The organism is Methylobacterium sp. DB0501, from assembly GCF_011043735.1.
Classification (GTDB): domain Bacteria; phylum Pseudomonadota; class Alphaproteobacteria; order Rhizobiales; family Beijerinckiaceae; genus Methylobacterium; species Methylobacterium alsaeris.
In genome coordinates this window covers 1-55,580 of sequence record NZ_JAAKGV010000012.1, presented here as the reverse complement: position 1 = coordinate 55,580, position 55,580 = coordinate 1, and the positions used below count along the sequence as shown (strand labels likewise).

The window sequence follows — 55,580 nt, the reverse complement described above, 5'->3', positions numbered from 1 at the left end:
CGAGCGGGGTCGCGCCCGTCGCCGAGCCTCCAGCGCCCCGCCATTCCCTGTAACCGGCGGACCCCGTTTCCATGCGGGCGGTCCCCGGCTGTTCGTGACCGGAGAGTATCCCATGCGGTTCGAGCGTCGCATCACCTCAGCGGGGCAATCGCCCTATGCCAGCATCCCGTTTCGCAAGGCGGTGAGCGAGATCCGCAATCCGGACGGCTCGGTGGTGTTCCGCCTCGAGGGCATCGACGTGCCGGAGACCTGGAGCCAGGTCGCCTGCGACGTGCTGGCCCAGAAGTACTTCCGCAAGGCCGGCGTCCCGAAGGCTCTGAAGAAGGTCGAGGAAAACGGCGTCCCGTCCTTCCTGTGGCGCTCGGTTCCCGACGAGGCGGCGCTGGCCGGGCTCCCCGAGGGTGAGCGGACCGGCTCCGAGACCTCGGCCGTGCAGGTCTTCGATCGGCTCGCCGGCTGCTGGACCTACTGGGGCTGGAAGGGCGGCTACTTCTCGAGCGAGGACGACGCGGCGGCGTTCCACGACGAGTTGCGCGCCATGCTCGCCCGCCAGATGGTGGCGCCGAACTCGCCGCAATGGTTCAACACCGGCCTGCACTGGGCCTACGGCATCGACGGCCCGGCGCAGGGCCACTTCTACGTCGACTACAAGACCGGCGAACTGACCCAGTCGGCCACGGCCTACGAGCACCCGCAGCCCCACGCCTGCTTCATCCAGTCCGTCGCCGACGACCTCGTCAACGAGGGCGGCATCATGGACCTGTGGGTGCGGGAGGCGCGCCTGTTCAAGTACGGCTCGGGCACCGGCTCGAACTTCTCCCGCCTGCGCGGCGAGAACGAGCGGCTGGCCGGCGGCGGCAAGTCCTCGGGCCTGATGAGCTTCCTCAAGATCGGCGACCGGGCGGCCGGCGCGATCAAGTCGGGCGGCACGACGCGCCGCGCCGCCAAGATGGTGATCGTCGACATCGACCACCCGGACGTCGAGGCCTTCATCGACTGGAAGGTCAAGGAGGAGCAGAAGGTCGCCGCCCTCGTCACCGGTTCCAAGGTGGTGTCGAAGCACCTCAAGGCGGTGATGAAGGCCTGCGTCAACTGCGAGGCCGCCGGCGACGCCTGCTTCGATCCCGAGCGGAACCCCGCCCTCAAGCGCGAGGTCAGGACCGCCCGCAAGGCGATGGTGCCGGATGCCGCGATCAAGCGGGTGATCCAGTATGCCCGCCAGGGCTACACCGACATCTCGTTCCCGATCTACGACACCGACTGGGATTCGGAAGCCTACCTCACGGTCGCCGGCCAGAACTCCAACAACTCAGTCTCGCTCACCGACGACTTCCTGCGGGCGGTCGATGCCGATGCCGACTGGACCCTGACCCAGCGCACGACCGGCAAGGCGACCAAGACCGTCAAGGCGGCGGAGCTGTGGGAAAAGATCGCGGAGGCCGCCTGGGCCTCGGCCGATCCGGGCCTGCACTTCAACACCACGATGAACGACTGGCACACCTGCCCGGTCGGCGGGCGGATCCGGGCCTCGAACCCGTGCTCCGAGTACATGTTCCTCGACGACACCGCCTGCAACCTCGCCTCGGCGAACCTGCTGGCGCTCTACGACCGCGGCGCGAAGCGCTTCGACGTCGAGGGCTACGAGCACCTGTGCCGGCTCTGGACCGTGGTCCTGGAGATCTCGGTGCTGATGGCGCAGTTCCCGAGCCGCGAGATCGCCGACCTCTCCTACAAGTACCGCACGCTCGGCCTCGGCTACGCCAATATCGGCGGCCTCCTGATGACCATGGGCCTGTCATACGATTCCCGTGAGGGCCGGGCGCTCGCCGGTGCGCTCACCGCCATCATGACGGGTGTGTCCTACGCCACCTCGGCCGAGATGGCGCGCGAGCTCGGGCCGTTCCCGGCCTACGAGGAGAATGCCGACGCGATGCTGCGGGTGATCCGCAACCATCGTCGCGCCGCCCATGGCGAGGCGACGGGCTACGAGTTCCTGAACACCAATCCGGTCCCGCTCGACCATGCCGGCTGCCCGCAGGGCGAGCTCGTCGATCACGCCAAGGCGGCCTGGGACCGGGCGCTGCGGCTCGGCGAGGAGCACGGCTACCGCAATGCCCAGGCCACCGTCATCGCGCCGACCGGCACGATCGGCCTCGTCATGGATTGCGACACCACCGGCATCGAGCCCGACTTCGCGCTGGTGAAGTTCAAGAAGCTCGCCGGCGGCGGCTACTTCAAGATCATCAACCGGGCGGTGCCGGATGCCCTGCGGACGCTGGGCTACGGCGAGGCCGAGATCGCCGAGATCGAGGCCTACGCCGTCGGCCACGGCTCGCTCGGCCAGGCGCCGGCGATCAACCCCGGCTCGCTCCGGGCCAAGGGCTTCACCGACGACAAGATCGCGGCGGTGGAGGCGGGCCTGAAATCGGCCTTCGACATCAAGTTCGTGTTCAACCGCTGGAACCTGGGCGAGGACTTCCTCACCCAGACCCTGAAGGTGCCGGCCGACAAGCTCGCCGACCCGTCCTTCGACCTGCTGGCCTTCCTCGGCTTCAGCCGCAAGGACATCGAGGCCGCCAACGTCCATGTCTGCGGGGCGATGACGCTCGAGGGCGCGCCGCACCTCAAGGTGGAGCATTACCCGGTCTTCGATTGCGCCAATCCGTGCGGCCGGATCGGCAAGCGCTACCTCTCGGTCGAGAGCCACATCCGCATGATGGCGGCGGCGCAGCCCTTCATTTCGGGGGCGATCTCCAAGACCATCAACATGCCGAACGACGCCACGGTCGAGGATTGCAAGAACGCCTACCGGCTGTCCTGGACCCTGGCGCTGAAAGCCAACGCCCTCTACCGCGACGGCTCGAAGCTGTCGCAGCCCCTCAACGCCGCGCTCATCAGCGACGAGGCCGACGACGAGGAGGATGTGCTCGAGGCGCTGCAGGCGCTGCCGGCCGCCGCCAAGACCGTCGCGGTGACGGAGAAGATCGTCGAGCGGATCGTCGAGCGCGTCGAGCGCCTGCGCTCCCAGGAGAAGCTGCCGAGCCGCCGCAAGGGCTACACCCAGAAGGCCAAGATCGGCGGTCACACCATCTTCCTGCGCACCGGCGAGTACGACGACGGGCGGCTCGGCGAGATCTTCCTCGACATGAACAAGGAGGGCTCGGCGCTCCGGGCCTTCATCAACAACTTCGCGATCTCGGTCTCGCTCGGCCTGCAATACGGCGTGCCGCTGGAGGAGTACGTCGACGCCTTCACCTTCACCCGCTTCGAGCCGGCCGGCTTCGTGCAGGGCAACGACGCGATCAAGAACGCCACCTCGGTGCTCGACTACGTGTTCCGCGAGCTGGCGATCTCCTATCTCGGCCGCAACGACCTTGCCCATGTCGACCTCTCGGAGATCGGTAACGCGGCGACCGGCGTCACCCCGGCAAAGCCCAGCGCCTCGGATTCGATGCCGGCGAACAACGTCGTCTCCCGCGGCCTGCTGCGCGGCTCCGGCGACCGGCTGACCCTGATCCATGGCGGCCCCGGCGGCACCACCGCCGGCGTCGCCGCCCCGAGCACGGGCCAGACCGCGCCGGCCGGCGGCACCGTCCACGCGGTGCGGGGCGCGGTGGCGCTCAAGACCGAGCCGAGCCTTGCCGGCAAGGTCGAGGCGCTGGTGGAGGCACTGCCCTTCGCGAAGCCCGATGCGGCGGCCGCCGGCCGCAGCGTCTCGGACCGTCGCGCCGAGGCCCGCATGAAGGGCTATGTCGGCGAGGCCTGCCCGGAATGCGCCAATTTCACCCTGGTGCGGAACGGGACGTGCCTGAAGTGCGACACCTGCGGCAGCACGACCGGGTGCAGCTGACGGCTCTCGCCGGGTTGGACTCGGCGCTCTAAGCAGATTTCGCAAAATTGGTGACCGGTTTTGCGGCAAAAATCTGCAACAAAATAGGCGTCCAAGCGGACGAAGCGTTGGCCTGCCGACGCAAGTCTGGTCGGGATGTGGGGCGCGCGGTTCAACGAGGACCGCGCGCCCTTCTCGTTTCGTGCGACCAAGGCGATCCGGGCTCATGGTACCGATCGCACGCGAGTACATTCAGGCCCCGGCGAGCGCCGCTGTCACCTCGATCTCGACCTTCATCTCCGGCCGCAGCAGCCCTGTGACCACCACCAGGGTCGCGGCGGGGCGGATCTCGCGCAGCACCCGGCCGCAGACCGTCAGCACCGCCTCGGCGTCGGCCCGGTCGGTGACGTAGTAGGTCGCCCGCACCACCTGCTCCAGGGACGAGCCCGCCTCCGCCAGCACCCCCGCGATGGTGCGCCAGCACGCCTCGGCCTGGGCGCCGGCCCCGTCGGGCATCGTCATCGCGGCATAGTCGTAGCCGGTGGTCCCGGCGACGAACACGAAGCCGCCCTGCACCACCGCGCGGGAATAGCCGTAGTCGCGCTCGAAGCTCGATCCGCCGTCGATCCGCCGCCTCATGTCCCCTGCCCTCCCGATTCGTGACCGGGCGAGCATGGCGGGTCAGGCGATCTCGCTCCAGCCCGCGAAACCGGCGAGCGGCTCCTGATCGTAGGCCGCCATCAGGGCGCGCATGGCGCCCTCGTCCCGCAGGCGGTCCTCCGCCGCCAAAGCCGCCAGCCCCTCGAAGAAGCCCTCGCGGTGCAGCGCCGGAGTGAAGGTCAGGGTGAAGCGCACGGGCGCGTCGCCGCGATTGGCGAAGGCGTGCGCCTCGCCGGGACGCACCAGCACGAAATCGCCCGGCCCCGCCGTCACGTCGCGCTCGCCGAGCCGCAGGGTGAGCGCACCCTCGTGGACCTCGAACGCCTCGGTGAGCCGGGCATGACGGTGCAGCCCGGCCCCGGGCGAGCGCGCCGCCAGGGTGACGGCGTAGATACCGATCGCGTCGCCGGTGGCGTCGCTGCGGGCGAGGTAGCGCACCTGCATCCCGCCGATGGTGACGCCGGTGCCGGGTTCGGGAGTGGTGTCCATGGCGGAGGCTCCTGAAGGGTGAGAGCGCCCGGAATAACGCCGGTTCAGGGCTTCAGGATGCGAACCAGGGTGATCATCGCGCCAACGACGGCGACGGTCTGCAGGCCGACCGCACCGACCATCCATTTGATGACCTCGGCTCGCGTCTCCGAGATCTGTGCCTTCAATTCGAAGCGCAGGTTCGCCTCAGTCGCGCGCAAATCGTGAGCGAAGACATTGTTGTCGGCACGAAAAGCCGCAAGCTCAGCGCGCAAGTTCGTCTCGACCGCGGCAATGTCAGCACGCAGGCCGGTCTCAACCGCCGCGATGTCGGCGCGCAGGCCCTTCTCGACTGCCTTGATATCGGGCCGCAATGCCGCCTCGGACGACTTCAAGTCGGCCCTGGTCGTGAGGTCGCCCTGCACGGCCTCGGAGATTGCCTCGGCGAAGCCCTCTGCCTGGTCCTGCGACAGCGTCGCCTTGTCCCGCAGCGTGCGGGCGAGCTTCAGGGTGTCGAAGGCGACGGCGGTCATGCGGGGAATCCGGGCACGCAACCGTACCGCGAACGAAGGTCGCATCGCGACGGTTCCGCCGCCATCCTTCCCCCACGTAAAAACCCCGCCCGGATCGCTCCGGGCGGGGCTCGTCACTCACTCAAGCCGTTGCGACTACAGCCTTACTCGGCCGCGACCTTATGGGCCTGGGTGCCGTCGGTGTAGGTCTCGGCGGCCAGGCGCTTGTGCGGGGCGGCGCGGCCCGGCAGCGGCGGCAGGGCCTTGGCCTTCTCGAGGTCGATGCCGGCGCCCTCGGCGACGCGGCGACCGTAATCCTCATCGGCGTGCCAGAAGTGCCAGACCATCCGGAGCTGGATCGCCTCGGGGCATTCCTTCATGTCGGCCACGAGGTTGGCGATCAGGTCCTCACGCTCCCACTCCTCGAAGGAGCGGTAGCGCACGCCGGCCTGGGTATAGTCGTCCTCGGTGCGGCTGGCCTGGTAGCGGCCGAGCTTGCCCTCGACCGGCTGGTGGTACTCCTTCGCGGGCTTCGGCGCCTCGCGCAGACCCTGGCCGATGGTGCTCGGCTCGTAGTTGATGTGCTTGTTCTCGCCGACGCCGTCGACGTAGAACGTCATCTGGCCGTCGCGCTGGTTGGTGGCGGTCTTCACGCCCGGCGCCGGCGCGTTGATCGGCAGCTGCAGGTAGTTCGGGCCGACGCGGTAGCGCTGGGTATCCGAGTAGGACAGGGTGCGCCCCTGGAGCATCTTGTCGTCCGAGAAGTCGATCCCGTCGACGAGCACGCCGGTCCCGAAGGCCGATTGCTCGACATCGGCGAAGAAGTTGTCCGGCACGCGGTCGAGGACCATGCGGCCGCAGGGCAGAAGCGGGAACTGGTCCACCGGCCAGAGCTTGGTGTCGTCGAGCGGATCGAACGACAGGTGGTCGTTCGGGCCGTCCGGCATGATCTGGACCGCGAATTCCCACTCGGGGAAGTTGCCGGCCGCGATGTTGTCGTACAGGTCCTTGGTCGCGTGGCCGACGTCACGCCCCTGGATCTCGGCCGCCTGGGCCGAGGTCAGGTTGCGGACGCCCTGCTTCGGGATCCAGTGGAACTTGCACAGATGCGCCACGCCCTGGTCGTTGACCAGCTTGTAGGTGTTGACGCCCGAGCCTTCCATCTCCCGATAGTTGGCCGGGATGCCCCACGGCGACTTCAGGTGGGTCACCATGTGGATCGACTCGGGGTGCGCCGCCACGAAGTCGAAGAAGCGCCAGGCCTCCTGGCGGTTGGTCACCGGGTCGGGCTTGAAGGCGTGGATCATGTCCGGGAACTTGATCGCGTCCCGGATGAAGAAGACCTTCAGGTTGTTGCCGACGAGATCCCAGTTGCCGTCGACGGTCTTGAACTTCACCGCGAAGCCGCGCGGGTCGCGGGCGGTCTCGGGGCTCTCCTTGGCGCCGGCCACGGTCGAGAAGCGCACGAACATCGGCGTCTTCACGCCGGTCTCGTTGAGGACGCGGGCGCGGGTGTACTTGGAGGCCGGCTCGTCGCCGATCGTGCCATAGGCCTCGAAATAGCCGTGGGCGCCGGCGCCGCGGGCGTGCACCACGCGCTCGGGGATCCGCTCACGGTCGAAATGAGTGATCTTCTCGATGAACTGGTAGTTCTCGAGGGTCGCCGGGCCCCGCTCCCCGACCGTGCGCATGCTCTGATTGTCGCGGACCGGATGGCCCTGGCGGGTCGTCAGGATCGGGCGTTGGTCGCTCATGGAAACTCCTCTGGCGTGCAGGCGCGGCGTGCCGTGACGGGATACCGCGCGAGGGACCGCTCACATGGGGTGTCAGCCGACGGGCCAACACCCTGGAACTGGTCTGGGTCCAGCGTATGACCGCGGCGTGACCCAAAAACAAATGCATCGTTGCGAAGCTCGTGATAGGCGCAGCCTATGAACGTCTCCGGCCTGTCCCTGCGGGACCTCGAATACGTCGTGGCGGTCGCGGAAGAAGGCCATTTCGGCCGTGCCGCCGAGCGCTGCGCCGTGAGCCAGCCCACCTTGAGCGTCCAGGTCCGCAAGCTGGAGGAAGCCCTGGGGCTCACCCTGTTCGAGCGCTCGAACCGCCGGGTGCTGCTCACCCCGAGCGGCCAGGCGGTGGTGCGCCAGGCGCGCGCCGTGCTGGCGGAGGCGCGGGCCCTGCTGCTGCTGGCCCGCGAGGGGGCCGGCCGGGGCCTGCGCGGCCGCCTCGTCCTGGCGGCGATCCAGACGCTCGGCCCCTACCTGTTCCCCCGGGTCCTGCGCGGCCTGCGCCAGGCCTTCCCGCATCTCGCCCTCTCCTTGAGCGAGGGGCGCACGGCCGACATCCTCGACGCCCTGCGCGAGGGGCGGACCGACGCGGCCTTGATCTCGCTGCCGATCCCCGAATCGGGGCTCACGGTCGTGCCGCTCTTCGACGAGCCCTTCCTGCTCGCCTGCCCGGCCGAGCACGCCTTCGCCAGCGGCGAGCCGCCGCGTCCCGGCGACCTCGCCGGTCCCGACCTGCTCCTCCTCGACGAGGGCAACTGCCTGCGCGACCAGGCGGTGGCGGCCTGCGGCGCCGGTCCGGCGAGCGGGCGCCACGCGACCAGCCTCGAGACCCTGCGCTCGATGGTGGCGGCGGGTGCCGGCTACACCCTGCTGCCGGCGCTCGCCGCCCCGCCGGGCCCGGATCCTGCCGGGCTCACCATCTGCCGCCGCTTCGCGCCGGACGGGCCGAGCCGAACCATCGCGCTCGCCTGGCGCGCCAGCGACCCGCGGGCGGACGGGCTGGCCGAGCTGGCGGCGTTCTTCCGCCAGCATGCGCCGCACGCAACGCTGCCCCGCGGGCAGCCCGAGGAGACCGGCTCCCGTCGCGGCGCGGGCGCGATTGCCGTATAGCGGCCCGGCCATTCCCACCCCTCACCCCGGACGCCATGCAGCCCGCCTCGACGGATCCCCACCGCTCGCTCCCCCGCGCGGCGGCCTTGTGGGCGGGGCTCGTCGCGGCCTCGGGCGCGCTGGCCGGCCTGTTCCACCTTGCCGGCTTCCCGGCCGCCCTGCTGCTCGGGCCGATGCTCGCGGCGATCGTGTTCGGGGTGCGCGGCGCGCCGATCCGGGTGCCGAAGCTCGGTTTCCAGGCCTCGCAGGCGCTGATCGGCTGCCTCGTCGCCCACGCGGTCAACGCCTCGATCGCCGCGACGCTGATCGAGGACGGGTTCCTGATTCTGGCGGTGGTCGGCGTCACGGTGGTGGCCGCCGCGATGGCCGGCTGGATCCTGACCCGCATCCGCCTCCTGCCCGGCACCACCGCGGCCTGGGGCTCCTCCCCCGGCGGCGCCTCCGCCATGGTGGCGATGGCGGAGGATTTCGGGGCCGATCCGCGCCTCGTCGCCTTCATGCAATATGTCCGCGTCGCCTGCGTGGCGCTCACCGCCTCGGTGGTCGCGCGCTTCCTCGCCGGCGATCCCGGCGCCGCTCCCCCCGGCTCCGACATGGAGGCGGGCCCGCTCGCAGTCGCCGGCACGCTCGCGGTCGCGGGCATCGGCGCGTGGCTGGGCCTGCGCCTGCGCGTCCCGGCCGGCGCGCTGATCGGTCCGCTGGCCATCGGGGCGACGTTGCACGCCACCGGGCTCGCCGGCATGGCCCTGCCGTCCTGGCTGCTGGCGCTGGCCTATGCCGGCATCGGCTGGACGGTGGGCCTGCGCTTCACCCCCGCCACCGTGCGGGCGACCCTGTTCGCCCTGCCGGGCGTGCTGGTGGCGACCTTCGGGCTGATCGGGCTGTGCGGGCTCTGGGCCTGGGGCCTGACCTTCTGGCTGCCGATCGACCTCCTCACCGCCTACCTGGCGACGAGCCCGGGCGGGCTCGATTCGGTGGCGATCATCGCGGTCGGGACCCACTCGGACGTGTCCTTCGTCCTGGCGGTGCAGACCCTGCGGCTCCTCGTCGTCATCATCACCGGCCCGCTGGTGGCGAAGTGGATCTCTCGCGGTGCCGGCGAGGCCCGCTGAGGCGGATTCGCACCTGTCAAGCTCGCATCCCCCAGGGAAACCCGGTATGGGGAAGGCGGTATGGGACACCCGATATCCCGGCGCAACACCCCCGGCGAGTCGCCCCTCGCCCTCCGGACATGATCGAAGCCGTGCACGACTACATCAAGAAGATCCTGGGCGCCCGCGTCTACGACGTCGCCATCGAGAGCCCGCTGGACCCGATGCCGCGCCTGTCGCAGCGCCTCGGCGCCACGGTGCTGCTCAAGCGCGAGGACCTGCAGCCGGTCTTCTCGTTCAAGCTGCGCGGCGCCTACAACAAGATGGCCGGGCTGCCGGCGGACGCGCTCGCCCGCGGGGTGATCTGCGCCTCGGCCGGCAACCACGCGCAAGGGGTGGCCCTGGCGGCGGCCCGCCTCAACATCCCGGCGGTGATCGTGATGCCGCGCACCACCCCGGCGATCAAGGTCGAGGGCGTGAAGTCCCGCGGCGGCCAGGTGGTCCTGCACGGCGACGCCTTCGACGAGGCCTATACCCACGCCAAGACGCTGGAGGCCGAGCAGGGCCTCACCTTCATCCACCCCTACGACGATCCGGACGTGATCGCCGGCCAGGGCACGATCGGGCTCGAGATCCTGCGCCAGCACGGCGACCCGATCGAGGCGGTGTTCGTGCCGGTCGGCGGCGGCGGCCTCGCCGCCGGGGTGGCCACCTTCATCAAGTTCATGCGACCCGAAACCAAGGTCATCGGCGTCGAGCCGGCGGATGCCGCCAGCATGAAGGCGGCGATCGAGGCCGGCGAGCGGGTGGTGCTCGATTCGGTCGGCCTGTTCGCCGACGGCGTCGCCGTGCGCCAGGCCGGGGCCGAGACCTTCCGGCTCTGCCGCGAGCATCTCGACGAAGTCATCACCGTCGATACCGACGCGATCTGCGCCGCGGTCAAGGACGTGTTCGACGACACCCGCGCCATGTCCGAGCCGTCGGGCGCGCTCGCGCTCGCCGGCCTCAAGGAATACGCTGCGCGGGGCAGCGTCACCGGTGCCGGCTCGCTCGTCGCCGTCAACAGCGGCGCCAACCTCAATTTCGACCGGCTGCGCCACATCGCCGAGCGGGCCGAACTCGGCGAGCGCCGCGAGGCGCTCCTTGCCGTCACGATCCCGGAGCGGGCCGGCAGCTACCGCGCCTTCATCCGGGCCCTCGGCCGTCGCGCCATCACCGAGTTCAACTACCGCTACGCGCCGGGCGCCGAGGCGCAGATCTTCGTCGGCGTCCAGCTTGCCGGCGGCCGGTCCGAGAAGCAGGCCTTGATCGACGAGCTGCGCCGCCTCGGCTACCCGCTCGTGGACCTGAGCGACAACGAGATGGCGAAGCTCCACGTCCGCTACATGGTCGGCGGCCGGGTGCCGGGCCTGGCCGACGAGCGGCTCTTCCGCTTCGAGTTCCCGGAGCGCCCGGGGGCCTTGCTCAAGTTCCTCGACAACCTCGGCGTGACCTGGAACATCTCGCTGTTCCACTACCGCAACCACGGCGCCGATCACGGCCGGGTGCTCGCCGGCATCCAGGTGCCGGAGGCCGAGCGGGCCCGCTTCGCCGCGGCGCTCGCCGAACTCGGCTACGAGCATCACGACGAGACCGACAACGCCGCCTACCGGCTCTTCCTCGACGGCCAGCCGCGGGAGGTGCCGGGGCGGGAGGCGCAGTCGCGCGAGGCGAAGGTGGCGCCGGCGGCGTAAGGGCGTCGGTCACGGCGGCGTCCCCTTCCTCCGCCCGACGCAAGACGGGGCGCGACTCCCCTCTCCCGTATGGAAGGGGGTCGGGGGATCGACGATCCCGCACGAGGGTGCTGCGGTTCCGAGGCCGGCACCAGGCGTCGAGCCGCCGGCACGGCGCTCACCGCGTCACGCTGAGGCGTTCAGCCCTGCGCGATCTTCGAATCGCCCTTCGCCCGCACCTTGCAGCGATACCGGGCGTGCCGGCATCGCCTGGAGGGGGGATCACGCGCTCGATCGCTTCCGGGACGGCGCGTGACGCGCCGCCACCCGCGACATCAACGCCCCACACTCAACACGCTTGCGCGGCATGACACCCGCCTTGACGCCGCCCCGCCACCGGTTCACCTCATCGCCCGATGCCTCCGCTCCTCGCCCTGCCCTTCCCCGCCATCGACCCCGTCGCGGTCGCGATCGGGCCGCTGCAGATCAAGTGGTACGCCCTCGCCTACATCGTGGGCCTGGTGGGCGGCTGGTACTATGCCAAGCGCCTCGTCTCGGCGCCGGCCCTGTGGGGCGCGGTGCGGCGGCCCACGCCGCTGGACATCGACGACCTGATCGTCTGGGTGGCGCTCGGCGTCGTGCTCGGCGGCCGCATCGGCTACGTGCTGTTCTACAACCTCGCCGCCTATCTCGCCCATCCGGCCGAGATCCTGGCGATCTGGCGTGGTGGCATGTCGTTCCATGGCGGCTTCCTCGGGGCGGTGCTGGCGCTGGTGCTGTTCGCCCGCCGCCGCGGCCTCAACGGGTACGCGATGCTCGACCTCGCGGCCGTGGTGGTGCCGATCGGGCTGTTCTTCGGGCGGCTGGCCAATTTCGTGAACGGCGAATTATGGGGGCGGCCGGCGCCGGATTTCGCTTACGCCATCGTGTTCCCGAATGGCGGGCCGCTGCCGCGCCATCCGAGCCAGCTCTACGAGGCCTTCGCCGAGGGGCTGGTGCTGTTCATCCTGATGGCGATCGCGGTGCGGCGCTTCGGCTTCCGCCGCCCCGGGCTGCTCGGCGGGATCTTCGTCGTCGGCTATGCCATCGCCCGCACCGCCTGCGAGTTCTTCCGCGAGCCCGACCCGCAGCTCGGCTTCCTGTTCGGGACCCATGTCGGCGCGCTCGGCGGCGGCATCACCATGGGGATGCTGCTCTGCGTGCCGATGCTGCTGGTCGGCGCCGTCTTCATCCTGCGGGCGTTGCGCGGCGACACCCGCCCGCGGGCGCGGATCGACGAGGGCGAGGCGGACGAGACCGAGTCGCAGGAAGCGAAGTCCGCGTGAGCGAGACGCCGCTCCTCGGCGAATTGCGCCGCCTGATCGCCGTCGACGGCCCGATCACCATCGAACGCTACATGGCGCTCTGCCTCGGGCACCCGGTCCACGGCTATTACCGCACCCGCGATCCGCTCGGCGCAGCCGGCGACTTCACCACCGCGCCGGAGATCAGCCAGATCTTCGGCGAGCTTCTCGGCCTGTGGACGGCCGAGGTTTGGCACGGGCTCGGGCGCCCGGCCCCGTTCCGGCTGGTCGAGCTCGGCCCCGGCCGCGGCACCCTGATGGCGGATGCGGTGCGCGCCCTGCGGGCCGCCGCCCCCGACTGCCTGGAGGCGGCCGACCTCCACCTCGTCGAGACCAGCCCGACCTTGCGCGCCGCGCAAGCGCGTACCCTCGCGACCGTCGCGCCGACCTGGCACGACGCCATCGATACCCTGCCGGGCGGCCCGGCGATCCTCATCGCCAACGAGTTCTTCGACGCCCTGCCGGTGCGCCAGTACCAGCGCACCGAGCGCGGCTGGTGCGAGCGGCGGGTCGGCCTCGACGGCGATGCCCTCGCCTTCGGCCTGAGCCCGGACGCGACTCCGGAGATCGCGGCGGCAGAAGCCACCCCGCAAGCCGTGCCGGGCGCGATCCTGACCCTGCCGGCGGTCGGCCTCGACCTTACCCGCCGGCTCGGCCAGCGGCTCGCCCGCGAGGGCGGCGCGCTCGTCGCCATCGATTACGGCGATCTCTACGGCGGCACCGCCGACACGCTCCAGGCGGTGGCCCATCACCGTTTCGCCGATCCGCTCGCAGCCCCGGGGGAGACCGACCTCACCGCCCAGGTCGATTTCGCCGCCCTGGCCCGCGCCGCGGCGGCGGCCGGCGCCGTGGTGCACGGGCCGGTGACGCAAGCCGACTTCCTGCTGGCGCTCGGCCTTGCCCAACGGGCCGAGCGTCTCGCCGCACGGGCGAATCCCGTCCAGGCCGCCGCCGTGAAGGCCGGGGCCGACCGCCTGATCGACCGCTCGCCGCGCGGCATGGGCAACCTGTTCAAGGTGATGGGCGTCGCCGGCCCCGGCCAGCCGGCCCTGCCGGGTCTTTGATCTCTCGGCGGGTTCGGCGCATCGGCGCCGGCGCCCCCTCGGACTCGGCCAGCGCCTTCGAACGGGTCCGTTCGAAGGCGCTGCGCTGTGATAACCGGTTCCGATACGATTCCCCGGCGATCCTGCGGGACGCCTCCCGCCAGGACGATGCCGCGATGTTCATCGAAGCGCCCGAACTCAGCTCCCATGCCGGCCTCCGCCACGCCTTCTTCACCCGTGAGGGCGGCGTGTCGCAGGGTCTCTACGCCTCCCTCAACGGCGGCCTCGGCTCCGGCGACGATCCCGCCCATGTGCACGAGAATCGCCGCCGCATGACGGCCGAGCTCGGCGTGGCGCCGGAGAACCTGGTCAGTCTCTACCAGATCCACTCGCCCGAGGTGGTGGTGGTCGAGGCGCCCTTCGCCGAGCGGCCCCGCGCCGACGCGATGGTGACCCGGGTTCCCGGCCTGGCGCTCGGCATCCTGACCGCCGATTGCGGGCCGATCCTGTTCGCCGATCCGGAGAACCGGGTGGTCGGCGCGGCCCATGCCGGCTGGAAGGGCGCGCTCACCGGCGTGATCGAGGCGACGCTCGCCGCCATGGAGGCCCTGGGCGCGGCGCGCGCCGCGACCGTCGCGGTGCTCGGTCCGACGATCGGGGCCACGGCTTACGAGGTCGGCCCGGAATTCCGCGAGCGCTTCGAGGCTGCCGACGCCGAGAATGCCCGCTTCTTCGCGACAAGCGGCTCGTCCGAGAGCCCGACGCGCGACGCCCACAGCCTGTTCGACCTGCCGGCCTACATCGTCGCGCGGCTCGGCCGCGCCGGTATCGGCGAGGTGGCGAATGTCGGCCTGTGCACCTATTCCGACCCGGACCGCTTCTTCAGCTACCGCCGCACCACCCACCGCGCCGAGCCCGATTACGGCCGGCTCGTCTCGGCGATCGCGCTCACGCCCGACGCTCTCTGACGGGCGGCGACGCAGCTTCCGAATCACCCCGACAGGGCGCCGTTCGTCATTCGTTAGGATTGGCCCGGCAAGCGTAGCAAAAAAATGTGTGGGCACGTGAACCTTGGCCGTTCGCGCGCGTTAAAGGGGTCAAGGAGCCGAGGGAAGGCTCGCGATGAACAGCCATTAAGGCCGCGGTGAAACTCACCAGCGTTGTCGCGAGGACACAGCTTTCCCGGGGCTACCGGGGTATGTCGGGGACACTGCTTCGGATGACCGCCGACCCGCAAACGGGCGCCGTCGCCGCGGCATAGTAGGAAGGACCAGTTCCATGAAGTCGCTTCTCAAGAGCGCTACCGCCCTCGCTGGCATCGTCGTCGCCGGTTCGGCTTTCGCCGCCGACCTGCCGCGCCGCGTCGCCCCGCCGCCGGTCTTCACGCCGGTGCCGGTCTTCACCTGGACGGGCTTCTACGCCGGTTTCAACGCTGGCTACGGCTTCAACACCGCTGACACCCGCGCCCCGACCGTCGTCGGCGTGCCGGCCGGCGCCAACCTCGGCAGCACCGTGTTCGTGAACGCCGCCGGCGCTCCGACCACCGGCGTGCTCGCCTTCGGCAACCGCAACAGCGGCGACGGCTTCGTCGGCGGCGGCCAGATCGGCTACAACTACCAGTTCACCCCGGGCTCGGGCGTGGTCGTCGGCATCGAGGCCGACGCCCAGTACGTCGACTTCGGCCGTGACCGCAACCGCTACGCCTTCGCCACCGCTCCGGGCGGCGGCATCGTCCCCGGCACCCTGGTGTTCAACCCGAACGGCATCTCGGGCCTGGACTACTTCGGCACCGTGCGCGGCCGTCTCGGCTACGCCTGGGACCGCACCCTCGTCTACGCCACCGGCGGTTTCGCCTACGGCTCGGGCGGCGGTCGCGACTTCGGCCTGACCAACAGCTCGCGCGACGAGTTCCAGACCGGCTGGGTCGTCGGCGGCGGCGTCGAGTACGCTCTGCCCACCGACTCGTTCCTGAACTTCTTCCGTTCGTCGGCCGTGACCCTCAAGGTCGAAGGCCTGTACGTGAACCTGGATCAGGGCAACCGCAACAACGGCGTGTTCGCGCAGACCACCAACGGCACGCAGTACTCGGTGTTCTCGCCGGGCGTGGTGTCGGTCGGCCCGGCCAACCTGTACCGTCGCGAGACCGAGTTCGCGGTCGTCCGCGCCGGCCTGAACTACAAGTTCAACGGCTTCTAGTCGTCACACTCCGTCCCCGCGACGGAGCGGAGCCCGGCCTCACGGCCGGGCTCTTTTTTTATGCTCACGCGCCCGTCGGCACCTTCACGCTGAACTTCACCTCGCGCAGGGCGAAGTTCGAGTGGATCTGCTGCACCGCCGGGCAGGAGAACACCGCTTCCTGCAGGAAGCGCTCGTAGTGCTGGGCGTCCCGCACCACGACCCGCAGCAGGTAATCGGCCTGACCGGTGGTCGAGAAGCATTCGAGCACCTCGTCGCGGCCGCCGATCACCCGCTCGAACTCGGCGACGCCCTCGCGGTCGTGCTTGGCCAGCGTCACGTGGGCGAAGACGCATTGGCCGTGGCCGAGCGCCGCCGCGTCGACGAGCGCGACGTAGCCGCGGATGATCCCCCGCTCCTCCAGTGCCTTCAGGCGCCGCCAGGTCGGCGAGGTCGAGAGCCCGATCCGCTGGGCGAGGTCCTGCACCGAGAGCCGTGCATCGTCCTGCAGCGCGTCGAGGATCGCCCGCTCGAAGCGGTCGGGCGCGTCTGCGCGTTCGGGCATGAGCGTTTCCCATTTTCGGTGATTTCGCCCCCGTTCATACCTTCACCACGGCGTTCGAGGAAGTAGACAGGCAGGTTTTACCTCCCAGGGAGGCATAGCCTGGCGGCAGAGGAGACCCCCGCCGATGCCCACGCTCGACCGTGCCTACCGCCTCGACGACCGCTTCGCTCGCTCCGCCGGCCGGGCCTACATGACCGGCACGCAGGCGCTGGTGCGGCTCGTCCTGGCCCAGGCCGCGATCGACCGGCGCGACGGGCTCGACACCGCCGGCCTCGTCTCGGGCTATCGCGGCTCGCCGCTGGGCGCCGTCGACCAGGAATTGTGGCGCGCCAAGGACCGCCTCGCCGCGGCCGGCATCCGCTTCCAGCCCGGCATCAACGAGGACCTGGCGGCGGCAGCCTTGCTCGGCAGCCAGCGGGTGGCGCTCGATCCGGCCGCCACCGTCGAGGGCGTGTTCGGGCTGTGGTACGGCAAGGGCCCGGGGGTCGACCGCTCGGGCGACGCGCTCAAGCACGGCAACGCCTACGGGTCGTCGCCGAAGGGCGGCGTTCTGGTCGTCGCCGGCGACGACCATGGCTGCGTCTCCTCGTCGATGTCGCACCAGAGCGACCTCGCGCTCGCCGCCTGGCACATGCCGGTGATCCATCCCGCGGGAATCGCCGAGTACGAGGCGTTCGGCCTGTGGGGCTTCGCCGCATCGCGCTTCTCCGGCGCCTGGGTCGGCTTCAAGGCGATCTCCGAGGTGGTCGAGGGCGCCGCCTCGATCGAGCTCGCGCCGCTGCCGCGCTTCGCTCCCCCCGATTTCACCCCCCCGCCGGGCGGCCTTCACATCCGCTGGCCCGACCTGCCGAGCCTCGCCATCGAGGCCCGGGCCCTCGGGAAGCTCGACGCGATCCGCGCCTTCGCCCGCGCCAACCCCCTCGACCGGCTGGTCGTGGCGCCCGAGAGACCCCGGCTGCTCGTCGTCACCGTCGGCAAGGCCCATGGCGACGCGATGGAGGCGTTCCGCCTCCTCGGCCAGGACCCGGACGCGCTCGGGGCTGCCGGCGTCGCGGTCCTGAAGGTCGGCCTCGTCCATCCCCTCGACACCGCAGGGATCGCCGCCGTCGCGGCGGGGGTCGAAACCGTGCTGGTGATCGAGGAGAAGGCGGCGCTGGTCGAGCGCCAGCTCCGCGACGGGCTCTACGACCTCCCCGCCGACCGGCGCCCGCGCATCCTCGGCAAGCGCGACGCGGCGGGAGCCCCCCTCGTCCCGGAGGTCGAGGAGCTGCGTCCCTCACGCCTCATCGGCCTCCTGGCCGACACCTTGCGCGGCCTCGGCCTCGCGGTGCGAGAGCCGGAGCCCGTTCAGGCCGCCCCGGCTCCCGCCTCCCGGCCGCTGCCGGTCCGCACGCCGTATTTCTGCTCCGGCTGCCCGCACAACACCTCGACCCGGGTTCCGGAGGGCTCGCAGGCGCGGGCCGGCATCGGCTGCCACTTCATGGCGAACTGGATGGAGCGCGACACCACCGGCATCGTGCCGATGGGCGCCGAGGGCGTGGACTGGACCGGCCAGGCGCCATTCACCCGCCAGACCCACGTCTTCCAGAATCTCGGCGACGGGACCTATTTCCATTCCGGCCACGCGGCGATCCGGCAGGCGGTCGCGAGCGGGACCAACATCACCTACAAGATCCTCTACAACGACGCCGTGGCGATGACCGGCGGTCAGCCGGTCGACGGGGTGCTCACCGTGCCGCAGATCACCCGCCTGATGGCCGCCGAAGGCGCGCGCCGGGTGGTGGTGGTGTCCGACGATCCCGACCGGGTGGCGCAGGCCGCCACCCGCGATCCCCTCGGCCCCGGCGTCACCGTGCATCACCGCGACGACCTCGACGCCGTGCAACGCGAATTGCGCGAGACGAAGGGCGTCACGGTTCTCGTCTACGACCAGACCTGCGCCACCGAGGCGCGCCGGCGGCGCAAGCGCGGCCTGACCGCCCCCGCCCCGCGTCGCGCAGTCATCAACCCGCTGGTCTGCGAGGGCTGCGGCGATTGCCAGGCGAAGTCGAACTGCCTCTCGGTCGTCCCGGTCGAGACCGAGTTCGGCCGCAAGCGCGCCATCGACCAGACCGGCTGCAACAGCGACCTCTCCTGCCTCAAGGGCTTCTGCCCGTCCTTCGTCACCCTGGAGGGCGCGACGCCGCGGCGCCGGCCGGGCGTCGCCGTCGCGCCCGAGGCCGTCGCGTCCCGCGCCGCCGCGCTCGCGGAGCCCGACACCGCGCTCGGGCCCGCGCCCTACGAGATCCTGGTCGCCGGCGTCGGCGGCACCGGGGTGGTGACGGTGGGCGCGCTCATCACCATGGCGGCGCATCTCGAGGGGCGCGGCGCCAGCGTGCTCGACTTCATGGGCTTCGCCCAGAAGGGCGGGCCAGTGCTCTCCTTCGTGCGGCTGGCCGCGGAGCCCGGTGCCCTCCATCAGGTGCGGATCGATCGCGGCCGGGCCGATGCGGTGCTGGCCTGCGACCTCGTGGTGGCGGCCAGCCCCGACGCCGCCGCGGTGATCGACCCCGCCCGCACCCGCATCGTCGCCAACACCCACGAGATCCCGACCGGCGCCACCTTGCGCGACCCGAATGCCCGCATCGACACCCGCATGCTCGAGAGCCTGCTCGCCCGCCGGGTCCGCGCCGGGGCCTTGCGCAGCCTCGACGCCCAGGCGATGGCCGCGCGGCTGATCGGCGACGCCCAAGCCGCCAACGTGCTGCTCCTCGGCTTCGCCTGGCAATGCGGCCTGGTTCCGGTCTCGCGCGCCGCCCTCGACCAGGCGGTGGCGCTGAACGGCGTCGCGGTCGCGGGCAACCGCCTGGCCCTCGCCTGGGGCCGGCTGCTCGCCGCCGACCCGGCCTTCGTCGAGGCGCAGGTCGCGCCGGAGGCGCCGCCGGCCGAGGATCTCGACGCGGTGACCGCCCGCCGGGCGGAGTACCTGGCTGCCTACCAGGACGGAGCTTACGCGGCGCGCTACCGCGCCCGGGTGGCGGCCGTGCGGGAGCGGGGCGGCGATGCGCTGGCCGAGGCCGTCGCCCGCTCGCTGTTCAAGCTGATGGCGGTCAAGGACGAGTACGAGGTGGCGCGCCTCCAGTCCGATTCCGCCTTCCACGCCCGCCTCGCCGCGGAGTTCGAGGGCCCGGGCCCCGGCGGCCCGCTGCGCCCGACCTTCCACCTCGCCCCGCCCTTCCTCGCCCGGACCCGGCCCGGTGAATCCGAGCCGCGCAAGATCGCGTTCGGGCCTTGGATGCTGCCGGTCCTGCGCGGGATCGCCGCCCTGAAGGGCCTGCGCGGCCGCCGCCTCGATCCCCTGCGACTGATCGCCGAGCGGCGGGAGGAACGGGCGGTGCTGGGTGCCTACGAGGCGCAGATCGACGCCGCGCTCGCCCTCGTCGGCCGCGCCGACCCCGCGACCTTGCGCGACCTCCTCGCCGCGCCGGAGGCGATCCGCGGCTTCGGCCCGGTCAAGGCGCGGGCGATCGCGGACTGGCGCGCGCGGAGCGAGGCGCTGCTGGCGGCGGCGCGCGCCGGCAACGATGCGGGGGCGCCGCTGTCGCGGGCGGGGTCGGCCCGATAATGCCGGTCATGCCATTCTCTCACCTCATCCTGGGGGCTGCGTGCAGCAGCACTTCCAGGATGAGGGCGAGGGCAGGATAGGGAAGGCCCCCGAGCTCTCTTCGACACAATCGACCAATCGAGATCTTCCCCCCCCTGCGTCGGCCAGCCTGATTGCGGCGGGATGGCGCCTCGCGTAGGCGGTATCGCAACGCCGCCACCGCCACAGGTTGCCTCGATGCGTCGCCGGACCCGTTCCTTCCTCGGGGCGATCGCCATGATTGCCTTCGTGATCGTCTACGCGCCCCTCGCCATGGCGCTTGCGGACAGCCGCATCGCCGAGACGCCGGCGGTGGTGCAGTCGGTGCTCTACGCGATCCTCGGCATCGCCTGGATCTTCCCGCTGATGCCGCTGATCCGCTGGATGGAACGGCCCGACCGCGATCCGGCCTGACGGTGTGAACCGTCCGGTTCACGCCGGCTTTTCGCCCAAAACCGCTGCCAGAGACCGGGATGCGGCCGTCCGGCGCGCGCCCTCGTCCCGTACAGTCCTCTCGAACCCCGCAAGGCAGCCCCAGGCCCATGCGCCACGCGCTCGCGCTCTTCTTCCTCCTCGGCTCCCTCACCGGCGCCGCCCTGGCCCAGGGTGCCCCGCGCTCCGTCGGCGATTGCGAGCGCATCAAGGGCGACCTGGCCTACAACCAGTGCCTGTCGCTGTTCGGCCCCGCCGCGAAGAGCCTCGCGGCCGCCGCAGTCCCGGCGGCCACGACCGCGATCCCGCGCCTGCCCGAGCCTCCGTCCCTGGGTGAGGCCGCCGAGCCGGCGGCTCCGCGCGGCCGCCGCGGCTGGACCCGGCGCCTGCGCGGCGGGCGCCAGAGCGCGACCTTCGCGGTCATCAGCGGCGGCGGCGAGGGCCGGCACTACCGCCGCCGGCGGCACCGGTGAGCCTCACCCGACATTGAGGCGTCGGCCACGGTTCCAGGCCAGGAACGGCACGCCCGAAAGCAGGGCGCTCAGGGCCGCATCGCTCTGGAAGCAGCCGTTGACCGAGACCCGCGGCAGGGCATGCAGGTGCGCGGCGTGCCCGGAGAACAGGTGGCCGGGCCGCGTCGTCACGGCGGTGCGATAGCCGGCCTCGCGAGCGAGCGCGAAGTCCCGCACCCCGGCCGAGCCCGGATCGCCGACCGGGTAGGAGAAATGCTCCGGCACCCGGCCGAGCAAGGCGGCGAGCCGGGCCCGCCCCTCGACGATCTCCCGCCGGGCGGTCGCGTCGTCGTGCTTGGCGAGCATCGGATGCGACAGGGTGTGGGCGGCGAGCGTCACCGCCTCGTCGCGGGCGAGATCGCGCAGCTCGGGCCCCGACAGGCACAACTCGCCGGCGATCCGCTCCGCCGCGACTCCCGCCTCGGCGCAGAGCCGCAGGGTTGCGGCGCGCAACCGCTCCTCCGGCCCGGCCCGCAGGGCACGGTAGGCCTCGGCGAAGGCGGAGGATTTCCGGCCCGCATCGCCGGCGGCAAGGTCGAGCCCGACCTCAGGCAGCCGCACCCGGTCGAGGGCGCCGATCGCGCGTTCGAGCTCGATCCACCACAGCCGGCCGGTCCCGGCGGCGAAATCGTGGGTGACGAACAGGGTCCAGGGCGCGCCGTGGCGGCGCAGGACCGGGGCCGCGTGTTCGAGGTTGTCGCGGTAGCCGTCGTCGAAGGTCAGCACCGCGAAGGGCGGGCCGTCCTCACCCAGGCGCCGCGGCAGCTCGGACAGCGGCACGATCGCGAAGCCGCGCGCCCGCAGGGTGATCAGCGTGCGGTCGAGGAAGGTCGGGGTGATCGCGAGCAGCCGGTTCGGCGCATAGGCGCCCGGCGGCGGCTCGTCCGGGTGGACGTGGTGGAACGTCAGGATCACGCCGCGGCCGCGAGCGGCCGGCGCCAGCCAGCGGTCGGCCCCCGTAGCCGTGATGGCGGCGAAGCCGGCGTGGAACAGGCGATGGCGGGCGGCGGCGGAGAGCATGACCGCATCCTCACCCGGGTCCGCCAAAGCTTCGTTACGTCGTTTGCGGATTCTGCACGCTTGCCCGGTAGCCCTTCGGAGGACCATGCGAGGGTTGAGGCGATGGGCGGGACGGTGCAACTCGCGGCGGACGGCGCGGCGGCCGAGGCGATGCCGGCCGTCGGGCTGATCGCGGAGATCTTCTCGACTCTCGCGGCGGCGGAAGGTCCCTGGCGCGCCCTCGAGGCGATGCCCGGCGTCCTGATGACGCCCTACCAGCGCTTCGACTGGGTGAGCGCCTTCGCGACCGCCCTGCCCGGAGGCGCCCGCCCCTGCCCGGTGCTGCTGCGCGACGCCGACGGGCGGCCCCGGGCGCTGCTGCCGCTGGCGGTGACGCGCGAGGCCGGCATCCGGGTCGCCCGGGTGATCGGTGGCAAGCACGCGAACTACCACATGCCGGTCTTCGCCGGTCCCGAGGCCGCCGCCCTGCCTGAGGCGGCCTACCGGGAGGCCCTCGCCCAGGCCGGGCGCCGCGCGGGCATCGACGTGATCCACCTCGTCGACCAGCCGCGCCTCTGGAACGGGGTGGTGAACCCCCTGGCGCGGGGCCCGGCCTCGCCGAGCGACGGCTACGGCCTGGCGCTCGAGGCCGATCCGGACGCGGTGCTCAAGCGCGTCCTCAGCGGCGATGCCCGGCGCAAGCTGCGCCAGAAGGAGAAGTGGCTGGTCGCCGCCCATGGCCCGGTGGAGCATCACGTCGCGGCGGATGCGGCCGGGGGCGAGGCGATCCTCGCCGCCTACCTCGCCCAGAAGGCGGAGCGCTTCGCCCAACTCGGGATCGCCGATCCCTTCGCCGACCCCGGGGCGCGACGCTTCCTCGCCGACGCGCACCGGGCCGGTGCCCTGGAATTGCACGCCCTGCGCACGGAGGGCGGGCGCGTCCTCGCGACCTTCGTCGGCGCCGTCGATGCGCGCCGGTTCAGCGGCATGCTGACCTCGTTCGATCCCGATCCGGCGCTCGCCCGGTTCAGCCCCGGCGACCTGCTGCTCCAGTCGCTGATCCGCGACCAGTCCTTACGCGGCCGTACCGCCCTCGATCTCGGCGTCGGCGAGGCGCGCTACAAGGCCAGCGTCTGCGACCAGTCCATCGGCCTCGTCGACACCGTGCTGCCGGTGAGCCTGCGCGGCCGGGCCTTCGGCCTCGCCGCGGAGGCCGGCGGGCGCCTGAAGCGGCGGATCAAGCGCGATCCGCGGCTGTGGGCGCTGGTCGGGCGGGTGCGCAAGGCGATGGCGCGGCCGGCCTGACGCTCAGGCGACCGGCCCCGACACCCCTGCCTGGTCGAAGGTCGCCATCTCGCGGTGGCAGGCCACCGCCGCCTTGACGACCCCGAGCGCCAGGGCCGCGCCGCTGCCCTCGCCCAGGCGAAGCCCCAGATCGAGGAGCGGGCGCAGGCCGAGGCGCTCCAGCACCGCCGAATGGTCGCCCTCGGCCGAGACGTGGCCGGCGAGGCAGTGGTCGAGGGCGCGGGGATCGATGGCGTGGAGCAGGGCCGCCGCGGCGGTCGAGACGTAGCCGTCGATCACCACCGGCACCCGCTGCAGCCGGGCCGCCAGGATGGCGCCCGCCATCGCGGCGATCTCGCGGCCGCCGAGACGGGCCATCACCGCGAGCGGATCGTCGAGGTGGCCCTGGTGACAGGCGAGCGCCGCCTCCACCGCCGCGACCTTGCGGCGAAAGCCCGCCTCGTCGATGCCGGTGCCGCGGCCGACCCACCGGGCCGGCTCGCCGCCGTAGAGAGCGGCGTAGATCGCCGCCGCCACCGTGGTGTTGCCGATGCCCATCTCGCCGACGGCGAGACCGTCGGTGCCCGCCGCCACCGCCTCCATGCCGAACGCCATGGTGGCGACGCAGGCCTTCTGGGTCATCGCCGGCTCGGTGGTGATGTCCCCGGTCGGCATGTCGAGGGCGAGGTCGAACACCTTGAAGCCGAGGCCGTAGGCGGCGCAGATCTGGTTGATCGCCGCCCCCCCGGCGGCGAAGTTGTCGAGCATCTGGCGGTTGACCGCCGACGGATAGGCCGAGACGCCCCGCTCCGCCACGCCGTGGCTGCCGGCGAAGACGCAGACCAGCGGCCGGTCGAGGCTCGGCGGCGCCTTGCCCTGCCAGGCGGCCATCCAGGCGGCGAGGAATTCGAGCCGCCCGAGGCTGCCGGCGGGCTTGGTCAGCAGCGAGTCGCGGGCCGAGACCTCGGCGGCGGCGGCCTCGTCCGGCCCCGGCATGGTGGCGATCAGGCGGCGGATGTCGTCGAACGGCGTCGCGTCGGTCGGGATGCCGGCAGTCGGCGGAGTGTCGTTTGCGGGAATGTCGGCCATGGCGAGCGGTGTCCTGCGGGGGCAACCCGGGCGGCGGGCTTTCGTGCGGCGTGCAGATACAGCAAAATGGCGCCGAGGAGCGAATCCGCAGGGCGAACCCGCCCGCGGGTCGATGGCGTCGGGATGAGTTGTGTGATGGCGACCGAGATGAACGCCGGGTCCGGCCGGGCGGACGATCGGGCCGACGACGATGTCGTGCCGCCTCCGCCCCCGTCCGCCCCGTGGCCGCCCCTCGCCGACCTCGCCGCCTGCCTGCGCTTCTACAGCCGCCTGCCGGTCCCGGCCCTGCCGGGCGAGACCGACCGTCACGCCGCGCCCGACTTCCGCACCGTGCCCAGGATGCTGCCGCTCGCCGGCCTGGTGATCGGCCTGCCCGGCGCCGTCGCGCTGGCCGCATCCCTGGCGCTCGGGCTCGGGCCGTTCCTTGCCGCGACCCTGGCGCTCGCCTTCGCCACCCTGGTCACCGGGGCGCTGCACGAGGACGGCCTCGCCGACGTGGCGGACGGGTTCGGAGGCGGCCTGACGGTTGCCCGGCGCCTCGAGATCATGCGCGACAGCCGGATCGGCGCCTACGGGGCCGCCGCGCTGGTCCTGTCCTATGCGCTCCGCATCGGTGCCCTGGCGACTTTGGCCGACCGGATCGGCTGGCGCGTCGCCGTGGCGTTCCTGGCGGCCGCATCCCTGTCGCGCACCGCCGCCCTGTGGCCGCTCTGCCGGCTGCCCCCCGCCCGCCCGGACGGCGCCGCCCACGCGGTCGGCCGGCCGACGGGCGGAACCCACGCCACCGCCTGGGCGCTCTGCCTCGTCCTGCTGGCCGGCGCGCTTCTCCTCGGCCTGCCCTGGCTCGGCCTCTGCCTTGCCGGCCTCCTCGCCTTTCTGGCCGCCTGGACCCTGACCCGGATGGCCGCGCGCCTCGTCGGCGGCCAGACCGGCGACGTGATCGGGGCGAGCCAGCAGATGGCCGAGATCGCCGCCCTCCTCGCCCTCGTGATCGCGATTCCCGCCTGATGCCCGCCTCCAGCCCTTGCATCCGCCTCTGCATCCTCGATCCCGTCACCGGCCTGTGCGAGGGCTGCGGCCGCACCGGCGCCGAGATCGCCGCCTGGGGCTCCCTGTCCGAGGCCGAGCGGCTGCGGATCATGGCAACCCTGCCGGCGCGCCTCGCCGCCCTCGACGCCGGGGCCGGACCGGCGCCCGATCCGGCCGCGGCGGTCGCCTGACCGGTGCCGGGCGCCGTCGGCATCGGGTTCCTGCTCCTCGCCTGCGCCGCCGCCCTGGCGCATCTCGGCGGGCGCGAGGTCGCGGGCCTGCGGCCGGACGAGGCGGCCGCTCTCGCAGGTGCGGGCGGAGCCGCCCTGATGGTGCTGAACGGCGTCGGCCACCGGTTCCGGGCGGGCATCGGCGAGGGGCTGGTCGCGCTGCTGGCCTGGGGCCTCGTCGGCGCCGGGGGTGCCGTGCTCTACACCCATCGCGACCAGGCGCGGGACATGGCGTTCCGGACGCTGGCCGAGATGAGCCCCGGCCAGCCGGTCTCCGGGCCCGGCAAGGAGGTGGTGATCGCGCGCCGGGTCGATGGCGGCTTCACCGTGCAGGCGACGGTCAACGGCCGCGCCGAGGCCTTCATCTTCGATACCGGCGCCAGCGCGGTGGTGCTCACCGCCGAGACCGCCGCCGCACTCGGCATCCGCCCGGGCGCCGCCGCCTACCGGGTCCAGGTCCAGACCGCCAACGGCCGCACGGCTGCGGCGCCGGTGGTCCTCGACACGGTGGCGGTCGGCGCGATCAGCGAGACCCGGGTGGCCGCCCTGGTGACGCGGCCCGGGGCCTTGAGCGTCAACCTGCTCGGGATGAGCTTTCTGGAGCGGCTGGCCTCGTACGAGGTGCGGGGGAGCCGGCTGATCCTGCGGGGGGCGCGAGGGTGAACCTCCGTCGATGACGCGAAGGGCGGCGGCACCGGAGGACGCCCTGGATCGGGGTCGTCACAGGCGCTTCTCGAAGAAGAAATCCGGATACGGATCGTCGTTGAACCGGTCGATCTCCACCCACCCCGTCCGACGGTAGAGCTGCAGCGCTTCGGTGAGCGCGCTGTTCGAATCGAGCCGCAGGGTCGTGATCGCGAGATTCCGCGCCGCGTCCTCCGCCGCCTTCATCAGCCGCCGGGCGAGTCCGAGGCCGCGGGCGGAGGGGCAGACCCAGAGGCGCTTGATCTCCGCCCTCTCGCCGCCCTTGCCCTTCAGCCCGACGCACCCGATCGGCCTCCCGTCCGACAGCGCGACCAGGAAGGCGCCGCGCGGCCGCATCATGTCGGCGGCCTCGGGGTCGCGGGAGAGCGCGACGTCGAACCCGGTCGCGAGGCGCCGACCGAGTTCGGCGTAGTATTCGGTGAGGCAATGGACGGCCGCCTCGGAGCGCGGGTCGCATTCCTCGACGGCGATCCGCTCACGGCCGAGCGCGGTGGCGACGAGGTCCATGGCGCGCAGAAGTTCCTCGGCGCGCGGGAAGCGTTCCACCAGGGACGAGGCCTGGGCGTTCGACAGCGCCTCGTAGGCGGCGAATTCCCTGCGGCCGGCTTCGGTCAGGGCGGCGACGCGGCGGCGGGCGTCTCCCGGATGAGGCAGCGTGACCACCAGCCCTTCCTCCTCGAGGCCGCGCAGGAGCCGGCTCATCAAGCCGGAATCGAGCCCGAGATAGTCGCGAAGCGCACCGACCTCGCCGCGCCCATGCCCGATGGCGTTGAGCACCCGGGCGGCGCCGAGCGGCCGGCCGCGGCCGAGGAACGAGGTGTCGAGGGCCCCGACCTCGGCGGTCACGGCCCGGTTGAAGCGGCGGATGCGGGAAACGGCGTCGATCGGCATGTCGCTGACCTAAGTCAGACAATCCGTGCCGTCAATCGGCTCCGGTCGCCGCCCAAAAAAAAGCCCCGGCCTGGACGGCCGGGGCTTCCGTATCGCGTGTCAGGGGCGGTCGCCCGCCCCGGCCTCGCTTGCCTTAGTTGTTCCGGTTGCCCATCAGCGAGAGCAGGAACTGGAACATGTTGATGAAGTCGAGGTAGAGCGTCAGAGCGCCGACCACCGACACCTTCGCGGCGGTCTCACCGTCGAAATTGCCGTAGAGGTACATTTCCTTGAGCTTCTGCGTGTCGTACGCAGTCAGGCCGGCGAAGATCAGCACGCCGATGACCGAGATCGCGAACTGGAGCGCGGAAGAGGCCAGGAAGATGTTGACCAGGCTGGCGATGACGAGACCGATCAGGCCCATCACCAGGAACGAGCCGATGCCTGAGAGGCTGCGGGTCGTCGTGTAGCCGTAGAGGCTCAAGCCGCCGAAGGCGGCCGCGGTGATGAAGAAGACCTGGACCACGCTCGCGCCGGTGTAGCGGAGCAGCAGCGTCGAGAGCGACGCACCCATCACCGCCGCGAAGGCGAAGAAGGTGGTGCGGGCCGACGAGGCCGACATCCGGTCCATCCGGAACGAGAACAGGAAGATGAAGGCGAGCGGCGCGAGCGCGATCACCCACATCAGCGGCGTGGCGTAGAGCGTGCGGCCGAAGCTGGTCAGCGGGATCGAGCCGATCCGCGCCACCGCATCCGCCTGCGACGTCGCCACCGCGAGCTTGTTGATGCCGACCGCCACCAACCCCGAGATACCGAGGCCGACGATCATGTTGTTGTAGACGCCGAGCATGAACGCGCGCAGGCCTTGGTCGACCTGGACCTGGCTCGGGGCGTAGCCCGTGGGGCCCCCGTAGCCGCTCGCGTTGCCCTGCCGGAACGGGCTGTTCTCGAATGCCATGGGAGATTCCTTCGGAAGCTCACTCTAGCGTGGATCCTGGTGCGAGGTTCTCACGCGACCCTCGGACGCTTGCGCGTCGGATCGGCGGCCTCGCCCTCGCGGGCCCGTCCGCCTTGACGGGAATATGTGGGGTGCGGCGGGCGCGCACAAGGGCGTGAGCGAATCCGACCCGCGTCGGATCACTGAAAAACCCAAGGTCAATCCGCCGCAGGCCATACGGAGGATTAACAACCCTACAGATTACGTAGGTACTGGGCCGGCATCTGGCTTAAAATGCGCCAAGTGCCGGCGAGCCCGAGCAGAATCGCCACCACGACGGCCAGGAAAGCCGCCAGCACGGCCCCCGAGAGGTCGAGGGCGAAATCGAGGTGCATGACCCTGGTGAGGATCACCCACCCGGCCAGCGTCCCGGCGGCGAGGCCGAAAAGCGCCGTGGCGATCCCCAGCGCCCCGTACTCCATCGCGTAGGCGGAGAGCAGGCGCGCCCTCGTGGCGCCGAGGGTCTTGAGCACCACCGCGTCGTAGAGCCGGGCCCGGTGGCCGGCGGCGAGCGCGCCGGCCAGCACGAAGAGGCTGGTGGCGATCGCCACCGCGCTGGCGCCGCGGATCGCGAACACGAGCTTGCCGACGAGGTCGTTGACCGCGTCGAGGGCGTCCTTCACCCGCACGCTGCTCACCGAGGGAAATTCCCTGGCCGCGTCGCGCAGGATGCGGGCCTCGAGGGCGGCGTCCGGCCCCTCCGGCAGGGTCAGGGTCGCGAGGTCGCTGTGCGGCGCCCCCCGGAAGGTGCCCGGCGAGAACACCATCACGAAGTTGATGCCGAGGTTGCGCCACTCGACGTGGCGCAGGTTGGCGATCGTGACGGTCAGGCTGCGCCCGAGCACGTTGACGGTGACCGTGTCGCCGACCTTGAGCTTGAGGCTGCGGGCGAGCTGGTCGTCGAAGGAGACGAGCGGCTTCCCGGCCTCCTCGCCCTTCCACCATTGCCCGGCGGTGATCCGCGAGCCGTCCGGCAGGTCTTCCGCGTAGGTGATGCCGCGGTCGCCGTCGAGCACCCAGGCGGCGTCCTCGCCGGCCTTGATCTGGCCGGCCGGCACGCCGTTCAGCGCGGTGATCCGCCCCCGCATCATCGGCACCCGCTCGATCTTGCCCCGGGGCGCGGCGCGCCCGAGGAACTGGTCGAACGCCTCCGAGTCGCGGCTCGGGATGTCGAGGAAGAACAGGCTCGGCGCCCGGGCCGGCAGCGAACGGGTCAGCGTCCGGGTGATGTTGGCGTCGATCAGGCTCAAGGTCACCAGCAGGGTGATCCCGAGCCCGAGCGACAGCACGATCGAGGGGGTCAGCGCCCCCGGGCGATGGAGGTTGGCAAGCGCCAGGCGCGGCGCGGCCCTGGTCGGGCGCGGCAGGCGGCGGGCGAGCGCCATCAGCCCGGCAGCGACGAGGCGCAGCAGCCCGAAGGCGAGGCCGGCCGCCGCGATGAAGATCAGCGCCACCCCGCGGTCGTAGGCGGTGGCGAGCGCGAGGCCGACGAGGCCGGCGAGGGCGAGCGCCAGGATCGCCAGGTAGAACGGCCGCGGCCAGCGCCGGTTCGGATCGACGGTGTCGCGGAACAGCCCCGAGACCGCGACGTCGTGGGCGCGGCCGAGCGGCCCGATCGCGAAGGCGAGCGCCGTGAGCACGCCGTAGAGGGCGGCGACCGCCAGCTCGCCCGGCGCCAGCGTCGGGTTGAGCGGCAGCGGCAGCAGGGATCCGAAGGCGGCGTCGAGCGCGAAGGGCAGCACCGCGCCGACGACGACGCCGGCGGCGATGCCGATCCCGGCGATCAGCATGACCTGCGTCAGGTAGATCCCGACCACCCGGCTGCCGGGGGCGCCGAGGCTCTTGAGGGTCGCGATCGAGGCCCGCTTGCGCTCGACGAAGGCCCGCACCGCGTTGGCGACGCCGACGCCGCCGACGAGGAGCGCGGTGAGGCCGACCAGGGTCAGGAACTGGGTGAAGCGCTCGATGCTGCGGGCGAAGCGCGGATCGGCGTTGAGCCGCGAGCGGATCTCCCAGCCTGCCTCCGGCAGGGCCGTCTTGGCCTCGCTCATGGCCGTCTCGACCGCGGCATCGTCGCCCTCCGGCAGCGTCACCCGGTAGACGAACTTGTTGAGGCTGCCGGGCTGAACGAGCCCCGAGGCCCGGAGCGCGTCGAGCGACACCATCAGGCGGGGCCCGAAGCCGATGCCGCCGGCGATCTTGTCCGGCTCGGCTGTCAGCACCGTGCGCAGCACGATCTGGGCCCCGCCGACGGTGAGCCGGTCGCCGAGCTTGAGGTCGAGGCGAGCCAGCAGCGCCGTGTCGGCGGCGGCGCCGTAGGCCCCGTCGCGGAGGGCAAAGATCTCGGCCGGCGGCATCGCAGGCTCGGTCGTCAGCGCGCCGACCGCCGGGTAATCGGGCCCGACCGCCTTCAGCTCGACGAGGGCTGCGCCCTTGTCCCCGGCCGAGGCCATGGCGCGGGTGAAGCCCACGACCGAGACGCGGCCACGCGCATCGAGGAAGGCCTTCTCCTGCGGGCTCGCCTCGCGATGGATCAGCCCGAAGGTGATGTCGCCGCCGAGGATCCGCCGCCCCTCGCGGGCAAGCCCGTCGGAGAGCGAGCGCGACAGCGATGCGACGCCCGCGATGGTGGCGACGCCGATGGCGATGCAGGCGAGCAGCACCGCGAATCCGCGCAGGCCCCCGCGCAGCTCGCGCATCGCGAGGCGCAAGGTGAGCGGCAGGCGAGACGGCTGTCCGGGGACCTTCGGGAACGTGCCGTGCATGGGGTCAGGCGCTCGCGCGAGCGTCGAGACGCGCGTCGGGGCGAGCGTCGAGGGATGTGTCGATCAACCCCGAACGCAGCCGCACCGTGCGGTCGCACAGGCGGGCGAGGCCGGGATCGTGGGTGACGAGGACCAGGGTGGCGCCGCGGTCGCGCTTGAGGGAAAAGAGCAGGTCGACGATCTGCGCGCCGGTCGCCTCGTCGAGGTTGCCGGTCGGCTCGTCGGCGACGAGGATCGCCGGCTCGGGCGCCACCGCCCGGGCGATCGCCACGCGCTGCTGCTCGCCGCCGGAAAGCTGGGCCGGGTAATGGTGCAGGCGATGGCCGAGGCCGACCGCCTCCAGCTCCCGCGCCGCCCGGACATGGGCATCGGGCGCATCGGCGAGTTCGAGCGGCAGCGCGACGTTTTCCAACGCCGTCATGGTCGGCACGAGGTGGAAGGACTGGAACACGATGCCGATGCGCCGGCCGCGGAAGCGGGCCAGCGCGTCCTCGTCGAGCCCGGCGAGATCGGTTCCCTCGATCACCACCCGCCCCGAATCCGGCCGCTCCAGCCCGGCCATGGTCATCAGCAGGGTCGACTTGCCCGAGCCCGAGGGGCCGACGAGGCCGACCGCCTCGCCGGGAGCCACGGCGAGCGAGATGCCCTTGAGGATATGGACCCGGGCTGCGCCGCGGCCGAGGCTGAGATCGACGCCGTCGAGCGCGATCGCCGGTCCGGTGGCCTTGTCGGTCATGCAGGGAAAGCCGATCTGTAGCGCGGCGACCGCTCAAGGGTCGCCGCCGGAGGTGACGTGTTGGGACGGACCTACGCAGGACAAACGGCCCGTCGGCCCGATATGGGCCGTGCAAGGGTGGTTCGCCATGATGGCCGCCGCGCGGCGCTCGCATTTCTGATCGTTTCGGTGCTGATGACGCTCGTGACGCCGCTCCGCGCGCAGGACACGTCCAGGGTCCCCGACACTGCCTCCAGGGCGCGGCCCCTGAACCTCGTCGCCCTGGGCGACAGCCTGATGGCCGGTTACGGCCTGCCGGCGGCGGCCGCTTTCCCGATGCAGCTCGAAGCGGCGCTGAAGGCCCGCGGCCACGCGGTCACGGTCGCCAATGCGGGTGTGTCCGGCGACACCGCGACCGGAGGGCTCGACCGGGTCGACTGGTCGGTGCCGGACGGGACCGACGGGGTGATCCTGGAGCTCGGCGCCAACGACATGCTGCGCGGCGTCGATCCGGCGGTCACCGAGAAGGCCCTCGACGCGATCATCGCCAGGCTGAAGGCTCGCGGCATCCCGGTGATGCTCGCCGGCATGCGGGCACCGCCGAATCTCGGGCCCGATTACGGCAAGCGCTTCGACGCGATCTATCCGCGGCTGGCCGCGCGATACGGCCTGATCCTCTACCCGTTCTTCCTCGACGGCATCGCGGGCGACCGCGGCCTCAACCTCGCGGACGGCCTGCACCCGACCAAGGACGGCGTCGCCCGGATCGTCTCCGGCATCCTGCCGAGCGTCGAGGATTTCCTGGCGCGCCTGCGGAAGGGGGCGTGAGCCCATGCCGCGGCTGTTCACCGGGATCGAGGTCCCGCCCGAGACCGGGCTCCTGCTCGGCGCCTTCCGGGGCGGCCTGCCCGGGGCCCGCTGGGTCGAGCCTGCCGATTACCACGTTACCCTGCGCTTCATCGGCGACGTCGATGGCGGGCTCGCGGACGAGATCACCGAGGCCTTGTCCGCGATCCGGCCCCGCCCTCCCCTGACGCTCGTCCTCGACGAACTGGCGGTGTTCGGCGGCGAGAAGCCGCATTCGCTCTTCGCCCGCGTCGAGCCCGATCCCGACCTCGGCGAGCTGCAGGCCGAGCACGAGCGCATCCTGCGCCAGCTCGGCGTCCCGCCCGATACGCGGCGCTTCACGCCCCACGTCACGCTGGCGCGGCTCAAGCGCGGCGCCGGCCCGGACGGGGTGGCGCAATACCTGGCGATGCAGCCGGTCTTCCCGCGGCTGTCATTCATCGCCGGGCGAGTGGCCCTGTACTCGGCCCGGGACTCGGTCGGCGGCGGTCCCTACGTGGTCGAGGCGGCGTATCCGCTGGCCGAGGAAGACGACGCCTGACGGCCCTCCTGGAGCAGCGCCCGATCGCGTCGCCACCGGACGCTGGTCTCAATTTTCGATCTTGCCGCTTCGATCTTGCCGCATTGTCTGCGACGAGCCGATATCCACTTCGTCGAACGATGCTCTGGGGCTCGCCCACCATTCCCGAGGTGACGCAAGACCCCCGAATGGGGTATGGCGGCGACAACCATTCGGCTTAGGCTCACGACCACTGCCCCGATGACGGGCATGCGCCCACGCCGTTCACCTCCACCACCGGACTTGGCGTGGGCGCTTCCTTCTCAACGCCGCTCAGCCGGCCTTTCCCGTCTCGGTCTTGCCGATATAGGGGCAGTTCCCCGCCTCGATCGGCCGGAACGCCCGGTCGCCGGGGATCGTCGCCACGAGCTTCAGCAGGTCCCACTCGCCCTTCGATTCGGACGGTGCCTTCACCTGCATCAGGTACATCTCGTGGACCATGCGGCCGTCCTCGCGCACCCGGCCGTTCTTGGCGTAGAAGTCGTTGACGGGCGTCTCGCGCATTTTCGCCACCACCGCCTTGGCGGCATCGCTCCCGGCCGCTTGCACCGCCTTCAGGTAGTTGGAGATGCTGGAATAGACCCCGGCCTGGAACTGCGTCGGCATGCGGCCGTGGCGCTTGAGGAAGCGCTGGGCGAAGGCCCGGGTCTCGTCGTCGCGGTCCCAGTAGAAGCTGGTGGTGAGCAGCATTCCTTGCGCGGTCTCGAGGCCGATCGCCCGCAGGTCGACCACGTCGATGAGGAGCCCGACGAGCTTCTGACCCTGCTGCTGGATGCCGAACTCGCCCGCCTGCTTCGCCGCCGTCGCGGTGTCGCCGACCGGATCGGCGAGCGCGATTACCTTGGCGCCCGAGGATTGCGCCTGGAGCAGGGCCGAGGAAAAGTCCGCCATCCCCATTGGGTGGCGCACCGAGCCGATCACCGTGCCGCCGGCCCTGGTGACCGCCTGGCCGGTATCGCGCTCCAGCGCGTGGCCGAACGCGTAATCGGCGGTGACGAAGTACCAGGAATTGGCGCCCTGCTGGACCAGCGGGCCGGCGGTACCGTTCGCCAGCGAGTACGTGTCGTAGGTCCAGTGGATCGCGTTCGGCGAGCAGGCCGGGCCGGACAGGTCGGAGGAGCCGGCCGATGAGTTCAAGAAGAGGCGGTCGCGCTCGCGGGTGAGGTTTTGGACGGCGAGCGCGACCGACGAGGTCGGCACGTCGGCCACGACGTCGACCTGCTGCAATTCGAGCCATTGGCGGACGATGTTCGAGCCGACATCCGGCTTGTTCTGGTGATCGGCGGAGACGACCTCGATCCGCTTGCCCAGCACCGTGCCGCCGAAATCTTCCACCGCCATCCGGGCCGCGGTGACCGAGCCGGGGCCGGTGCTGTCGGCCTGGGACGCGCTCATGTCCGACAGGACGCCGATCTTCACCACGTCGTCGGACACTTGCGCCTGCGCCGCACTCGCGCACAGGGTCGCGGCCAGCGCCAGGCCGGCGCGCCGTAGGGCTCGTTTCATGATGTGTCCTCCCGATTTTTCCCCATGCTGGCGGGGGATGGGAGGACGGTCAACCCGAGATTTCAGACTGTCGTGCTCGTCCGCTCCGGCCCTTTTCCCGGGCGAGTGCGGCATCAGCGCAAGCAGATTCGGCCCCCAGGGGAGACGTGCCGCGAATCGGCCTTCTGTCCTGCACCATTGCAGACAGGAGGACGCTTCGGGAATTCTTGCTCTGGAACCCGGATCTCCCTGCGCTGACGCCGAGGCCGTCCGGGACAGGGTGGAACTCTACGATGAAGCGCGCATCATCACGCGGCGTTCTCACAACCTCCGCAACGCCACGCTCTCGATGCGGTGGCTCGCGCCCTTGGCGAGGATCAGGCTGGCACGCTGGCGCGTCGGCACAATGTTGTCGCGCAGGTTCAGGAGGTTGATACGGTTCCACAACCCGTCGGCGATGGTCAGCGCCTCCTCCTCGCTCACCTCGGCATATTTGCGGAAGTAGGAGAGCGGGTCGCGGAAGGCCGTGTTGCGCAGTCGCAGGAAGCGGTTGACGTACCAGCGGTGCAGGTCGTCCTCGTGCGCGTCGAGATAGACCGAGAAGTCGAAGAAGTCCGAGACGAACGGGATCGCGGTGCCGTCCCGCGGCAGGCGGGCCGGCTGGAGCACGTTCAGCCCCTCGACGATCAGGATGTCGGGCCGGTCGACCACCGTCGTCTCCCCCGGCACCACGTCGTAGACGAGGTGGGAATAGAGCGGCGCCGCGACGTGGCGCTTGCCGGCCTTGATGTCGGCGAGGAAGCGCAGGAGCGTCGGGGTGTCGTAGCTCTCCGGGAAGCCCTTGCGCTCCATCAGGCCGAGGCGGTTCAGCTCGGCATTGGGAAACAGGAACCCGTCGGTGGTGACGAGGTCGACCTTCGGCGTGTTGGGCCAGCGGGCGAGCAGCGCCTTCAGCACCCGGGCCGTGGTCGACTTGCCGACCGCGACCGAGCCGGCGACGCCGATGATGTAGGGCACCTTCACCTCGCGCTCGGCGAGGAGAAAGCGCTGCGTCGCCTTGAACAGCCCCTGCGTCGCCGCGACGTAGAGCGAGAGCAGCCGCGACAGCGGCAGGTAGATCGCGATGACCTCTTCCAGCGAGATCGGGTCGTTGAGCGATTGCAGCCGCATCACGTCGTCGGCCGTGAGGGTGAGCGGCGTGTCGGCGCGCAAATGCGCCCATTCCTCGCGGGCGAAGACCCTGTAGGGCGAGAGGTGGTCGGTTGCCTCGTCGAGGCTCGCCGCCAGTTGCGCCGCGCCGAGGGTCGGGGCCGGGCCGGTTCCGGTCAGGCCGGCGTCGTTCGTGCTGACGTCGGACAGGCCGGTGATGGTCATGCCGGTGATGGTCATGCCGGCCTCCTTGCCGCCTTCTCGGCGATGCCGCTCTGCGCCGTGCGCCGCTCCAGTTCCGCCATTACTGCGTCGAGCGGCACCTCGGCGGCCCGCAGGACGACGAGCAGGTGGTAGAGCACGTCCGCGGCCTCCGCCGTCAGCCCGTCGCGGTCGCCCTGCACCGCGGCGATGGCAGCCTCGACCGCCTCTTCGCCGAGCTTCTTCGCCGGCCGCGCCGGCCCGCCCGCGACGAGCTTGGCGGTATACGATTCCTCCGGCGAGGCGGCGGCCCGCTCGCGGACGATGCGGTCGAGATCGGCGAGGGTGAAGGTGGTCATGCGGCGGCCGTTGATATGTCCGGGGTGAACCCTGGGGCCGGCCGTGCCGGGCGGTCAAGCGGCAACCGGCGACCTGTCCCGCGCCGACTGCCGACGAGGCAGATGCGTCAGGGCATCGGATCGAGCCGCATCGCCAGCCCGGCCGCCGCCATGTGGGCCTTGGCTTCCGCCACGGTGTGCTGGCCGAAATGGAAGATCGAGGCGGCGAGCACCGCGCTCGCCCCGCCGTCGCGCACGCCGGCCACGAGATCGTCGAGGCTGCCGACGCCGCCGGACGCGATCACCGGCACGTTCACGGCGTCGCTGATCGCCCGGGTCAGGCCGAGATCGTAGCCGGAGCGCATGCCGTCCCGGTCCATCGAGGTGACCAGGAGTTCGCCGGCCCCCTTCCCGGCCACGAGGCGGGCGAAGTCGATCGCGTCGATGCCGGTGGGCTTGCGGCCGCCATGGGTGAAGATCTCCCAGCGGGGAGGCTCGCCGGGCGGCGAGACGCGCTTGGCGTCGATCGCCACGACGATGCATTGCGCGCCGAACTTCTCCGCCGCCCGCGCCACCAGGTCCGGGTCGTTCACCGCCGCGGTGTTGATCGAGACCTTGTCGGCGCCGGCGAGTAGGAGCGTGCGGATGTCCTCGACTTTGCGCACCCCGCCACCGACGGTGAGCGGCATGAAGCAGGCCTCCGCCGTGCGGCTCACCGCGTCGAGCAGGATGCCGCGGTCCTCGTGGCTCGCCGTGATGTCGAGGAAGCAGAGCTCGTCGGCCCCGGCGCGGTCATAGGCCTTGGCGGCCTCGACCGGATCGCCGGCGTCGCGCAGTTCGAGGAACTGCACGCCCTTGACGACGCGGCCGTCCTTGACGTCCAGGCAGGGGATGATGCGGGTCTTGAGCACGGGGGCTTGGCTCTACTCGTAAAGGAAGGGGCGCGACATCGCCTCGTCGCGCGTGAAAGGGCAGGTCGCCGGAAAGGTCGCAGCGGCAAGCCCCGTCTCGCGCATCGCGTCGAGGCGGGCCTGACGGTAGGCGCGCTCGAACGCCTCATCGAGGCGCGGCTTCAGGCTCGGATTGTCGCCGATGACCTCGACGACGTGCTGCCGGTGCGTCGCGATCGAGATGGCCCAGCTGGCGCTGCGATGACCCGGCTGACACTGCCATTTCAGGATATGGAGCTGGATCAGCGCGTAGAAGCTGACGAGACGGTTGAACTCTGAGCGGCCCAAGCTCTCGATCTCCTCGGCCAGGTTCTCGCGGTCGAGGGCCGAGAGGTTGCCGGCACGCAGAGCCGCGGCCTGCTCCATCGCCCAGCCGTAGATATCATCGGCATAGGCCGTCATGGGCGGCGGGGGAGCCGGCTTGGATTTGCGGGTCGCGGCGGTCACGTCGTCTCACGCCTCTGGATAAGCTGCCTCATCCTATCACGAGGCAGCCCCCTCCGCTTCAAGCAGTCGGCGCACCCTTGCCCTGCGCGGCCTTCGCCCGCGCGATGGCCGCAAGTGCCTCTTTCGGATCGATCCGGCCATCATAGAGGGCACGGCCGGTGATGGCGCCGGCCAGCCCCGCGCAATCGGGCTCCAGGATGCGGTGCACGTCCTCGATCGAGGCCAGCCCGCCGGAGGCGATGACCGGGATCTTCACCGCTTGCGCCAGGGCCAGCGTCATCGGGATGTTGAGGCCCTTCAGGATGCCGTCGCGGGCGATGTCGGTATAGATGATCGCGGCGACGCCGGCATCCTCGAAGCGGCGGCCGAGCTCCTCCGCCGTCACCGTCGAGGTCTTGGCCCAGCCCTCGACCGCGACACGCCCGTCCTTGGCGTCGATCCCGACGGCGATCTTGCCGGGGAAGCGGCGGGCGGCCTCGCGCACGAAGGTCGGGTCCTTGACGGCCGCGGTGCCGATGATGACCCGGCTGACCCCCTTGGCGAGCCAGCCCTCGACGGTGCGCATCTCGCGGATGCCGCCGCCGAGCTGGACCGGGATCTTCACGGCGCCGAGGATCGCATCGACCGCCGCGGCGTTCATCGGCGCGCCCGCGAAGGCGCCGTCGAGATCGACGACGTGGAGCCAGGAAAACCCCTGCTCCTGGAACGTCGCGGCTTGCGCCGCGGGATCGTCGCTGAAGACGATGGCCTGGGCCATGTCGCCCTGCACGAGGCGGACGCAGCGCCCTTCCTTGAGATCGATGGCCGGAAACAGGATCACGCGTCGTCACCGCAAGGCTTGAGAGGTGGGAGCGGCGGCCTCAGGGCCGCCAGCGCAGGAAGTTGCCGATCAGACGCAGCCCGAGGGTCTGGCTCTTCTCGGGGTGGAACTGGGTGCCGGCGATGGTGCCGCGGGCCACCATGGCGGTGACCGCGCCGCCGTAATCGGCGCTCGCCACGACGTCATCCGGCTGCGCCGGAACGAGGGCGTAGCTGTGCACGAAGTAGGCGTGCAGGCCTTGCTCCCCGGTCGGGATGCCGTGGAGGAGCGGGTGGGAGCGGCGCTCCTGAAGCGTGTTCCAACCCATATGCGGCACCTTCAGCCCGGGATCGGCCGGGGTGATCGGCGCGACGTCGCCGGGAATCCAGCCCAGACCGGGCGTGACCTCGTATTCGAGGCCGCGGCTCGCCAGCAGCTGCATGCCGACGCAGATGCCGAGGAACGGCCGGCCGCGGCCATGCGCCGCCTCGGTCATCGCCTCGACCATGCCGGAGACGGCCTCCAACCCGCGCCGGCAATCCGCATAGGCGCCGACGCCCGGCAGCACGACCCGGTCGGCGCGAGCCACGGTCTCGGGATCCGAGGTGACGACGATGCGGGCGTCGGTCCCGCTCTCGCGCGCGGCGCGCTCGAACGCCTTGGCGGCCGAGTGCAGGTTGCCCGAGCCATAATCGATGATGACGACGGTGTCCGCGCTCAACGGAGGTCCTCCCGGGTCGCGGTGGCCGGACTCAACCGACCGGACGAGTCTAGGGTTGCGCAGCTCACCGGGGGCTCTGCGCCTCCGGGAACAGGCCGAGCGCCGGGCTCTCGGCCCGGACGCTGGTCGGCGTCGCCGGGCGCGGCGCCGGTGTCGTCCCGAGGCGGGCGCCCTCCTCCCGCAGCCAGCGGGCGACGAACTTCACCTCCGCCTCACGGATATCCGACGCCGTCACCGCGTCGCGGATCGGCCGGCCGGTGCGGGCATAGGTCCAGCGCCGCAACGACGAGGCCTCCAACCCGATGAGCCAGGACAGGAGCAGCGCGATGAGGAAGCCGGCGACCGGGTTCAGCCCTAGAACGAAGCCCAGAGCCCAGACCACGATCTCGGCCGCCAGCACCATCAGCCCGGCGAGCCAGAGCCGGTGCCAGAAGAACCATAAGCCTGAGAACCAGAAGGCCGGCCAGACGAAGGCGTCGGGCACCAGCTTGGCCTGATCGAGGGCCTCCGGCTCGCCGGGATCGACCGCGTCGGGGAGGTGCAGGGTATAGGTGGTCATCCGGTCTCCCCGGGATCCGGTCTTCTGGGATCCGTCTCGGCGTTCGGCGCGGCGCCTTGCCGGTCGTTTTGCAACCTCAGAGCGAGCCCTTCGTCGAAGGGACCCGGCCGCCCTCGCGGGGATCGACCTCGACGGCGTGCCGCAAGGCACGTGCCAGCCCCTTGTAGCAGCTCTCGGCGATGTGGTGCTGGTTGTCGCCGTACAGCGTCTCGACGTGCAGCGTGATCCCGGCATTCATCGCGAAGGCCTGGAACCACTCCCGCACCAGTTCGGTGTCGAAGACGCCGATCTTCTCGCGAGCGAATTCGGTGCGGAACACCAGGAAGGGCCGTCCCGAGATGTCGACGGCAACCCGGGTCAGTGCCTCATCCATGGGCAGGTGCAGGTCGGCATAGCGGCGGATGCCGCGCTTGTCGCCCAGCGCCTGGGCGAAGGCCTGACCCAGCGCGATGCCGCAATCCTCGGTGGTATGGTGCTGGTCGACGTGGAGGTCGCCGGCCACCTTGACGTCCAGGTCGAACAGGGCGTGGCGGGCGAGCAGCTCCAGCATGTGGTCGAGGAAGCCGACACCCGTCGCGATGCTGGCCTTGCCGGTGCCGTCGAGGGTGAGCGCGACGCTGACGTCGGTCTCGGCGGTGCGCCGGTCGACGCGGCCGGCGCGGGGGGTGATCTCGGTCATCGCGGGAGTACTGTCGCCAACGGGAAACGGGCTGCCTTGTTAAAAGGCAGCCCGCGGAAAGGCCAGGGGTGATCCCGGCTTTATACCGTCATGCGAGTCGGAGCGGGAGGGTTCACCCCTCCGCCAGCACCCGTGCGCAGACCGCGTCAAGCTTGGCCATCAGTACCGGATCCCGATGGCTCGGCGCGGTCATGATCGCGCCGTCCAGCGCCCGGTCGGAGCGCGCCGGGCAGGATTCGTGCTCGGCCGGAAAGTCGCGGGCGAGACGGCTCACCAGGCGGGCAGCCTTGGCGGCGTTGGCGCGGGCCACCGCCACCACGGCGGCGACATCGACGACGTCGTGCTCCGGGTGCCAGCAATCGAAGTCGGTCACCATCGCGATCGTCGCGTAGGTGATCTCGGCCTCGCGGGCGAGCTTGGCCTCCGGCATGTTGGTCATGCCGATCACGTCGTAGCCCTGCGCCTTGTAGGTGAGAGACTCGGCGTAGGAGGAGAATTGCGGCCCCTCCATGCAGACATAGGTGCCGCCCTTCCGGACCGCGATCTCCTCGGCGTCCGCGGCGGCCAGGATGCGGGCCTGAAGGCCCGGTCCGACCGGATGGGCCATCGAGACATGGGCGACGCAGCCGTTGCCGAAGAACGACGAGGTCCGGCCGACGGTCCGGTCGACGAACTGGTCCACGAGCACGAACAGGCCGGGATAGAGTTCCTGCCGGAACGAGCCGCAGGCCGAGAGCGCGACGATGTCGGTGACGCCGGCGCGCTTCATCACGTCGATATTGGCGCGGTAATCGATGCCGGACGGCGAGAGCCGGTGGCCGCGGCCGTGACGGGCCAGGAACACCACCGGGGTCTGCCCGATGCGACCGATGCGCAAGGCGTCCGACGGCTCGCCCCAGGGCGAGGTGATCGCCTCCTCGCGCACATCCTCCAGCCCGGGCAGGTCGTAGACGCCCGAACCGCCGATCACTCCGAGCACGGCCTTGGCCATCAGGGTTCTCCTGTAACGAAAGAGGCCCCTTTCGGGGCCTCTGGACGAAGTAGGGTGTGGACGGTCAGTGCGTCTTGTGCAGCTCGGGCTGCAGCCCGTGCGTCTCGCCGCCCACGTCCGACCAGATCTTCTTCTTCACGTAGTAGAGCAGGCCGGCGAGCACGATGAGGAAGAGCAGCGCCCGCAATCCCAGCGACTTGCGCGCCAGGAGGTGCGGCTCGGCCGTCCACACCAGGAAGGCGGTGACGTCGCGCGAGTACTGGTCGACGGTCTCCGGCGCGACCGGCTGGCCGTTCGCGCCCTTGGCGTAGGTCACCTGACCGTCGCTGAGGGGCTTGGGCATCGCGATGACGTGGCCCGGATAGTACTCGTTGTAATGGCCGCCTTCCGGCACGGTCACACCCTTCGGCACCTCCTCCTTGTAGCCGTTGAGGAGGGCGTGGATGTAGTCTGGACCCTGCTCGGTATAGCCGATGAAGGGGAGCCAATCGATGATGAACCACAGGCCGCCGCGGGCGAAGGTGCGGGCCTTGGCCATCAGCGACAGGTCCGGCGGCGCCTTGCCGCCATTGGCGGCGGCCGCGGCCTGCTCGTTCGGGAACGGCGCCGGGATCTTGTCGGCCGGGCGGCCGGGCCGCTCGAACATGTCGCCGGAATCGTTCGGCCCGTCCTTGACCTTGTACTCGGCCGCCAGCGCCTTGACCTGGGCGGCGGAAAAGTCGGGCCCGCCCTCCTGCTCGAGGTTGCGGAAGCGGATGTAGTTCAGGCTGTGGCAGTTCGAGCAAACCTCGCGGTAGACCTGGAAGCCGCGCTGCAGCTGCGCCTGGTCGAAGGTGCCGAACATCCCCGAGAAGGTCCACTTCTCGCGGTGCGGCAGCGGCCCGTGCTCCTCCGCCGAGGCGCCGCCGATCGACAGGATCGCGGCGAAGGCGGCCGCCACGAGAGTGCGTGTTCTGATCATTCCCCTCGATGCCCCTTGCGGCGTCGTTAGTGCTTCATCGCGGTCGTGGGGCGGGCGGATGCGCGGGGCACCCGCCCGCCCGGGGGCATCCATCAGCCCTTGGTCGGAGGAGCCGCGGTGGCGCCGGCCGGCATGCCGGAGGAGCCGACCTGCTTGCCCGGGCCGGTGACGCTCTCGAGGATCGAGCCCGGCAGGGGCTTCGGGGTCTCGAAGAGGCCGACCAGCGGCATCACGATCAGGAAGTGGGCGAAGTAGTAGAAGGTGGCCAGGCGCGAGGCGAGGACGTAGCCGCCCTCCGGGGGCTTCGAGCCGAGCCAGCCGAGCAGGAAGCAGCAGAAGATGAAGACCCAGAAGAACTGGCGGTAGATCGGCCGGTAATTGGCCGAGCGAACCCGCGAGGTGTCGAGCCAGGGGGCCAGCGCCAGGATGATCACCGCGCCGAACATCAGGATGACGCCGCCGAGCTTGTCCGGCACTGCGCGCAGGATGGCGTAGAAGGGCAGGAAGTACCACTCGGGCACGATGTGCGCCGGCGTCACGGCGGGGTTCGCCGGGATGTAGTTGTCGGCGTGGCCGAGGTAGTTCGGCTGCAGGAAGATCCAGTAGGCGAAGAAGACGAAGAACACCACCACCGCGAACACGTCCTTGATGGTCGCGTAGGGGGTGAAGGGAACGGCGTCCTTGCCGGTCTTGATCGGGATGCCGGTCGGGTTGTTCTGGCCGGTGACGTGCAGTGCCCAGACGTGCAGGACGACGACGCCGGCGATCATGAACGGCAGCAGGTAGTGCAGCGAGAAGAAGCGGTTGATGGTCGGGTTGCCGACCGAGTAGCCGCCCCAGAGCAGGCTCTGGATGGTGTCGCCGACGATCGGGATCGCCGCCAGGATGTTGGTGATGACGGTAGCGCCCCAGAACGACATCTGGCCCCACGGCAGCGTGTAGCCGAGGAACGCGGTCGCCATCATCAGCAGGTAGATGATCACGCCGAGGATGTAGAGCACCTCACGCGGGGCCTTGTACGACCCGTAATAGAGGTTGCGGAACATGTGCACGTAGACCGCGATGAAGAACATCGAGGCGCCGTTGGCGTGCATGTAGCGCAGGAGCCAGCCGTAATTCACGTCGCGCATGATGTGCTCGACGGAGTTGAACGCCTCGGTCGCCGAGGGCTGGTAGTGCATCGCCAGCCAGACGCCGGTGATGATCTGCGAGCCCAGCATCACCATCAGGATGGCGCCGAACGTCCAGAAGTAGTTCAGGTTGCGCGGAACCGGGAACGCGATGAACGAGGAATGGACCAGGCCGACGATCGGCAGCCGGGCCTCGAACCACTTCGCGATGCGGCTCTTGGGAACGTAGGTTGTAGCGTGTGCGCTCATGGGGCAGCCCGCGTCTGGCGTTGCTTCACGATCGGCTCAATCAGGCGGTGGCCGCTTCGCCGATGCGGACCTTGGTGTCGCCCTGGAAGGCGTAGGGCGGGATCGGCAGGTTGATCGGCGCCGGACCGCGGGTCACGCGGCCGAGGGCGTCGAACTGCGAGCCGTGGCAGGGGCAGCCCCAGCCCTCGTGTCCGCCGGCATTGGCGATCGGCACGCAGCCGAGATGGGTGCAATTGCCGTAGGTCACGAGCCAGCGGTCGTGGCCTTCCTTCACGCGGCCGAAGAACGGCGCCGGGTCGATCAGGCTCGCCGGGGCGACAGCCTTCATGTCGGCGACCTCCTTCTCGGTGAGGTGGCGCACGAAGATCAGCTTGCCGCGCCAGAACACGTTGACGATCTGGCCGTCGGCGATCGGCGTGAGGTCGACGTCGATGGGTGCGCCGGCGGCCACGGTCTCGGCGTCGGGCGCCATCGAGGCGACGAAGGGCCAGGCCAGAGCGGCGGCCCCGACCACGGCACCCGCGCCGGTGGCGAGGAACAGGAAGTCCCGGCGGGTCGTCCCGTGGGGGTGCGCGGCGTCGGAGGGGGCGGCGGTGGTGGCCAAGTTCCGGCTCTCCCGAGAAATCGTTGACGGCGCGGGCCGCGATCCGCGGCGAGAAGGCGTGGAGGCCCGCTGGAAGGGTCGGCGGGGTTCTTGTTCCCCGGTCCTGACGGACCGAAGCACCTCCCCGCTCGTGGCGGCAATGCGACCGGGCGTCGCCGCGCGGGTAGCTCTCTTGCACGGCCAAGCCCCGGAATAAAGGGCGAAACCGCCTCCCGATCCGGAGGAATTCCAGATTTCCCGTGAGTGTGGCGCGGGTTTCCGGGACGGCCCGACGGGGCCGTCCCGGGCGGGACAATGGGCGTGCCGGGACCTACTCGGCCGGGGCGCCGACGCGGCCGCTCGCCGCGGGTGCGCCCGTATGGCTCAGGCGCAGGACCGTGATCATGCCGACGATGCCCGCGCAGGCGATGAGCAGCAGGCCGCCGGTGAAGCTCCCGGTCCAGTCCTTGATCGCGCCGACGGCGTAGGGCGCGACGAAGCCCGACAGGTTGCCGATCGAGTTGACCACCGCGATCGCCCCGGCGGCGGCGGCTCCCGACAGGGTCTCGGTCGGCAGCGTCCAGGTGATCGGCAGCGCCCCGAAGATGCCGAGCGCCGCACCCGAGAACAGCAGCACCTTGACGACCGGGTCGCCGACGAGGGCCGCCCCGATGGTGCAGAGCGAGGCGCAGGCGAGCGCCGCGGCGAGGTGGTAGCGCCGCTCGCGCTTGGCGTCCGAGCGCTTGCCCCACCACAGCATGCCGACGGTGCCGACGGCGTACGGGACGATCATCAGGAAGCCGGTCTGGGCGTTGGTGAGCCCGAAGCCCTTGAAGATCTGCGGCAGGAAGAAGCCGAAGGCGTAGAGCAGCGCGACGGCGCCGAAATACACGACCGCGATGGCGAGCACCCGCGGGTTGAGGATCTCCTGCGTGAGCGGCACATGGCCCTGGCGCGGGCTGCGGGCGGCTTCAGCGGCGAGCGTCTGCTCGAGCCAGGCGCGCTCGTCGGGGGCGAGCCACCTGGCGTCGGCCGGACGGTCGGTGAGGTAGAAGTAGGTCATCACCGACAGCACCACCGCCGGCAGCGCCTCGATCACGTAGAGCCATTGCCAGCCCCTGAAGCCGAGCACGCCGTCGAGCTCGAGCAGCAGGCCGGAGATCGGCGAGCCGATGACGCTCGAGAGCGGGATCGCCACCATGAACAGCGACACGATGCGGGCGCGGTAGGCGGCCGGGAACCAGAGCGTCAGGTAGAAGATGATGCCCGGGAAGAAGCCGGCCTCGGCCGCGCCGAGGAGCAGGCGCATGATGTAGAAGCTGGTTTCGCCGCCGATGAAGGCCATGCCGCCGGAGATCACGCCCCAGCTCAGCATGATGCGGGCGATCCAGCGCCGCGCGCCGAATTTCTCGAGCGCCAGGTTCGACGGCACCTCGAAGATGAAGTAGGTGATGAAGAACAGCCCGGCGCCGAGGCCGTAGGCGGTAGCCGAGATGCCGAGGTCCCGGTTCATGGTCAGCGAGGCGAAGCCCACGTTGACCCGGTCGAGATAGGCGATGAAGTAGCAGACGATCAGGAACGGGATCAGCCGCCAGCTGATGCGCTTGATGGTACGGGCTTCGATGTCGGTCGTCACGGCGTTCCCCTCCCGGGCGGATCTGGTTGTGGCAGGATTCTTGTTGCGGCCAGGGTCGCGACCCGGCTCCGGCGCCCGGGATGACCGGATTGTCGACGATTGGCAAGGACGCCCCGGCAAGGACACCCTGGCAAGGACACTCGGCACGTCCGCCGGGCAGGGCCCCGGCAAGTCGCGACGATCTGCGGGCGGGCGCGCCACTTGTGGCAGGACCCGCTTCGGTCTAGTGCTCCCCTCCCCCGCCGGTGATGCATCGCAGCGAGGCCGTTCGGCCGCGCGCCCGCACCGGCGCTCGTTCGAGATGCAAGAAGTTTCGCCATGGTCACGCCACGCCGCGACAGCGGAGCCGACCGCCCCCGGCTCACCGGAGCCCGGGTGCTGGTCGTCGAGGCCCGCTACTACGAGGACATCGCCGACGAGCTCCTCGCCGGGGCCACGGCTGCGATCGAGGCCGCCGAGGCCGAGGCCGTGGTCGTCACGGTGCCGGGCGCGCTGGAGATCCCCCAGACGGTCGCGATCCTGCTCGAGGCGGCGGCCCGCGCCCGCAGGCCCTACGACGCCGTGGTGGCGCTCGGCTGCGTCATCCGCGGCGAGACCGGACATTACGACATCGTCGCCGGCGAGAGCGCCCGGGCGCTGATGGATCTCTCGGTGGGCCTGCGCCTGCCGCTCGGCAACGGCATCCTCACCGTCGAGACCGAGGCCCAGGCCCAGGCCCGCGCCCGCGTCGCCGAGATGAACAAGGGCGGCGGCGCGGCGGAAGCCGCCCTCGCGGTGCTGGCCCTGCGCCGGGCCGAGGAGGCGGGCCGCCAGGACCGCACCATCGGCTTCACCCCCCGCCGCAATCCGGAGTCCGAGTGAGATGAAGCCCGCCGAGCGCAGCGGCGCCCGCCTCGCGGTGGTCCAGGCCCTCTACGAGATGGAGATCTCCGGCAAGGGCGTGATCGACGCCCTCGCCGAGTTCGAGGCATTCTGGATCGGCCAGGTCATCGACGAGGTCGAGCACCCGCCGGCCGAGACCGCCTTCTTCCGCGACCTCCTGCGCGGCACCGTCGAGGAGCAGCGGGCGATCGACCAGCGCCTCGACGCGGCGCTCGCCGCCGGCTGGCCCCTGCGCCGCCTCGAGGCGGTGGTGCGGGCGATCCTGCGCGCGGGCGCCTACGAGGTGATGTTCCGCCGTGACGTGCCGGTGAAGGTCGCGATCTCGGAATACGTCGACGTCGCCCACAGCTTCTACGAGGGCGAGGAGCCGGGCCTCGTCAACGCGGTGCTCGACAAGGTCGGCCGCGCGGTGCGGCCGGACGACTTCACCAAGGGGTCCCGCGCCGGTTGAGGGCCGCGGGGCGTTCCTCGCTACCGGCGCGGATGTTCGGAAGATTTTCCGGTTTTTGCCGTTAGATCGTTGTGGCCTCCGGCGCCCCGGGCTCTAGCTGTCGGTTCAGGTCCGGGCGAGTGGCGGTTTAAGCGTCCATCAGCCTCCCGCCGCGAGACCGCCATGCGATGGCCCGCCCCGATTTGACCCGTCAAGACCCGCCCCGGCACGATCTGCCCCGCCCCACGGAAGACGAGCTGATCGCCCGCTACTTCGCGCCGCTCGCCGGTGCCGGCGGGCTGTCCCTGCGCGACGACGCGGCCCTGCTGACGCCGAGCCCGGGTCACGACCTGGTCCTGACCACCGACGCGGTGGTGGCCGGCGTGCACTACTTCCCCGACGACCCGGCCGCCTCGATCGCCTGCAAGGCGCTGGGCGTGAACCTGTCGGACCTCGCGGCCAAGGGCGCCGAGCCGCGGGGCTTCCTCCTGACCCTGGCGCTCAGCGAGGACTGGGACGAGGCCTGGCTCGCCGGGTTCTGCACCGGCCTGAGCGAGGCCGCGGCGCTCGCGAGCTGCCCGCTGCTCGGCGGCGACACCGTGCGGGCGGCGGGCCCGACGCTGGTCGGCATCACCGCCCTGGGCGAGGTGCCGGCCGGCACGATGGTCCGGCGGGGTGCGGCCCGGGTCGGCGACCGGCTGCTGGTCTCGGGCAGCATCGGCGATGCGGCCCTCGGCCTCAAGCTGCGGGGGAAGCCTGCCGCACCCTGGGGCGAGGCGCTGTCCTTCCCGGCCCGCGCCTTCCTGGTCGACCGTTACCTGCATCCGCAGCCCCGCCTTCCCCTCGCCCCGGCCCTGCGCGCCCATGCCCGCGCGGCGATGGACGTCTCCGACGGGCTCGTGGGCGACCTCGCCAAGATGATGCGGGCCGCCGACCTGAGCGCCGAGGTCGAGATCGCGAAAATCCCCCTCTCGGAATCCGCCCGGGCGGCGCTCGCGGCGGGGGCGCCCCTCGACACCGCGCTCACCGGCGGCGACGATTACGAGATCCTGTGCGCCGCCGACCCGGCGCAGGTGCCGGCGCTCACGGAGTCGGCCCGGCGGGCCGGCCTGCCGCTGACCGAGATCGGCACCGTGACCGAGGGCAGCGCCCCGCCGGTCTTCCGGGCGCCGGACGGCAGCCAGCGGCGCTTCCGCTCCGGCTCGTTCAGCCACTTCTGAACTGTTCCGAAGACCCGGGCCCGGGCGTCGAAAGTCTCAAGCGGGGGAAGCTTGGGAGCGTTTGCGCTCAGGTGGGAAGTTTGGCACGACTAGGAGTGCGGATCGGCGCTGGCGCGCAGGCCCGCTCAACAGGGAGGGAGGCCCGCGTCGCGCGTTCACGGCCGCTCGCCATCTCGGCCGTCCGACGTCGCGGGAATGCCCGACAATCAAGGACGGTAGAATGACCGCACTCCTGCTCATCATCCTGGGCGGCCTCTGCGCCGTTGCCTACGGCATCGTCACGATCAACGACGTCATGCGGCGCGATGCCGGCACGCAGCGCATGCAGGAGATCGCCGGCGCGATCGCCGAGGGCGCCCAAGCCTATCTGCGCCGCCAATACGCCACCATCGGGCTCGTCGGCGTGGTGCTGTTCGCGCTCCTGGCCTGGTTCCTCGGCCTCAAGGTCGCGGTCGGCTTCCTGATCGGCGCGGTCCTGTCGGGCATGGCCGGCTTCATCGGCATGAACGTCTCGGTGCGGGCCAACGTGCGCACCGCGCAGGCCGCGGCCCAGTCGCTCGGCGCCGGCCTCTCGGTGGCGTTCAAGTCGGGCGCCGTGACCGGCATGCTGGTGGCCGGCCTCGCGCTCCTGGGTGTGGCGCTCTACTACACCTATCTCACCCGCTTCGCGGGCCTGAACCCGTCGAGCCGCGAGGTGATCGACGCGCTGGTGGCGTTGGGCTTCGGCGCCTCGCTGATCTCGATCTTCGCGCGGCTGGGCGGCGGCATCTTCACCAAGGGGGCCGATGTCGGCGGCGACCTCGTCGGCAAGGTCGAGGCCGGGATCCCGGAGGACGATCCGCGCAACCCGGCCACCATCGCGGACAATGTCGGCGACAATGTCGGCGACTGTGCCGGCATGGCGGCCGACCTGTTCGAGACCTACGCGGTCACCCTCGTCGCCACGATGGTGCTGGCAGCGATCTTCTTCGCCGGCCAGGTCGATGTCGGCGGCCGCAACGTGCTCGAGACGATGCTGATCTACCCGATGGCGATCGGGGCGGCCTGCATCATCACCTCGATCATCGGCACGTTCTTCGTGCGGCTCGGCACGAACCAGTCGATCATGGGGGCGCTCTACAAGGGGCTGATCGGCGCCGGCGCGCTCTCGATCGTCGCGATCGCCGGCCTCAACCTCGTGATGTTCGGCGGCTTCGCGACCCGCTTCACCACCACCGGCGGCGACAGCTTCACCTCGCTCAGCCTGTTCCTCTGCGCGGTGGCCGGCCTCGTCATCACGGCGCTGATCGTCGTCATCACCGAGTACTACACCGGCACGAACTACCGGCCGGTCAAGTCGATCGCCCATTCCTCGGTCACCGGCCACGGCACCAACGTGATCCAGGGCCTGGCGATCTCGCTCGAATCGACGGCGCTCCCGGCGATCGTGATCGTCGCCGGCATCATCGTCACCTACTCGCTCGCCGGCTTGTTCGGCATCGCCATCGCGGTCACCGCCATGCTGGCGCTGGCCGGCGTCGTCGTCGCCCTCGATGCCTTCGGACCGGTCACCGACAATGCCGGCGGCATCGCCGAGATGGCGGGACTGCCCAAGGAGGTGCGCAAGTCGACCGACGCGCTCGACGCGGTCGGCAACACCACCAAGGCGGTGACCAAGGGCTACGCCATCGGCTCGGCGGGTCTCGGCGCCCTGGTCCTGTTCGCCGCCTATACCTCGGACCTGAACTACTTCATCAAGAACGCCTCGGAGACACAATACCGGTTCTTCCAGGGGATCACGGTCGATTTCTCGCTGTCGAACCCCTACGTGGTCGTCGGCCTGCTGCTCGGCGGCCTGATCCCGTACCTGTTCGGCGGCATCGCCATGACGGCGGTGGGCCGCGCCGCCGGCGCCGTGGTCGAGGAGGTCCGCCGCCAGTTCCGCGAGAAGCCCGGCATCATGCAGGGGACCGAGCGGCCCGATTACGGCCGCGCCGTCGACATGCTGACCAAGGCGGCGATCAAGGAGATGGTGGTACCCTCGCTGCTGCCGGTGCTGTCGCCGGTGGTGCTGTTCTTCGTGATCCAGGCCATCGCCGGCAAGGGCCAGGCCTTCGCGGCGGTGGGCGCGATGCTGCTCGGCGTCATCCTCACCGGCCTCTACGTCGCGGTCTCGATGACCTCGGGCGGCGGCGCCTGGGACAACGCCAAGAAGTTCATCGAGGACGGCCACTACGGCGGCAAGGGCTCCGAGGCCCACAAGGCCGCGGTGACCGGCGACACCGTCGGCGACCCCTACAAGGACACCGCCGGCCCGGCGGTGAACCCGGCGATCAAGATCACCAATATCATCGCCCTGCTGCTGCTGGCGATCCTGGCCCATAGCTGATCGGCCGGAGATGACCGGCTGCGATCCGCCGGAGCCGTCGGCGGATCGCAGCCGGCGGCGCGCCTCGGGTCGGACCCGGGCGCGCCTTCCATATACCCAGACATTCCGCGCGGGCGAGCGGCGTGCGCCGATCCGGACCTCTCCTATGCCGGCACGCAGAGTGCCGGCATAGCGGCGGGGGGCGTCCGGGGACGCGGCGCCGGCATGACCGCGGCGGGACAGGGCGGCGGATCGTCGTCGTCGTCCCGACGGCCCGGGCGAAGAGTCCAGCCCGGCTTCCACGACGCGCGCGGGCGACGCCGCGGAGACGGGCGTCTCGTCGGACCTGCCCCGGCAATCCGCGGAGCGTCGTGGTCGAGTTCGGCGAGTGCGCCGAGCACGGCGTCGACCGAGACCGGCTCGGCCCGGCAACCGGTCAGGCAACGCAAGCCCGGCGCGTTCTCCAGGGCGCAGACGTCCGAGGCCCAGGATGCCAGGATCGCGCGCTTCTCGGTCCTCGACAGGTGCGGGTGCGAGAGCACCTCGCGCGGATGCCGGAACACGTCGCCGGGTGCGACGAGCGCCTGCCAGGCCTCGAATGAGGCGGATGGGCCGGCTGGCGGGTTCATCGGACCGGCAGGGATTCGATCGATGGGGGTGGGTTTCGTTTCCAGCGACACGGGTCATCCTCCCTGATGGTGCGTGACGGTGCACGACAAGGGGTTCAGGCCCCGGGGGCGCATGCCTCCGGGGTTCCGTTCGTCAGTGGATGGCCGGAGCGGCCGGGCAAACTCAGGGCGAGCCGCCTTGGGAGCCCCGCGGCCTTCAAATCAGGCAGCCTGGACGTCAGGCAGCCTTCGAGCGATCCTCGGCGTGGCCGTCGATCTGGGCCGGCGCGTTGTCCTGCCCGATGGCCGCCTGTTGGCCGCCGATGGCGATGCGGCGCGGCTTCAGCGCTTCCGGAACCTCGCGCTTGAGTTCGACCGAGAGCAGGCCGTTCTCCAGGCTGGCGCCCGTCACCTTCACGTGGTCGGCGAGGCTGAAGGTCTGGCGGAAGGCGCGTGCCGCGATGCCGCGGTGCAGATAATCGCGCTCGCCGTCCTTGTCCTTCTTCTGCCCGGTGACCAGCAGCGTGGTGTCGTGCTGGGTCAGCTCGATCTCGTCCTGCGAGAAGCCGGCCACCGCCATGGTAATGCGGTACGCGTCGTCGGCGACCTTCTCGATGTCGTAGGGCGGCCACTGCGTCGACGGCTCGATCCGGGCGGCCTGGTCCAGCATCGAGAACAGGCGGTCGAAGCCGACGGTGGAACGGTACAGCGGCGCGAAGTCGTAGGTCCTCATGACCACATCCTCCTGGGAGCAACGTGATGACGAGGGCCGCCGGACACCCTTGCCCGGCGCCCAATCGCGAGCCCGCTCGGGCCTCGCGCGGGTGAAACCCGGATGTCGGGATCGGGTTCCGCCGCACGGCGATTTTTTTCGCGCTCGCGCGGCACACGGTCGGACCTGTGCCTTTCCGCCATCGACGAACCGCTCGATCCCGTTGACGACACTCGCGTCGTCCGAGGCCAGAAACAGGGCAGCTCTCGCGATCTCGTCCGCCTCGCCGACCCGGCCCATCGGGATGCGCGAGGCGAGGGGCTTCGGGAGCCCCTGGCGCCGGGTTTTTCACCGCGCGCCTCACCCGCTCAGCCGCGCGCGGGTGAGGCCGGATTCCGTCAGCTTCGCCCGACCGTCGCTCGCGCCTCCGTCAACCGCGCCGCGTAGCGGGCGATCAGGTCGACCTCCAGGTTCAGCCGGTCCCCGGCGCGGCGCTCGCCCCAGGTGGTGACCGCGAGCGTGTGGGGGATCAGCAGCACCGTGAAGGTGTCGCCCTCGACGCCGTTGACGGTGAGCGAGGTGCCGTCGAGGCAGACCGAGCCCTTCTCGGCGATGAAGCGCGACAGGCCCGCAGGCGCGCGGAGCACGAAGCGCTCGCTTGCCGCCCAACTGTTCCCTGCCTGGGACGCATCGTCGACCTTGGCCGTGACCGGCTCGCGGGCGACGATCTCGGCGAGGCCATCGACGTGGCCGGTGACGAGGTGGCCGCCGAGCTCGTCGCCGATCTTCAGCGAGCGCTCGAGATTCACCCGCCGCCCCGGCACCCACTCGCCGACCGTGGTGCGGGCCAGGGTCTCGGCGGCGGCGTCGACCTCGAAGGTGCAGCCGCCATCCCGCGGCGTCACCGTCACGGCGGTGAGGCAGGGCCCCGAGCAGGCGATCGAGGCGCCGATCAGGATGCCGGCAGGGTCGTAGGCGCAGTCGATGGCGATGCGCTTCAGCTTGGAATCGCCGGAGACCGCGGCGACGCGGCCGACATCCGAGACGAGGCCGGTGAACATCTACGGGCTCCGTGCGTGGCAGGTGAAGAGATCGGTGCCGATCCGGACCTCCTCCACGACCGGAAACTCTCCGGAGGCGAGGCGGGCAGCGAGATGCGGGCCGACGGCCGGCAGGCCGGGCTGGCCGAGGACGCAGTCGCCGGTGACGAGCAGGCACTCGTCGACGAGGTCGTCGCGGGCGAGCGCGTCGGCGAGCGTCGGCCCACCCTCGGAGCAGATCCGGGTCAGGCCGCGGGCGCCGAGGTAGCGCAAGGCCGCCGGCAGATCGATGCGCCCTTCCGCGGTGACCGGCACCCGCTGAACCTCGGCGCCTGCGGCGCTCAGCGCCTCGGCGGCCGCGTCCGGCGCCTCGCGGCCGGCGAGGATCAGGGTCGGCACGGCGTGGCTGGTCCGCACGAGGCCGGCTTGCGGCGGTGTCCGGAGGCACGGGTCGAGGACGATCCGCAGCGGCGAGCGCGCCGCCATCCCGGGCAGGCGCACGGTGAGCTGGGGATCGTCCGCCAGCACCGTGCCGATGCCGACCATGATCGCGTCGCAATGGGCCCGCTGCAGGTGGATCTCGGCATTGGCGCGGGGACCGCTGATCATCAGGCGCTCCTCCCCGCCCGCGGCGTAGCCGTCCGCCGTGCGGGCGAGCTTGAGGAAGACCGCGGGGCGGCCGCGCAGGATCCGCGACACGTGCCCGCGCTGGTCGCGTGCCGCCTGGGCCCCCATCAGGCCGACCGAGACGGCGATGCCGGCCTCCGCCAGCCGGGCATGGCCGCGGCCGGCGACCCGGGGATCGGGATCGTCCATCGCGCTCACCACCCGGGCGACGCCGGCCGCGATGGTGGCGTCGGCGCACGGGCTGGTGCGGCCGTGATGCGAGCACGGTTCGAGCGTCACGTAGAGGGTAGCGCCCCGCGCCGCTTCGCCCGCCGCCGCGAGCGCGACCCGCTCGGCGTGCGGCCGGCCGCCCGGCTGCGTCACGCCCTGCGCCAGGATCCGCCGGGCGCCCGGCGGGCCGCCGACCAGCACGGCGCCCACCGAGGGATTGGGCCAGGCCTGGCCGAGATGGCGCCGGCCGAGCGCCAGGGCGAGGCGCATGTAGCGCCGGTCGGCCAGATCGTCGGCCAAGTCGTCGGCCAAATCATGGGTTCGCTCCCGAGCGCTCACGACGCGCGGCTCCGCGGGCGGCGGGACGGGGGCGCCTCCTCGACCGGGACAACGGCGTCGGCCGGCGGGGTCGCCTGCGCGGCGCCGGCGGCAAGGTGGCCCAGAAGCTCCTCGAAGTCCCGGGCCTCGCGGAAATTCTTGTAGACCGACGCGAAGCGGACATAGGCGACGTCGTCGAGGCCTTTCAGCCCCTCCATCACCGCCTCGCCGATCGCCTCGCTCGACACCTCGGCCTCGCCGGTGCTCTCGAGCCGGCGGGTGATGCCGCTGACGAGACGCTCGATCCGCTCCTGCTCGACGGGACGCTTGCGCAAGGCGGTCTCGACCGAGCGCTGCAGCTTGTCGCGGTCGAACGGCACCTTGCGGCCCGAGCGCTTTACCACGATCAGCTCGCGCAGCTGCACTCGCTCGAAGGTGGTGAAGCGGCCGCCGCAATCCGGGCAGATCCGCCGGCGCCGGATCGCCGAGCTGTCGTCGCTCGGGCGGGAATCCTTCACCTGCGTGTCGAGGCCGCCGCAATAGGGGCACCGCATCGGCCGCCCGTTCCTCTCTTACGAAAAAGGGGCCGGTCCCACGCGGGACCGGCCCCGGAAGGGGCGTGTTCTAGTGCGCTCCAGGCGGAAGGGGAAGCCGGGAGATCCGGTGGGCTCCCGGTTTCCGATCGATCGCTCGGCGATTGCGACGCAATCGCTTTCGCGATGCCGGAACCGCCTTCGCTCAGGCGTAGATCGGGAACCGGTCGGTGAGGGCGACGACCTGGCGCTTGGCCTGTTCCTCGAGGCCGGCATCGCCGCCCTCGCCGGCCCGGTGCAGCCCGTCCAGGACCTGCACGATCAGCTCGCCCACCGCCTGGAACTCCGCCACCCCGAACCCGCGCGACGTCGCCGCCGGCGTGCCGAGCCGGATCCCCGAGGTGATCGTCGGCTTCTGCGGGTCGAACGGCACCCCGTTCTTGTTGCAGGTGATCCCCGCCCGGCCGAGCGCCGCCTCCGCCGCCTTGCCGGTCAACGCCTTGGCGCGCAGATCCACCAGCATCAGATGGTTGTCCGTGCCCCCCGACGTGATGTCGTAGCCGCCCGCGATGATCGTCGCGGCCAGCGCCCGGGCATTCTCCACCACCTGGCGGGCATAGGCCTTGAACTCCGGCCGCAGCGCCTCGCCGAACGCCACCGCCTTGCCGGCGATCACGTGCATCAGCGGACCGCCCTGCAGGCCGGGGAAGATCGCCGAGTTGAGCTTCTTGGCCAGCGCCTCGTCGTCGGTCAGGATCATGCCGCCGCGCGGCCCGCGCAGCGTCTTGTGCGTCGTGGTGGTGACGACGTGGGCGTGCGGGAACGG

Annotated in this window: 51 protein-coding genes and 2 pseudogenes; 21 read left to right on the top strand and 32 right to left on the bottom strand. The window is 71.2% G+C overall.

Annotated features, from left to right (window positions below):
- Nucleotides 1–112: 112 nt before the first annotated feature.
- Nucleotides 113–3,850, top strand: a complete 3,738-nt coding sequence (locus tag G4G93_RS18435; protein ID WP_165086175.1) for a vitamin B12-dependent ribonucleotide reductase — start codon at nt 113–115, stop codon at nt 3,848–3,850.
- Nucleotides 3,851–4,081: 231 nt separating this feature from the next.
- On the opposite strand, the gene G4G93_RS18430 is transcribed toward G4G93_RS18435, so the two are convergent.
- From G4G93_RS18430 to G4G93_RS18415, 4 genes are all read right to left on the bottom strand, one after another.
- A complete protein-coding gene (locus G4G93_RS18430) occupies nt 4,082–4,468 on the bottom strand; it encodes a RidA family protein (protein ID WP_165086173.1) in 387 nt (128 codons plus the stop codon).
- Between the two features lie 42 nt (nt 4,469–4,510).
- Nucleotides 4,511–4,978: a cupin domain-containing protein gene (locus G4G93_RS18425; RefSeq protein ID WP_165086171.1), complete on the bottom strand. Its 468-nt coding sequence runs from the start codon at nt 4,976–4,978 to the stop codon at nt 4,511–4,513.
- Nucleotides 4,979–5,022: 44 nt separating this feature from the next.
- Nucleotides 5,023–5,490 carry a DUF1640 domain-containing protein gene (locus G4G93_RS18420; RefSeq protein WP_165086170.1) on the bottom strand — a complete coding sequence of 156 codons (468 nt, stop codon included), beginning with the start codon at nt 5,488–5,490 and terminating at the stop codon, nt 5,023–5,025.
- A gap of 143 nt (nt 5,491–5,633) precedes the next feature.
- Complete coding sequence (locus G4G93_RS18415; protein WP_165086168.1) at nt 5,634–7,223, bottom strand: catalase; 1,590 nt, start codon at nt 7,221–7,223, stop codon at nt 5,634–5,636.
- A 177-nt stretch (nt 7,224–7,400) separates the two neighbouring features.
- On the opposite strand from G4G93_RS18415, the gene G4G93_RS18410 reads away from it, so the two are divergent.
- From G4G93_RS18410 to G4G93_RS18380, 7 genes are all read left to right on the top strand, one after another.
- On the top strand, nt 7,401–8,366 hold the full coding sequence (locus G4G93_RS18410; RefSeq protein WP_165086167.1) for a LysR substrate-binding domain-containing protein: 966 nt from the start codon (nt 7,401–7,403) through the stop codon (nt 8,364–8,366).
- Between the two features lie 35 nt (nt 8,367–8,401).
- Nucleotides 8,402–9,478 carry an AbrB family transcriptional regulator gene (locus tag G4G93_RS18405; protein WP_165086165.1) on the top strand — a complete coding sequence of 359 codons (1,077 nt, stop codon included), beginning with the start codon at nt 8,402–8,404 and terminating at the stop codon, nt 9,476–9,478.
- A 131-nt stretch (nt 9,479–9,609) separates the two neighbouring features.
- Nucleotides 9,610–11,190, top strand: coding sequence for a threonine ammonia-lyase, biosynthetic (gene ilvA, locus G4G93_RS18400; protein ID WP_165086164.1), 1,581 nt, complete (start codon nt 9,610–9,612; stop codon nt 11,188–11,190).
- A gap of 395 nt (nt 11,191–11,585) precedes the next feature.
- Entirely contained in the window at nt 11,586–12,494 is a 909-nt protein-coding gene (lgt, locus tag G4G93_RS18395) for a prolipoprotein diacylglyceryl transferase (protein WP_165086162.1), read from the top strand.
- Nucleotides 12,491–13,576 (top strand): SAM-dependent methyltransferase, encoded by a 1,086-nt coding sequence (locus G4G93_RS18390; protein ID WP_165086160.1) that lies wholly within the window; start codon nt 12,491–12,493, stop codon nt 13,574–13,576. Before lgt ends, G4G93_RS18390 begins: the two co-directional genes overlap by 4 nt.
- Before the next feature lie 155 nt (nt 13,577–13,731).
- A complete protein-coding gene (pgeF, locus tag G4G93_RS18385) occupies nt 13,732–14,523 on the top strand; it encodes a peptidoglycan editing factor PgeF (RefSeq protein ID WP_165086159.1) in 792 nt (263 codons plus the stop codon).
- A gap of 310 nt (nt 14,524–14,833) precedes the next feature.
- Complete coding sequence (locus G4G93_RS18380) at nt 14,834–15,751, top strand: outer membrane protein (protein ID WP_165086157.1); 918 nt, start codon at nt 14,834–14,836, stop codon at nt 15,749–15,751.
- A 64-nt stretch (nt 15,752–15,815) separates the two neighbouring features.
- On the opposite strand, the gene G4G93_RS18375 is transcribed toward G4G93_RS18380, so the two are convergent.
- Nucleotides 15,816–16,295 (bottom strand): Lrp/AsnC family transcriptional regulator, encoded by a 480-nt coding sequence (locus G4G93_RS18375; RefSeq protein ID WP_165086155.1) that lies wholly within the window; start codon nt 16,293–16,295, stop codon nt 15,816–15,818.
- Between the two features lie 124 nt (nt 16,296–16,419).
- Here G4G93_RS18375 and G4G93_RS18370 point away from each other — a divergent pair, with 124 nt between their 5' ends.
- The 3 genes from G4G93_RS18370 to G4G93_RS18360 all read left to right on the top strand — a co-directional run bounded on the left by G4G93_RS18370 (nt 16,420) and on the right by G4G93_RS18360 (nt 20,822).
- Complete coding sequence (locus G4G93_RS18370) at nt 16,420–19,899, top strand: indolepyruvate ferredoxin oxidoreductase family protein (RefSeq protein ID WP_165086153.1); 3,480 nt, start codon at nt 16,420–16,422, stop codon at nt 19,897–19,899.
- A 216-nt stretch (nt 19,900–20,115) separates the two neighbouring features.
- Nucleotides 20,116–20,331, top strand: a complete 216-nt coding sequence (locus tag G4G93_RS18365) for a DUF2842 domain-containing protein (RefSeq protein ID WP_165086151.1) — start codon at nt 20,116–20,118, stop codon at nt 20,329–20,331.
- Between the two features lie 128 nt (nt 20,332–20,459).
- Complete coding sequence (locus G4G93_RS18360; protein WP_165086150.1) at nt 20,460–20,822, top strand: hypothetical protein; 363 nt, start codon at nt 20,460–20,462, stop codon at nt 20,820–20,822.
- A 3-nt stretch (nt 20,823–20,825) separates the two neighbouring features.
- Here G4G93_RS18360 and G4G93_RS18355 read toward each other — a convergent pair whose 3' ends face one another.
- Nucleotides 20,826–21,881: a polysaccharide deacetylase family protein gene (locus tag G4G93_RS18355; RefSeq protein ID WP_165086148.1), complete on the bottom strand. Its 1,056-nt coding sequence runs from the start codon at nt 21,879–21,881 to the stop codon at nt 20,826–20,828.
- A gap of 102 nt (nt 21,882–21,983) precedes the next feature.
- Here G4G93_RS18355 and G4G93_RS18350 point away from each other — a divergent pair, with 102 nt between their 5' ends.
- Nucleotides 21,984–23,165, top strand: coding sequence for a GNAT family N-acetyltransferase (locus G4G93_RS18350; RefSeq protein ID WP_165086146.1), 1,182 nt, complete (start codon nt 21,984–21,986; stop codon nt 23,163–23,165).
- A gap of 3 nt (nt 23,166–23,168) precedes the next feature.
- On the opposite strand, the gene cobT is transcribed toward G4G93_RS18350, so the two are convergent.
- A complete protein-coding gene (cobT, locus tag G4G93_RS18345; protein ID WP_165086144.1) occupies nt 23,169–24,233 on the bottom strand; it encodes a nicotinate-nucleotide--dimethylbenzimidazole phosphoribosyltransferase in 1,065 nt (354 codons plus the stop codon).
- Between the two features lie 147 nt (nt 24,234–24,380).
- Between cobT and cobS the strand changes: the two genes are divergently transcribed.
- The 3 genes from cobS to G4G93_RS18330 are packed head-to-tail and all read left to right on the top strand — an operon-like array spanning nt 24,381 to nt 26,155.
- Complete coding sequence (cobS, locus tag G4G93_RS18340; RefSeq protein WP_165086348.1) at nt 24,381–25,241, top strand: adenosylcobinamide-GDP ribazoletransferase; 861 nt, start codon at nt 24,381–24,383, stop codon at nt 25,239–25,241.
- Nucleotides 25,241–25,453, top strand: a complete 213-nt coding sequence (locus tag G4G93_RS18335) for a DUF1289 domain-containing protein (protein ID WP_165086142.1) — start codon at nt 25,241–25,243, stop codon at nt 25,451–25,453. Before cobS ends, G4G93_RS18335 begins: the two co-directional genes overlap by 1 nt.
- Before the next feature lie 3 nt (nt 25,454–25,456).
- The gene (locus G4G93_RS18330; RefSeq protein WP_165086141.1) at nt 25,457–26,155 is read left to right on the top strand and encodes a TIGR02281 family clan AA aspartic protease; all 699 of its coding nucleotides are present in this window, start codon (nt 25,457–25,459) and stop codon (nt 26,153–26,155) included.
- Between the two features lie 57 nt (nt 26,156–26,212).
- On the opposite strand, the gene G4G93_RS18325 is transcribed toward G4G93_RS18330, so the two are convergent.
- The 4 genes from G4G93_RS18325 to G4G93_RS18310 form a co-directional block, all read right to left on the bottom strand.
- The gene (locus G4G93_RS18325) at nt 26,213–27,088 is read right to left on the bottom strand and encodes a helix-turn-helix domain-containing GNAT family N-acetyltransferase (RefSeq protein WP_165086139.1); all 876 of its coding nucleotides are present in this window, start codon (nt 27,086–27,088) and stop codon (nt 26,213–26,215) included.
- Nucleotides 27,089–27,221: 133 nt separating this feature from the next.
- Nucleotides 27,222–28,025 (bottom strand): Bax inhibitor-1/YccA family protein, encoded by an 804-nt coding sequence (locus G4G93_RS18320; protein ID WP_165086137.1) that lies wholly within the window; start codon nt 28,023–28,025, stop codon nt 27,222–27,224.
- Between the two features lie 233 nt (nt 28,026–28,258).
- Nucleotides 28,259–30,829, bottom strand: a complete 2,571-nt coding sequence (locus G4G93_RS18315; RefSeq protein WP_165086135.1) for an ABC transporter permease — start codon at nt 30,827–30,829, stop codon at nt 28,259–28,261.
- A gap of 4 nt (nt 30,830–30,833) precedes the next feature.
- A complete protein-coding gene (locus G4G93_RS18310; RefSeq protein ID WP_165086134.1) occupies nt 30,834–31,565 on the bottom strand; it encodes an ABC transporter ATP-binding protein in 732 nt (243 codons plus the stop codon).
- A gap of 174 nt (nt 31,566–31,739) precedes the next feature.
- Here G4G93_RS18310 and G4G93_RS18305 point away from each other — a divergent pair, with 174 nt between their 5' ends.
- Nucleotides 31,740–32,372 (top strand): arylesterase, encoded by a 633-nt coding sequence (locus tag G4G93_RS18305; RefSeq protein ID WP_246736875.1) that lies wholly within the window; start codon nt 31,740–31,742, stop codon nt 32,370–32,372.
- A 4-nt stretch (nt 32,373–32,376) separates the two neighbouring features.
- The gene (thpR, locus tag G4G93_RS18300) at nt 32,377–32,931 is read left to right on the top strand and encodes an RNA 2',3'-cyclic phosphodiesterase (RefSeq protein ID WP_165086132.1); all 555 of its coding nucleotides are present in this window, start codon (nt 32,377–32,379) and stop codon (nt 32,929–32,931) included.
- Between the two features lie 291 nt (nt 32,932–33,222).
- Here the strand turns inward: thpR and G4G93_RS18295 are convergent, their stop codons facing one another.
- The 14 genes from G4G93_RS18295 to G4G93_RS18230 all read right to left on the bottom strand — a co-directional run bounded on the left by G4G93_RS18295 (nt 33,223) and on the right by G4G93_RS18230 (nt 45,827).
- Nucleotides 33,223–34,455 (bottom strand): ABC transporter substrate-binding protein, encoded by a 1,233-nt coding sequence (locus G4G93_RS18295; RefSeq protein ID WP_165086130.1) that lies wholly within the window; start codon nt 34,453–34,455, stop codon nt 33,223–33,225.
- A 300-nt stretch (nt 34,456–34,755) separates the two neighbouring features.
- Nucleotides 34,756–35,823 (bottom strand): type I pantothenate kinase, encoded by a 1,068-nt coding sequence (gene coaA / locus G4G93_RS18290; RefSeq protein WP_246736867.1) that lies wholly within the window; start codon nt 35,821–35,823, stop codon nt 34,756–34,758.
- A complete protein-coding gene (locus tag G4G93_RS18285) occupies nt 35,820–36,143 on the bottom strand; it encodes a phosphoribosyl-ATP diphosphatase (RefSeq protein ID WP_165086128.1) in 324 nt (107 codons plus the stop codon). The genes coaA and G4G93_RS18285 overlap by 4 nt, the downstream gene beginning before the upstream one ends.
- Nucleotides 36,144–36,250: 107 nt before the next feature.
- Nucleotides 36,251–37,033, bottom strand: a complete 783-nt coding sequence (gene hisF, locus G4G93_RS18280; RefSeq protein ID WP_165086127.1) for an imidazole glycerol phosphate synthase subunit HisF — start codon at nt 37,031–37,033, stop codon at nt 36,251–36,253.
- Between the two features lie 12 nt (nt 37,034–37,045).
- On the bottom strand, nt 37,046–37,519 hold the full coding sequence (locus tag G4G93_RS18275) for a DUF29 domain-containing protein (protein WP_312892096.1): 474 nt from the start codon (nt 37,517–37,519) through the stop codon (nt 37,046–37,048).
- A 58-nt stretch (nt 37,520–37,577) separates the two neighbouring features.
- On the bottom strand, nt 37,578–38,339 hold the full coding sequence (gene hisA, locus G4G93_RS18270) for a 1-(5-phosphoribosyl)-5-[(5-phosphoribosylamino)methylideneamino]imidazole-4-carboxamide isomerase (RefSeq protein WP_165086125.1): 762 nt from the start codon (nt 38,337–38,339) through the stop codon (nt 37,578–37,580).
- Nucleotides 38,340–38,379: 40 nt separating this feature from the next.
- Nucleotides 38,380–39,039, bottom strand: coding sequence for an imidazole glycerol phosphate synthase subunit HisH (gene hisH / locus G4G93_RS18265; protein ID WP_165086124.1), 660 nt, complete (start codon nt 39,037–39,039; stop codon nt 38,380–38,382).
- Between the two features lie 64 nt (nt 39,040–39,103).
- A complete protein-coding gene (locus tag G4G93_RS18260; RefSeq protein ID WP_165086122.1) occupies nt 39,104–39,598 on the bottom strand; it encodes a DUF2628 domain-containing protein in 495 nt (164 codons plus the stop codon).
- 76 nt (nt 39,599–39,674) lie between these two features.
- Nucleotides 39,675–40,277, bottom strand: a complete 603-nt coding sequence (gene hisB, locus G4G93_RS18255; protein ID WP_165086121.1) for an imidazoleglycerol-phosphate dehydratase HisB — start codon at nt 40,275–40,277, stop codon at nt 39,675–39,677.
- 112 nt (nt 40,278–40,389) lie between these two features.
- Nucleotides 40,390–41,268: an S-methyl-5'-thioadenosine phosphorylase gene (locus tag G4G93_RS18250; protein ID WP_165086119.1), complete on the bottom strand. Its 879-nt coding sequence runs from the start codon at nt 41,266–41,268 to the stop codon at nt 40,390–40,392.
- Between the two features lie 64 nt (nt 41,269–41,332).
- Nucleotides 41,333–42,229, bottom strand: coding sequence for a cytochrome c1 (locus G4G93_RS18245; protein ID WP_165086118.1), 897 nt, complete (start codon nt 42,227–42,229; stop codon nt 41,333–41,335).
- Nucleotides 42,230–42,321: 92 nt separating this feature from the next.
- On the bottom strand, nt 42,322–43,608 hold the full coding sequence (locus G4G93_RS18240) for a cytochrome b (RefSeq protein ID WP_165086116.1): 1,287 nt from the start codon (nt 43,606–43,608) through the stop codon (nt 42,322–42,324).
- 40 nt (nt 43,609–43,648) lie between these two features.
- Nucleotides 43,649–44,212 (bottom strand): ubiquinol-cytochrome c reductase iron-sulfur subunit, encoded by a 564-nt coding sequence (gene petA, locus G4G93_RS18235; protein WP_165086114.1) that lies wholly within the window; start codon nt 44,210–44,212, stop codon nt 43,649–43,651.
- Between the two features lie 310 nt (nt 44,213–44,522).
- Nucleotides 44,523–45,827: an MFS transporter gene (locus G4G93_RS18230; protein ID WP_165086112.1), complete on the bottom strand. Its 1,305-nt coding sequence runs from the start codon at nt 45,825–45,827 to the stop codon at nt 44,523–44,525.
- Nucleotides 45,828–46,145: 318 nt separating this feature from the next.
- Between G4G93_RS18230 and ribH the strand changes: the two genes are divergently transcribed.
- The 4 genes from ribH (at nt 46,146) to G4G93_RS18210 (ending at nt 50,727) form a co-directional block, all read left to right on the top strand.
- Entirely contained in the window at nt 46,146–46,688 is a 543-nt protein-coding gene (gene ribH, locus G4G93_RS18225; RefSeq protein ID WP_165086111.1) for a 6,7-dimethyl-8-ribityllumazine synthase, read from the top strand.
- Nucleotide 46,689: 1 nt separating this feature from the next.
- A complete protein-coding gene (gene nusB / locus G4G93_RS18220) occupies nt 46,690–47,160 on the top strand; it encodes a transcription antitermination factor NusB (protein ID WP_048432729.1) in 471 nt (156 codons plus the stop codon).
- 167 nt (nt 47,161–47,327) lie between these two features.
- Nucleotides 47,328–48,359 (top strand): thiamine-phosphate kinase, encoded by a 1,032-nt coding sequence (gene thiL, locus G4G93_RS18215; protein ID WP_395411869.1) that lies wholly within the window; start codon nt 47,328–47,330, stop codon nt 48,357–48,359.
- 220 nt (nt 48,360–48,579) lie between these two features.
- Nucleotides 48,580–50,727 carry a sodium-translocating pyrophosphatase gene (locus tag G4G93_RS18210; protein WP_165086109.1) on the top strand — a complete coding sequence of 716 codons (2,148 nt, stop codon included), beginning with the start codon at nt 48,580–48,582 and terminating at the stop codon, nt 50,725–50,727.
- 143 nt (nt 50,728–50,870) lie between these two features.
- Here G4G93_RS18210 and G4G93_RS18205 read toward each other — a convergent pair whose 3' ends face one another.
- From G4G93_RS18205 to glyA, 7 genes and pseudogenes are all read right to left on the bottom strand, one after another.
- Nucleotides 50,871–51,335, bottom strand: coding sequence for a hypothetical protein (locus G4G93_RS18205; RefSeq protein WP_165086339.1), 465 nt, complete (start codon nt 51,333–51,335; stop codon nt 50,871–50,873).
- 217 nt (nt 51,336–51,552) lie between these two features.
- A complete protein-coding gene (locus G4G93_RS35985; protein ID WP_246736866.1) occupies nt 51,553–52,047 on the bottom strand; it encodes an Hsp20 family protein in 495 nt (164 codons plus the stop codon).
- 186 nt (nt 52,048–52,233) lie between these two features.
- Nucleotides 52,234–52,335: pseudogene (locus G4G93_RS36765) on the bottom strand (SDR family oxidoreductase); the annotation flags it as partial.
- Between the two features lie 89 nt (nt 52,336–52,424).
- The gene (locus tag G4G93_RS18195) at nt 52,425–53,087 is read right to left on the bottom strand and encodes a riboflavin synthase (RefSeq protein WP_165086105.1); all 663 of its coding nucleotides are present in this window, start codon (nt 53,085–53,087) and stop codon (nt 52,425–52,427) included.
- Nucleotides 53,088–54,173, bottom strand: a complete 1,086-nt coding sequence (gene ribD / locus G4G93_RS18190; RefSeq protein ID WP_165086338.1) for a bifunctional diaminohydroxyphosphoribosylaminopyrimidine deaminase/5-amino-6-(5-phosphoribosylamino)uracil reductase RibD — start codon at nt 54,171–54,173, stop codon at nt 53,088–53,090.
- Nucleotides 54,174–54,238: 65 nt separating this feature from the next.
- Entirely contained in the window at nt 54,239–54,775 is a 537-nt protein-coding gene (nrdR, locus tag G4G93_RS18185; RefSeq protein WP_165086104.1) for a transcriptional regulator NrdR, read from the bottom strand.
- Between the two features lie 184 nt (nt 54,776–54,959).
- Nucleotides 54,960–55,580 (bottom strand): annotated as a pseudogene (gene glyA / locus G4G93_RS18180) (serine hydroxymethyltransferase); the annotation flags it as partial.

What these genes read in the sequence shown, in the direction of transcription:
- G4G93_RS18435 (WP_165086175.1), top strand. Translation starts at nt 113, where the DNA reads ATGCGGTTCGAGCGTCGCATCACCTCAGCGGGGCAATCGCCCTATGCC.
- G4G93_RS18430 (WP_165086173.1), bottom strand. Translation starts at nt 4,468, where the DNA reads ATGAGGCGGCGGATCGACGGCGGATCGAGCTTCGAGCGCGACTACGGC.
- G4G93_RS18425 (WP_165086171.1), bottom strand. Translation starts at nt 4,978, where the DNA reads ATGGACACCACTCCCGAACCCGGCACCGGCGTCACCATCGGCGGGATG.
- G4G93_RS18420 (WP_165086170.1), bottom strand. Translation starts at nt 5,490, where the DNA reads ATGACCGCCGTCGCCTTCGACACCCTGAAGCTCGCCCGCACGCTGCGG.
- G4G93_RS18415 (WP_165086168.1), bottom strand. Translation starts at nt 7,223, where the DNA reads ATGAGCGACCAACGCCCGATCCTGACGACCCGCCAGGGCCATCCGGTC.
- G4G93_RS18410 (WP_165086167.1), top strand. Translation starts at nt 7,401, where the DNA reads ATGAACGTCTCCGGCCTGTCCCTGCGGGACCTCGAATACGTCGTGGCG.
- G4G93_RS18405 (WP_165086165.1), top strand. Translation starts at nt 8,402, where the DNA reads ATGCAGCCCGCCTCGACGGATCCCCACCGCTCGCTCCCCCGCGCGGCG.
- lgt (WP_165086162.1), top strand. Translation starts at nt 11,586, where the DNA reads ATGCCTCCGCTCCTCGCCCTGCCCTTCCCCGCCATCGACCCCGTCGCG.
- pgeF (WP_165086159.1), top strand. Translation starts at nt 13,732, where the DNA reads ATGTTCATCGAAGCGCCCGAACTCAGCTCCCATGCCGGCCTCCGCCAC.
- G4G93_RS18380 (WP_165086157.1), top strand. Translation starts at nt 14,834, where the DNA reads ATGAAGTCGCTTCTCAAGAGCGCTACCGCCCTCGCTGGCATCGTCGTC.
- G4G93_RS18375 (WP_165086155.1), bottom strand. Translation starts at nt 16,295, where the DNA reads ATGCCCGAACGCGCAGACGCGCCCGACCGCTTCGAGCGGGCGATCCTC.
- G4G93_RS18370 (WP_165086153.1), top strand. Translation starts at nt 16,420, where the DNA reads ATGCCCACGCTCGACCGTGCCTACCGCCTCGACGACCGCTTCGCTCGC.
- G4G93_RS18365 (WP_165086151.1), top strand. Translation starts at nt 20,116, where the DNA reads ATGCGTCGCCGGACCCGTTCCTTCCTCGGGGCGATCGCCATGATTGCC.
- G4G93_RS18360 (WP_165086150.1), top strand. Translation starts at nt 20,460, where the DNA reads ATGCGCCACGCGCTCGCGCTCTTCTTCCTCCTCGGCTCCCTCACCGGC.
- G4G93_RS18355 (WP_165086148.1), bottom strand. Translation starts at nt 21,881, where the DNA reads ATGCTCTCCGCCGCCGCCCGCCATCGCCTGTTCCACGCCGGCTTCGCC.
- G4G93_RS18350 (WP_165086146.1), top strand. Translation starts at nt 21,984, where the DNA reads ATGGGCGGGACGGTGCAACTCGCGGCGGACGGCGCGGCGGCCGAGGCG.
- cobT (WP_165086144.1), bottom strand. Translation starts at nt 24,233, where the DNA reads ATGGCCGACATTCCCGCAAACGACACTCCGCCGACTGCCGGCATCCCG.
- cobS (WP_165086348.1), top strand. Translation starts at nt 24,381, where the DNA reads ATGAACGCCGGGTCCGGCCGGGCGGACGATCGGGCCGACGACGATGTC.
- G4G93_RS18335 (WP_165086142.1), top strand. Translation starts at nt 25,241, where the DNA reads ATGCCCGCCTCCAGCCCTTGCATCCGCCTCTGCATCCTCGATCCCGTC.
- G4G93_RS18325 (WP_165086139.1), bottom strand. Translation starts at nt 27,088, where the DNA reads ATGCCGATCGACGCCGTTTCCCGCATCCGCCGCTTCAACCGGGCCGTG.
- G4G93_RS18320 (WP_165086137.1), bottom strand. Translation starts at nt 28,025, where the DNA reads ATGGCATTCGAGAACAGCCCGTTCCGGCAGGGCAACGCGAGCGGCTAC.
- G4G93_RS18315 (WP_165086135.1), bottom strand. Translation starts at nt 30,829, where the DNA reads ATGCACGGCACGTTCCCGAAGGTCCCCGGACAGCCGTCTCGCCTGCCG.
- G4G93_RS18310 (WP_165086134.1), bottom strand. Translation starts at nt 31,565, where the DNA reads ATGACCGACAAGGCCACCGGACCGGCGATCGCGCTCGACGGCGTCGAT.
- G4G93_RS18305 (WP_246736875.1), top strand. Translation starts at nt 31,740, where the DNA reads ATGACGCTCGTGACGCCGCTCCGCGCGCAGGACACGTCCAGGGTCCCC.
- thpR (WP_165086132.1), top strand. Translation starts at nt 32,377, where the DNA reads ATGCCGCGGCTGTTCACCGGGATCGAGGTCCCGCCCGAGACCGGGCTC.
- G4G93_RS18295 (WP_165086130.1), bottom strand. Translation starts at nt 34,455, where the DNA reads ATGAAACGAGCCCTACGGCGCGCCGGCCTGGCGCTGGCCGCGACCCTG.
- coaA (WP_246736867.1), bottom strand. Translation starts at nt 35,823, where the DNA reads ATGACCATCACCGGCATGACCATCACCGGCCTGTCCGACGTCAGCACG.
- G4G93_RS18285 (WP_165086128.1), bottom strand. Translation starts at nt 36,143, where the DNA reads ATGACCACCTTCACCCTCGCCGATCTCGACCGCATCGTCCGCGAGCGG.
- G4G93_RS18260 (WP_165086122.1), bottom strand. Translation starts at nt 39,598, where the DNA reads ATGACCACCTATACCCTGCACCTCCCCGACGCGGTCGATCCCGGCGAG.
- hisB (WP_165086121.1), bottom strand. Translation starts at nt 40,277, where the DNA reads ATGACCGAGATCACCCCCCGCGCCGGCCGCGTCGACCGGCGCACCGCC.
- G4G93_RS18250 (WP_165086119.1), bottom strand. Translation starts at nt 41,268, where the DNA reads ATGGCCAAGGCCGTGCTCGGAGTGATCGGCGGTTCGGGCGTCTACGAC.
- G4G93_RS18245 (WP_165086118.1), bottom strand. Translation starts at nt 42,229, where the DNA reads ATGATCAGAACACGCACTCTCGTGGCGGCCGCCTTCGCCGCGATCCTG.
- G4G93_RS18240 (WP_165086116.1), bottom strand. Translation starts at nt 43,608, where the DNA reads ATGAGCGCACACGCTACAACCTACGTTCCCAAGAGCCGCATCGCGAAG.
- ribH (WP_165086111.1), top strand. Translation starts at nt 46,146, where the DNA reads ATGGTCACGCCACGCCGCGACAGCGGAGCCGACCGCCCCCGGCTCACC.
- nusB (WP_048432729.1), top strand. Translation starts at nt 46,690, where the DNA reads ATGAAGCCCGCCGAGCGCAGCGGCGCCCGCCTCGCGGTGGTCCAGGCC.
- thiL (WP_395411869.1), top strand. Translation starts at nt 47,328, where the DNA reads ATGGCCCGCCCCGATTTGACCCGTCAAGACCCGCCCCGGCACGATCTG.
- G4G93_RS18210 (WP_165086109.1), top strand. Translation starts at nt 48,580, where the DNA reads ATGACCGCACTCCTGCTCATCATCCTGGGCGGCCTCTGCGCCGTTGCC.
- G4G93_RS18205 (WP_165086339.1), bottom strand. Translation starts at nt 51,335, where the DNA reads ATGAACCCGCCAGCCGGCCCATCCGCCTCATTCGAGGCCTGGCAGGCG.
- G4G93_RS35985 (WP_246736866.1), bottom strand. Translation starts at nt 52,047, where the DNA reads ATGAGGACCTACGACTTCGCGCCGCTGTACCGTTCCACCGTCGGCTTC.
- G4G93_RS18195 (WP_165086105.1), bottom strand. Translation starts at nt 53,087, where the DNA reads ATGTTCACCGGCCTCGTCTCGGATGTCGGCCGCGTCGCCGCGGTCTCC.
- ribD (WP_165086338.1), bottom strand. Translation starts at nt 54,173, where the DNA reads ATGCGCCTCGCCCTGGCGCTCGGCCGGCGCCATCTCGGCCAGGCCTGG.
- nrdR (WP_165086104.1), bottom strand. Translation starts at nt 54,775, where the DNA reads ATGCGGTGCCCCTATTGCGGCGGCCTCGACACGCAGGTGAAGGATTCC.